This is a genomic window from Brevibacillus thermoruber 423 (assembly GCF_000454065.1).
GTDB lineage: Bacteria > Bacillota > Bacilli > Brevibacillales > Brevibacillaceae > Brevibacillus > Brevibacillus thermoruber.
The window spans coordinates 521,997-578,950 of the sequence record NZ_KE695649.1 but is presented as its reverse complement, the minus strand read 5'-3'; the positions used below and the strand labels follow the sequence as shown (position 1 = coordinate 578,950).

General features: G+C 60.8%; 55 protein-coding genes (1 of these 55 only partly in view). 20 read left to right on the top strand and 35 right to left on the bottom strand.

Features of this window, described 5'->3' with window-relative positions:
* Positions 1 to 21 precede the first annotated feature (21 nt).
* The 3 genes from M516_RS0107780 to M516_RS0107770 form a co-directional block, all read right to left on the bottom strand.
* Positions 22 to 810, bottom strand: a complete 789-nt coding sequence (locus tag M516_RS0107780; protein ID WP_029098622.1) for a stalk domain-containing protein — start codon at positions 808 to 810, stop codon at positions 22 to 24.
* Positions 811 to 914: 104 nt separating this feature from the next.
* Positions 915 to 1,853, bottom strand: a complete 939-nt coding sequence (locus tag M516_RS0107775) for an AEC family transporter (protein WP_029098621.1) — start codon at positions 1,851 to 1,853, stop codon at positions 915 to 917.
* A 31-nt stretch (positions 1,854 to 1,884) separates the two neighbouring features.
* The gene (locus tag M516_RS0107770) at positions 1,885 to 2,286 is read right to left on the bottom strand and encodes an Imm1 family immunity protein (RefSeq protein WP_029098620.1); all 402 of its coding nucleotides are present in this window, start codon (positions 2,284 to 2,286) and stop codon (positions 1,885 to 1,887) included.
* A gap of 341 nt (positions 2,287 to 2,627) precedes the next feature.
* Here M516_RS0107770 and M516_RS0107765 point away from each other — a divergent pair, with 341 nt between their 5' ends.
* The 5 genes from M516_RS0107765 to M516_RS0107745 all read left to right on the top strand — a co-directional run bounded on the left by M516_RS0107765 (position 2,628) and on the right by M516_RS0107745 (position 6,543).
* The gene (locus M516_RS0107765) at positions 2,628 to 3,455 is read left to right on the top strand and encodes an amino acid ABC transporter substrate-binding protein (RefSeq protein ID WP_029098619.1); all 828 of its coding nucleotides are present in this window, start codon (positions 2,628 to 2,630) and stop codon (positions 3,453 to 3,455) included.
* 305 nt (positions 3,456 to 3,760) lie between these two features.
* Positions 3,761 to 4,048 (top strand): transporter substrate-binding domain-containing protein, encoded by a 288-nt coding sequence (locus M516_RS0107760; RefSeq protein WP_029098618.1) that lies wholly within the window; start codon positions 3,761 to 3,763, stop codon positions 4,046 to 4,048.
* Positions 4,035 to 4,733, top strand: coding sequence for an amino acid ABC transporter permease (locus M516_RS0107755; RefSeq protein ID WP_029098617.1), 699 nt, complete (start codon positions 4,035 to 4,037; stop codon positions 4,731 to 4,733). The genes M516_RS0107760 and M516_RS0107755 overlap by 14 nt, the downstream gene beginning before the upstream one ends.
* A 16-nt stretch (positions 4,734 to 4,749) precedes the next feature.
* Positions 4,750 to 5,490: an amino acid ABC transporter ATP-binding protein gene (locus M516_RS0107750; RefSeq protein ID WP_029098616.1), complete on the top strand. Its 741-nt coding sequence runs from the start codon at positions 4,750 to 4,752 to the stop codon at positions 5,488 to 5,490.
* 342 nt (positions 5,491 to 5,832) lie between these two features.
* A complete protein-coding gene (locus tag M516_RS0107745) occupies positions 5,833 to 6,543 on the top strand; it encodes a GDSL-type esterase/lipase family protein (protein ID WP_035289080.1) in 711 nt (236 codons plus the stop codon).
* A 53-nt stretch (positions 6,544 to 6,596) separates the two neighbouring features.
* Here the strand turns inward: M516_RS0107745 and M516_RS0107740 are convergent, their stop codons facing one another.
* A complete protein-coding gene (locus tag M516_RS0107740; protein WP_029098614.1) occupies positions 6,597 to 7,379 on the bottom strand; it encodes a SagB/ThcOx family dehydrogenase in 783 nt (260 codons plus the stop codon).
* A 134-nt stretch (positions 7,380 to 7,513) separates the two neighbouring features.
* On the opposite strand from M516_RS0107740, the gene M516_RS0107735 reads away from it, so the two are divergent.
* Together M516_RS0107735 and M516_RS0107730 are read left to right on the top strand one after the other, a co-directional pair.
* Complete coding sequence (locus M516_RS0107735; RefSeq protein WP_029098613.1) at positions 7,514 to 8,395, top strand: LysR family transcriptional regulator; 882 nt, start codon at positions 7,514 to 7,516, stop codon at positions 8,393 to 8,395.
* 133 nt (positions 8,396 to 8,528) lie between these two features.
* Positions 8,529 to 8,831 carry a hypothetical protein gene (locus tag M516_RS0107730; RefSeq protein WP_029098612.1) on the top strand — a complete coding sequence of 101 codons (303 nt, stop codon included), beginning with the start codon at positions 8,529 to 8,531 and terminating at the stop codon, positions 8,829 to 8,831.
* Between the two features lie 152 nt (positions 8,832 to 8,983).
* On the opposite strand, the gene M516_RS0107725 is transcribed toward M516_RS0107730, so the two are convergent.
* On the bottom strand, positions 8,984 to 10,357 hold the full coding sequence (locus M516_RS0107725) for a peptide MFS transporter (RefSeq protein ID WP_029098611.1): 1,374 nt from the start codon (positions 10,355 to 10,357) through the stop codon (positions 8,984 to 8,986).
* Between the two features lie 209 nt (positions 10,358 to 10,566).
* Between M516_RS0107725 and M516_RS0107720 the strand changes: the two genes are divergently transcribed.
* On the top strand, positions 10,567 to 10,929 hold the full coding sequence (locus tag M516_RS0107720) for a hypothetical protein (RefSeq protein WP_152523362.1): 363 nt from the start codon (positions 10,567 to 10,569) through the stop codon (positions 10,927 to 10,929).
* Between the two features lie 27 nt (positions 10,930 to 10,956).
* On the opposite strand, the gene M516_RS0107715 is transcribed toward M516_RS0107720, so the two are convergent.
* The 4 genes from M516_RS0107715 to M516_RS0107700 form a co-directional block, all read right to left on the bottom strand.
* Positions 10,957 to 12,078, bottom strand: coding sequence for a glycoside hydrolase family 15 protein (locus tag M516_RS0107715; RefSeq protein ID WP_029098609.1), 1,122 nt, complete (start codon positions 12,076 to 12,078; stop codon positions 10,957 to 10,959).
* Positions 12,079 to 12,098: 20 nt separating this feature from the next.
* Positions 12,099 to 12,926: a sugar ABC transporter permease gene (locus M516_RS0107710; protein ID WP_029098608.1), complete on the bottom strand. Its 828-nt coding sequence runs from the start codon at positions 12,924 to 12,926 to the stop codon at positions 12,099 to 12,101.
* 1 nt (position 12,927) lies between these two features.
* Positions 12,928 to 13,848, bottom strand: coding sequence for a carbohydrate ABC transporter permease (locus tag M516_RS0107705; RefSeq protein ID WP_029098607.1), 921 nt, complete (start codon positions 13,846 to 13,848; stop codon positions 12,928 to 12,930).
* A gap of 106 nt (positions 13,849 to 13,954) precedes the next feature.
* Positions 13,955 to 15,232: an extracellular solute-binding protein gene (locus M516_RS0107700; protein WP_029098606.1), complete on the bottom strand. Its 1,278-nt coding sequence runs from the start codon at positions 15,230 to 15,232 to the stop codon at positions 13,955 to 13,957.
* Between the two features lie 460 nt (positions 15,233 to 15,692).
* Between M516_RS0107700 and M516_RS0107695 the strand changes: the two genes are divergently transcribed.
* The gene (locus tag M516_RS0107695; protein ID WP_029098605.1) at positions 15,693 to 16,715 is read left to right on the top strand and encodes a LacI family DNA-binding transcriptional regulator; all 1,023 of its coding nucleotides are present in this window, start codon (positions 15,693 to 15,695) and stop codon (positions 16,713 to 16,715) included.
* Positions 16,716 to 16,749: 34 nt separating this feature from the next.
* A complete protein-coding gene (locus M516_RS0107690; RefSeq protein ID WP_333781410.1) occupies positions 16,750 to 18,705 on the top strand; it encodes a glycoside hydrolase family 15 protein in 1,956 nt (651 codons plus the stop codon).
* Positions 18,706 to 18,771: 66 nt separating this feature from the next.
* Here M516_RS0107690 and M516_RS23005 read toward each other — a convergent pair whose 3' ends face one another.
* The 6 genes from M516_RS23005 to hppD form a co-directional block, all read right to left on the bottom strand.
* Positions 18,772 to 19,602 carry an inositol monophosphatase family protein gene (locus tag M516_RS23005; RefSeq protein WP_051188135.1) on the bottom strand — a complete coding sequence of 277 codons (831 nt, stop codon included), beginning with the start codon at positions 19,600 to 19,602 and terminating at the stop codon, positions 18,772 to 18,774.
* A gap of 178 nt (positions 19,603 to 19,780) precedes the next feature.
* A complete protein-coding gene (locus M516_RS0107680; RefSeq protein WP_029098603.1) occupies positions 19,781 to 19,993 on the bottom strand; it encodes a CstA-like transporter-associated (seleno)protein in 213 nt (70 codons plus the stop codon).
* Positions 19,990 to 22,083, bottom strand: a complete 2,094-nt coding sequence (locus M516_RS0107675) for a carbon starvation CstA family protein (RefSeq protein ID WP_029098602.1) — start codon at positions 22,081 to 22,083, stop codon at positions 19,990 to 19,992. Before M516_RS0107675 ends, M516_RS0107680 begins: the two co-directional genes overlap by 4 nt.
* A gap of 147 nt (positions 22,084 to 22,230) precedes the next feature.
* The gene (locus M516_RS0107670) at positions 22,231 to 23,013 is read right to left on the bottom strand and encodes a LytR/AlgR family response regulator transcription factor (RefSeq protein WP_029098601.1); all 783 of its coding nucleotides are present in this window, start codon (positions 23,011 to 23,013) and stop codon (positions 22,231 to 22,233) included.
* On the bottom strand, positions 22,988 to 24,709 hold the full coding sequence (locus M516_RS0107665) for a sensor histidine kinase (RefSeq protein ID WP_029098600.1): 1,722 nt from the start codon (positions 24,707 to 24,709) through the stop codon (positions 22,988 to 22,990). Before M516_RS0107665 ends, M516_RS0107670 begins: the two co-directional genes overlap by 26 nt.
* Positions 24,710 to 24,852: 143 nt before the next feature.
* Complete coding sequence (gene hppD / locus M516_RS0107660; protein ID WP_029098599.1) at positions 24,853 to 25,944, bottom strand: 4-hydroxyphenylpyruvate dioxygenase; 1,092 nt, start codon at positions 25,942 to 25,944, stop codon at positions 24,853 to 24,855.
* Positions 25,945 to 26,192: 248 nt separating this feature from the next.
* Here hppD and M516_RS0107655 point away from each other — a divergent pair, with 248 nt between their 5' ends.
* A complete protein-coding gene (locus M516_RS0107655; RefSeq protein WP_029098598.1) occupies positions 26,193 to 26,882 on the top strand; it encodes a class I SAM-dependent methyltransferase in 690 nt (229 codons plus the stop codon).
* A gap of 47 nt (positions 26,883 to 26,929) precedes the next feature.
* On the opposite strand, the gene M516_RS0107650 is transcribed toward M516_RS0107655, so the two are convergent.
* Together M516_RS0107650 and M516_RS0107645 are read right to left on the bottom strand one after the other, a co-directional pair.
* Positions 26,930 to 28,354: a hypothetical protein gene (locus tag M516_RS0107650; protein ID WP_029098597.1), complete on the bottom strand. Its 1,425-nt coding sequence runs from the start codon at positions 28,352 to 28,354 to the stop codon at positions 26,930 to 26,932.
* Positions 28,355 to 28,823: 469 nt separating this feature from the next.
* Complete coding sequence (locus tag M516_RS0107645; protein ID WP_029098596.1) at positions 28,824 to 29,588, bottom strand: hypothetical protein; 765 nt, start codon at positions 29,586 to 29,588, stop codon at positions 28,824 to 28,826.
* Positions 29,589 to 29,676: 88 nt separating this feature from the next.
* Here M516_RS0107645 and M516_RS0107640 point away from each other — a divergent pair, with 88 nt between their 5' ends.
* The gene (locus M516_RS0107640; RefSeq protein WP_029098595.1) at positions 29,677 to 31,083 is read left to right on the top strand and encodes an RsmB/NOP family class I SAM-dependent RNA methyltransferase; all 1,407 of its coding nucleotides are present in this window, start codon (positions 29,677 to 29,679) and stop codon (positions 31,081 to 31,083) included.
* Positions 31,084 to 31,187: 104 nt separating this feature from the next.
* Here the strand turns inward: M516_RS0107640 and M516_RS0107635 are convergent, their stop codons facing one another.
* From M516_RS0107635 to M516_RS0107610, 6 genes are all read right to left on the bottom strand, one after another.
* Complete coding sequence (locus M516_RS0107635; protein WP_029098594.1) at positions 31,188 to 31,430, bottom strand: hypothetical protein; 243 nt, start codon at positions 31,428 to 31,430, stop codon at positions 31,188 to 31,190.
* A 205-nt stretch (positions 31,431 to 31,635) separates the two neighbouring features.
* Positions 31,636 to 33,042, bottom strand: coding sequence for a DEAD/DEAH box helicase (locus M516_RS23000; protein WP_035289076.1), 1,407 nt, complete (start codon positions 33,040 to 33,042; stop codon positions 31,636 to 31,638).
* Positions 33,043 to 33,145: 103 nt separating this feature from the next.
* On the bottom strand, positions 33,146 to 34,582 hold the full coding sequence (gene pepV / locus M516_RS0107625) for a dipeptidase PepV (RefSeq protein ID WP_029098593.1): 1,437 nt from the start codon (positions 34,580 to 34,582) through the stop codon (positions 33,146 to 33,148).
* Entirely contained in the window at positions 34,569 to 35,309 is a 741-nt protein-coding gene (locus M516_RS0107620; protein ID WP_029098592.1) for a GTP pyrophosphokinase, read from the bottom strand. The genes pepV and M516_RS0107620 overlap by 14 nt, the downstream gene beginning before the upstream one ends.
* 181 nt (positions 35,310 to 35,490) lie before the next feature.
* A complete protein-coding gene (locus tag M516_RS0107615) occupies positions 35,491 to 37,575 on the bottom strand; it encodes a methyl-accepting chemotaxis protein (RefSeq protein ID WP_029098591.1) in 2,085 nt (694 codons plus the stop codon).
* A 208-nt stretch (positions 37,576 to 37,783) separates the two neighbouring features.
* Positions 37,784 to 38,263, bottom strand: a complete 480-nt coding sequence (locus M516_RS0107610) for an N-acetyltransferase (RefSeq protein WP_029098590.1) — start codon at positions 38,261 to 38,263, stop codon at positions 37,784 to 37,786.
* A 194-nt stretch (positions 38,264 to 38,457) separates the two neighbouring features.
* On the opposite strand from M516_RS0107610, the gene M516_RS0107605 reads away from it, so the two are divergent.
* The 3 genes from M516_RS0107605 (at position 38,458) to M516_RS0107595 (ending at position 41,989) form a co-directional block, all read left to right on the top strand.
* Positions 38,458 to 39,048: a TetR/AcrR family transcriptional regulator gene (locus tag M516_RS0107605; protein ID WP_029098589.1), complete on the top strand. Its 591-nt coding sequence runs from the start codon at positions 38,458 to 38,460 to the stop codon at positions 39,046 to 39,048.
* Between the two features lie 158 nt (positions 39,049 to 39,206).
* Positions 39,207 to 41,699, top strand: coding sequence for a U32 family peptidase (locus tag M516_RS0107600; protein WP_029098588.1), 2,493 nt, complete (start codon positions 39,207 to 39,209; stop codon positions 41,697 to 41,699).
* Positions 41,700 to 41,758: 59 nt separating this feature from the next.
* Complete coding sequence (locus M516_RS0107595) at positions 41,759 to 41,989, top strand: DUF1128 domain-containing protein (RefSeq protein ID WP_029098587.1); 231 nt, start codon at positions 41,759 to 41,761, stop codon at positions 41,987 to 41,989.
* A 136-nt stretch (positions 41,990 to 42,125) separates the two neighbouring features.
* Here the strand turns inward: M516_RS0107595 and M516_RS0107590 are convergent, their stop codons facing one another.
* Entirely contained in the window at positions 42,126 to 42,482 is a 357-nt protein-coding gene (locus M516_RS0107590; RefSeq protein ID WP_029098586.1) for a winged helix-turn-helix transcriptional regulator, read from the bottom strand.
* 16 nt (positions 42,483 to 42,498) lie between these two features.
* Here M516_RS0107590 and M516_RS22995 point away from each other — a divergent pair, with 16 nt between their 5' ends.
* Positions 42,499 to 43,200: an NAD(P)H-dependent oxidoreductase gene (locus tag M516_RS22995; RefSeq protein WP_238550932.1), complete on the top strand. Its 702-nt coding sequence runs from the start codon at positions 42,499 to 42,501 to the stop codon at positions 43,198 to 43,200.
* On the opposite strand, the gene M516_RS24645 is transcribed toward M516_RS22995, so the two are convergent.
* Positions 43,096 to 43,311, bottom strand: coding sequence for an aspartyl-phosphate phosphatase Spo0E family protein (locus tag M516_RS24645; RefSeq protein ID WP_152523366.1), 216 nt, complete (start codon positions 43,309 to 43,311; stop codon positions 43,096 to 43,098). The two genes, M516_RS22995 and M516_RS24645, sit on opposite strands and share 105 nt — an antisense overlap.
* A gap of 267 nt (positions 43,312 to 43,578) precedes the next feature.
* Here M516_RS24645 and M516_RS0107580 point away from each other — a divergent pair, with 267 nt between their 5' ends.
* From M516_RS0107580 to M516_RS0107570, 3 genes are all read left to right on the top strand, one after another.
* Positions 43,579 to 44,178 carry a cupin domain-containing protein gene (locus tag M516_RS0107580; protein ID WP_029098585.1) on the top strand — a complete coding sequence of 200 codons (600 nt, stop codon included), beginning with the start codon at positions 43,579 to 43,581 and terminating at the stop codon, positions 44,176 to 44,178.
* A gap of 232 nt (positions 44,179 to 44,410) precedes the next feature.
* Positions 44,411 to 44,551 (top strand): hypothetical protein, encoded by a 141-nt coding sequence (locus M516_RS25495; protein WP_193746950.1) that lies wholly within the window; start codon positions 44,411 to 44,413, stop codon positions 44,549 to 44,551.
* A gap of 12 nt (positions 44,552 to 44,563) precedes the next feature.
* On the top strand, positions 44,564 to 45,688 hold the full coding sequence (locus M516_RS0107570; protein ID WP_081656467.1) for an MFS transporter: 1,125 nt from the start codon (positions 44,564 to 44,566) through the stop codon (positions 45,686 to 45,688).
* 26 nt (positions 45,689 to 45,714) lie between these two features.
* Here M516_RS0107570 and M516_RS0107565 read toward each other — a convergent pair whose 3' ends face one another.
* The 10 genes from M516_RS0107565 to M516_RS0107515 form a co-directional block, all read right to left on the bottom strand.
* A complete protein-coding gene (locus M516_RS0107565; RefSeq protein WP_152523361.1) occupies positions 45,715 to 45,987 on the bottom strand; it encodes a hypothetical protein in 273 nt (90 codons plus the stop codon).
* 184 nt (positions 45,988 to 46,171) lie between these two features.
* Entirely contained in the window at positions 46,172 to 47,794 is a 1,623-nt protein-coding gene (gene cimA / locus M516_RS0107560) for a citramalate synthase (protein ID WP_029098582.1), read from the bottom strand.
* Between the two features lie 120 nt (positions 47,795 to 47,914).
* Complete coding sequence (locus M516_RS0107555; RefSeq protein WP_029098581.1) at positions 47,915 to 48,748, bottom strand: alpha/beta hydrolase family protein; 834 nt, start codon at positions 48,746 to 48,748, stop codon at positions 47,915 to 47,917.
* Between the two features lie 145 nt (positions 48,749 to 48,893).
* Positions 48,894 to 49,994 carry a YheC/YheD family endospore coat-associated protein gene (locus tag M516_RS0107550; protein WP_029098580.1) on the bottom strand — a complete coding sequence of 367 codons (1,101 nt, stop codon included), beginning with the start codon at positions 49,992 to 49,994 and terminating at the stop codon, positions 48,894 to 48,896.
* A gap of 102 nt (positions 49,995 to 50,096) precedes the next feature.
* Positions 50,097 to 51,287 carry an amidohydrolase gene (locus M516_RS0107545; RefSeq protein WP_029098579.1) on the bottom strand — a complete coding sequence of 397 codons (1,191 nt, stop codon included), beginning with the start codon at positions 51,285 to 51,287 and terminating at the stop codon, positions 50,097 to 50,099.
* Between the two features lie 81 nt (positions 51,288 to 51,368).
* On the bottom strand, positions 51,369 to 52,367 hold the full coding sequence (locus M516_RS0107540; RefSeq protein WP_029098578.1) for a histidinol phosphate phosphatase domain-containing protein: 999 nt from the start codon (positions 52,365 to 52,367) through the stop codon (positions 51,369 to 51,371).
* 422 nt (positions 52,368 to 52,789) lie between these two features.
* Entirely contained in the window at positions 52,790 to 53,275 is a 486-nt protein-coding gene (locus M516_RS0107530) for a dihydrofolate reductase (protein WP_029098577.1), read from the bottom strand.
* Complete coding sequence (locus M516_RS0107525) at positions 53,272 to 54,066, bottom strand: thymidylate synthase (protein WP_029098576.1); 795 nt, start codon at positions 54,064 to 54,066, stop codon at positions 53,272 to 53,274. Before M516_RS0107525 ends, M516_RS0107530 begins: the two co-directional genes overlap by 4 nt.
* A gap of 39 nt (positions 54,067 to 54,105) precedes the next feature.
* Positions 54,106 to 54,594: a redoxin domain-containing protein gene (locus M516_RS24300; protein WP_051188134.1), complete on the bottom strand. Its 489-nt coding sequence runs from the start codon at positions 54,592 to 54,594 to the stop codon at positions 54,106 to 54,108.
* Between the two features lie 77 nt (positions 54,595 to 54,671).
* On the bottom strand, positions 54,672 to 56,141 hold the full coding sequence (locus tag M516_RS0107515; protein ID WP_029098575.1) for a catalase: 1,470 nt from the start codon (positions 56,139 to 56,141) through the stop codon (positions 54,672 to 54,674).
* A gap of 234 nt (positions 56,142 to 56,375) precedes the next feature.
* Between M516_RS0107515 and pdxR the strand changes: the two genes are divergently transcribed.
* Positions 56,376 to 56,954: the 5' portion of a MocR-like pyridoxine biosynthesis transcription factor PdxR gene (gene pdxR, locus M516_RS0107510; RefSeq protein WP_029098574.1), read on the top strand. It continues 861 nt past the right edge of the window; 579 of the gene's 1,440 nt are visible here — the first part of the coding sequence; it begins with the start codon at positions 56,376 to 56,378; its stop codon lies off the right edge, out of view.

Genomic DNA, 56,954 nt, shown 5'->3' with positions numbered 1-56,954 from the left:
AGGCAACAAAAAGCCAGGCCCTCATCGGCCCGGCTGGCTGTTCATCTGCTGTTGAAACAGCGGCTGTTTCGTATCGGCATCGTAAAACTGGACGGTTGTGTTCGGCGGCAGTTTCGCCCGGGCGATCAGATACGGGTAGGTGATCACCTGGGCGTAGATCCTGCCCGGGTCCGGCTTGGTCTGCTTGACGTACACCTTGAGCTGTTCCAGGCTCCACTCCGTACCGGTCACCTTCAATCCGTAACCGGGATTGGGCGCCTGGCCGAGGGCGATCACGTACAGGCTGCCCAGCTTGTGTACGCCCCGCTGCTCCTTCACCTTCTGGACAAACGCTTTTTCCTCTGCGCTCAAAAGCGCGTTCTCGAGCACCTTGAACGCATCATCGTCTCCTTTCGGCTTCACGATATCCACCTCCTTCGTGCTTGGGTTCCAACGGATCGAAAGCCCTGCCTGTTCGATCACCCAGCGGAGCGGCAGATAGACGGTGCCGTTGTACTGCCGGGCTCCGTGCTCGATCGTGGTCCACTTCCCGTCGACGGCCGCTTCGTCGGTGTGCAGTTTGAAAGCAAGTGTCCTGTTCGACGGCAGCGTCAGCACCCCTGTATCGCCCTCCACCTGCCAGGCGGCTTGCAGAATCCCGCTCACATCCTCCGCGGCCGTGTAGGTCCGCTGGTTCACGGTAATGGCCTCGTGCTTCCACTGCGCGGCGTGCCCGTTCACCGTGATCTTGGCGTTCACGGCAGCCCCGGCCGGAATGGCGAGGAGCAGTTGCAGCCCGACGGCGCAGGCCACAGCCTTCTTCCATTTCATGCGCAATTCCTCCAATCTGTTACATCCTGTATTGCTGTTCACCTTGTATGACTGCATGGAGATGGGTAATGTTTCATGATAAGCCAAAACCGATCCGACCGCGGTCAGCGGATCAACAAACTGCCCACCATCAGCACGGCGGGAATCGTCAAGAGCGCGAGCAGCGTGGAAAAGACCGTCGTCATTGCGCCCATCTCCTCATCGGCCGCGTACCGGGCGAACAGGATGGACGCCATCGCCACCGTCGGCATGGCCACCTGAACGACCGCGACGCGGGTAATCTCCGCGTCCACATGCAGCACGGACAACAGCAGCGCCGCCGAGAGCGGAAACACAAACAGCTTGAACGTGATCGGCACGCCCAACAGCGGTAGGGACACCTGCGGCTTGCTGCGCAAGAGGAGCGGCAGCAGCATGCCGATGTACAGCATCGCCAGCGGCGAAGCCAGCCGGGCCAGCGCGGCGGCCAACTGCTTCACCGGTTCCGGCGGCGTCAGGCCGGACATCGCGAAGCCGAGACCGGCGACGATGGCGATCATCGGAATGTTGACCATCGCTTTCAGTCCCTTCAGCGAGAAGGCCCCTTTCTCCTGCAGCATCATCACCGCCACGGTCCACATGACAAAATCAAGCCCGGCGTCAAAGACGGCGGCGAGCACCGCCCCTTTCGGCCCGAACAGGGCGGCGCACAGCGGAAGGCCGATAAATCCAGTATTGCCCAAGCCGGAGAGAATAGCCAGTTCGCGCCGCTTTTTGGCAGACAGCGGCAGCGTCCGCGCCCCCAGCCAGCCGATCAGAATGCCGAGACAATTCAATAGTACGGAAACAGCGAATATTGCAAAAATTTGCAGCATGAGGCGGTCGTCAATCGGCGTTTGAAATACCCCGTCCAAAATGATGCAGGGCATCGCCACATTGACGATGATCGTGATCAGGATCTGGCGGGAATCGGCCGCGAGCGGCTGTCGGCAGCCGATCACCGCACCGATGCCGATGATCGCCGCCATCACCAGGATCGATTGGATGAGCGTGTTCATTTCCATCTTCGACGACCTCCGGTGCCTCTTCCCGGTTCTACATCTCCACCGGCTGCCAGGAGAGGCCGTTCGGTTCCCCTTTTTCGCAGGTGCGCAAAATGTCGCCGCAGACGGGAATCGCCTGTTCCAGCGGTACGCACCAGGCGGCGGGAAAAGCCACCTCGCTGCCCTCGATCGTCAGTGTCGTCATGACGGCCGGCGGCTTGTCCTGCGCCAGCACGTAATGGCGCTCGACCGGCTCGTGTTCTTTCCACTGCACCAGGACGAGTCCCTGATTCCCGCCGGCCACCACCAGATCCACGTGGTCGCCGTACGCGGCGTGCACCAGCGTCCGGGTCGTTCCGTCCAGTTGGGCGATCGCCTTCAGCACCTCGTGCCAGGCCGTGTGGTTTTGCTCCGTACCGGTTTCGTCCGTATACATGCGCCAGTCGTTCAGCATCGTGAAATCTCCTTTTTTCTCTCCGGCGCCACATCGCCACGAGCTCCGCCGGAGGTCCGTTTTTCGATGATGCGATGATCCCAGAAGAAGCAGCCCCCGCTTTCCGGGAAAGGGGGGCTTCGTTCCTATTGTACGCCTCTTCGTGTGCAGACTCAACCACGAACTTCACAGCCGGGCGGCGCCTGGCCGAGCCATTGTGGTCGCGCAGCCATCACCCTTCATGCCTTTTGGTTATCCTAAAAAAAGAGAAGGGAGGCCGGATGTTTCTGGTCATTGACAAATCGGGCAAAGCCTTTTAGTATGAACCATGAAATTCATATCAACTTAGTGGGGGTTTCTCGATGAAAAAATGGGTTTGTGCAGCATTAATTTCTAGTTTGTTACTCGGAATTACCGGCTGCGGCACTTCCACAACGCCCGCCCAGCCTGAACAATCCGGTTCTTCCGCCGGCCAGGCCGCCCCGCAAAACCTGCTGGAGAAAGTAAAGGCGGAAGGCAAACTGGTCATCGGCACGGAAGGCACCTATGCCCCGTTTACGTTCCACGATCAATCGGGGAAACTGACCGGCTACGACGTGGACGTCATCACCGAAGTGGCCAAACGGCTCGGCGTGGAGCCGGTCTTCCAGGAGACGCAGTGGGACGCCATGTTCGCCGGCCTCGACGCCAAGCGCTTTGACGTGATCGCCAACCAGGTGGGCATCAAGAAGGAGCGCCAGGAAAAATACGATTTTTCCAAGCCGTACTCCGTTTCCCGGGCCGTGCTGGTGACGCACAAGGACAATAAAACGGTCAAGGACTTTCCAGACATCAAAGGCTTGAAAGCCGGCCAGTCGATGACCAGCAACTACGCCGACATGGCGCGTGAACTGGGCGCCGAAATCGTCGCCGTCGACAATTTCAACAACGCCATCGACCTGATCGCCACCAAGCGCGTCGACGTCGTGATCAACGACAACCTGTCCGTCCTCGACTTCCTGAAACAGAAGCCGAACACCCCGATCAAGATCGTCAAGGTGAAAAAGGAAGGTGTCCCGTGCGCCTTCATGTTCCGCAAAGGCAGCGACGAATTGGTGCAGGAGATCGACAAGGTGCTGGAGAGCATGAAGCAGGACGGTACGCTGAAGCAGATTTCCCAAAAATGGTTTGGCGAAGACATCAGCCAATAACCCGGTTGCCTCTGCCAAGTGGCGCGGCCTCTGATTCCGGTCGGACGGAGGTCGGCCACTTTTCTTCTTACACCCAAGAAACGGCGAGGCTTTACCGGCCTCCATCCCGTTTGCGACGGAGCGGAATCCGGCACGTTGACAAAACGGCCAAACCCTTTTAGTATGGTCTCAACATCGCAACCCGTCACATCGCTTCAGGGGGATTTTTCACGAAAACACGATGGTTTTCCGCACTCATCTCCCCCTGCTTTTGTGTGTATCCCCTTTTATGTTCCACGACCTGTCGGGCAAGCTGACCGGCTTTGATGTGGAAGGGGTGTCAGCTTCAACCGGCGATCGACCTGCTTGTCTCCAGGCGGGTGGGCGTCCTCATCAACGACGGCCTGTCCCTCTTGGACTTTCGGAAGCACAAGCCGGACACGCCGATCACAATCGTCGTCAAGCATCCGGACAGCGCCAGGAACGGCTTCGTGTTCCGCAAAGGCGGCAGGGAGCTTGTGGACGCGTTCCACACGGCGCCGGACGACAGGATGAACGACGGCACGTATCAAAAAATCTCGGAGAAATGGTTTGGTGCAGATGTTTCCAAGTAGCTTGTTCGACAATCCCGAACGCCTGAACAGATGGATCGAGATCGCGCAGAGCTCGTTTCTTCCCCTGTTGAAAGGAGCGCTGACGTATACGCTGTCGCTGTCCATCATCTCGTTTGCCATCGGCCTGGTGATCGCCATCCTGACGGCGCTGGCCCGCATCTCCGGCAGCAAGCCGCTGGTGGCCGTCGCCCGCGCCTACGTCTCCATCATCCGCGGCACGCCGCTTTTGGTGCAGCTCTTCATTATCTTTTTCGGGCTGCCCAGCGTGGGTCTGACCATCGACCCGTTTCCGTCCGCGGTGATCGGCTTTTCCCTGAACGTCGGGGCGTACGCATCGGAAGTGGTGCGGGCCGCGATTCTGTCCATCCCCAAGGGACAGTGGGAAGCCGCCTATTCGCTGGGGATGACCTACCGGCAGGCGCTGCAGCGCGTCATCCTGCCGCAGGCCGCCCGCGTCTCGGTGCCGCCGCTCTCCAACTCGTACATCAGCCTGGTGAAAGACACGTCGCTGGCCGCAGCCATTTTGGTGCCGGAGATGTTCCGCAAGGCGCAGGAGATCACCGCCACCACCTACGAACCGCTGCTGGTCTACTCGGAAGCCGCGTTCATCTACTGGCTGATCTGCCTGGTCCTCTCCTTCATCCAGGACCGGATCGAAAACAGGCTGGACCGCTACGTCGCCTAGAAGGGGAGAATGTTGGATGATCGTCATTTCGAATCTTCACAAACGCTTTGGAGACCTGCACGTGTTAAAAGGGGTCTCGCTGACGGTGGAAAAAGGCAAGGTGGTCGTCATCATCGGGCCGTCCGGCTCGGGCAAAACCACCCTGCTGCGCTGCCTCAACGCGCTGGAGCTGCCGACCGAAGGCAGCGTCCAAATCGGCGAGGTAAAGCTGGACTTCTCCGCCCGGGGCAGGGTGGACAAGGCGGAGATTGCCCGGCTGCGCAGGCAAACCGGCATGGTGTTTCAAAGCTACAACCTGTTCCCGCACATGACTGCCCTGCAAAACGTGATGGAGGGGCCGGTCACGGTCAAGAAGGAAAATCCGGACAGCGCCAGGGCCAAGGCGGTCTCCCTGCTGACCAAGGTGGGGCTGGCGGACAAGCTGGACCACTACCCCGCCCAGCTCTCCGGTGGCCAGCAGCAGCGCGTCGGCATCGCCCGCGCGCTGGCGATGGACCCGCAGGTGATGCTGTTTGACGAACCGACGTCCGCCCTCGACCCGGAGCTCGTCGGCGAAGTGCTGAAGGTAATGAAGGAACTGGCCCTGGAAGGCATGACGATGGTCGTCGTCACCCATGAAATGGCGTTTGCCCGGGACGTGGCGGACGAGGTGATCTTCATGGACCAGGGCGTGATTGTGGAACACGGCACGCCGGAGCAGCTCTTCACCCGCCCGCGGGAAGAGCGTACGCGCCAGTTTTTGCAGCTCCTGCAGTGATCAGCCGGCGCTCCTGTACGGCAAAAAAGACTCTGTGTTTTCGCGGAACACAGAGTCTTTTGCGTGGAAGGCGTCAGCCGCCAGCAGGCTGAAAAAACAGCAGGAGCCTTTTCATGTCTTCTAGAACTTTTACAAATTCTTTAAGGTTTCTCTATCTTCCCACAACATCTGTGGCCTACCATTAGTGGTGTCAGACCCTACGATGGACATATCGTCCTCCATGTTTCCGCCCGTTTAGCCCCCTTCTAAGCCGGGCGGGCTTTTTTTGTGTGCGGATCGCGACGGACGTGTTGGCACGGGCCGGCTGTGGTACAATCGTCCGTAGATCATGACGAGGAGGAGATGGCGGTGGAGAGCAGACGACCATCCGTAATCAGGCCCGGACTGTTCAGCGTGGAGGCGGCGGCGGACCGGCGGCGCCGGGAATTTGACCACCATAACGAAGCGATTTTGCACAAGCAGGTGCCGATCGACGTGGTCTTTTTCGGCGATTCGATCACCCACTGGTGGGACGTGTCCACCTATTTCGGTAGGTCTGGACGCGTCGTCGTCAACCGGGGCATCGGCGGCGACACGAGCGAATACGCCCGCAGGCGGTTTGCGGCCGATGTGCTGCAGCTCAAGCCCAAATACGCGGTCATCCTGATCGGGGTGAACAACACCTGGGCCCTGGACGCGTGGCACCCCGAAGAGCGCAGGACGGCGGAGCAGATCTGCGAGGAGGTCGTCGCCGACGTCGAAAGCATGCTGAAGGCGGCACAGGAACACGGGATCGTGCCGATCCTCTGCTCCATCCTGCCGACGAGGATCGACCGCTATGCGCGGAACGAAGAGCGCAACCGCCTGATCGTTCGCATCAACGGCGGACTGAAAGACCTGGCCGAACGATTGAACGTCATCTACGTCGACTACCACACGGCGCTGGCCGATGCGGACGGCGTGACGCTGCGGGAGGGACTGGCCGACGACGGCCTGCACCCGCACGTGCTCGGATACGACATCATGGCCGCGGTATTGCGGGAGACGCTGGCCGGGCACGGGATTGACCTGTAAAAAGAAGGCGTCCCCCTGTGCCCGGCATGTCTTGCGGGCAGCGGCCGGCCCGATCAAACCGGCCGCCTGTCCTCCAGCCAATGACCGCCCGCCACCTTGCCGACCGACGCCATCAGCACGGAAAAGTGAGAGGTGCCGTCGATGCCCAGGCACTCGTTCATGTTTTTGTCGAACCAGTGCCCGACGGTACATACCCCCAGCCCGATCGCATTGCCGGTAATGTGCAGATTCTGCGCGATGTGACCGGCGTCCCACCAGACGTAGCGGTAGGCCCGCTCCCTGTACTTGTCCCTGGTCCGCTCCACCACGGCTGTCCAGACGAAATTGACCGCGGCGCGGCGGGTCATCTCCTGCTCCTCCGTAAACAGGTAGGCCACCTCCGAGACATCCTCCCGCTTCAACAGCTCCAGGCACCAGTTCTGCACATCCAGGTGATACAGCCCTTTGTCAAGCGACTCCACGTTGTTGATCAATAGATACGTTTCGATCGGATACAGCGCCCCGGCGGAGGGCACCGTGCGCAGTTGGTAATCGCCCATGTCGGCGGTGATGCCCGTCGTCCCCCACAGCAGGAGGTTCAGCTCATGGAGCGTCAGCGGGGTCTTGGTGAAATTGCGCTTGGAGCGGCGCTCGCGCAGCAGCCGCCACAGGTCGGGAGAAGCGGGAAAGTCGGGCGTTCCCAACGGAATGCGGGCGAGGGCCTCCTCGTGGCGCAAATAGGTGGGCGGCCGTTTGGAAAAGTCGTAGCGCGACGCCCAGCCCTTTTCCAGATCGCCCAGGGCGTACGAGGTCGCTTCCAGGAATTCGCTGCAGATGCGCTGCCAATCGGGATGCATGTTTCTCTCTCCTCCCATGGGTAGTCAGGTTGATCATGCTTGTATCCCTGAGTATACGAGCGCCTTTTGCATTAGTAAAATGATGCTTTATAATAGGGATCATAAGTTTTTTCTAATGAAACGGAGTGAACGCGATGACGCTTGCGCAGCTGCAGGTCTTTGTCGCCGCCGCCGAGTCCGGCAGTTTTACCCGTGCCGCCGACGCCCTCGGCTATACGCAGTCTGCCGTTTCCCAGATGATCAACAACCTGGAAAAGGAGCTCGGCGTCCAACTGTTTCACCGCAGCCGCAGCGGCATCACACCGACCGGCATCGGGGAGCGGATGCTTTCCCACGCGCGGCACATCCTGCAGATCACGTCCTGCATGCAGCAGGAAGCGGCGTCGGCCCGCGGACTGGAGGTAGGCGTGCTGCGGATCGGCTCCATTCCCAGCGTGGCCGCCAAAGTGCTGCCGGGCTTGATCGGCTCCTTTCGCAGGCGGTTTCCCCAGGTGGACATCGTCCTGTTCGAGGGGGAGCACGAAGAGATCCACAACTGGATCACCAGCTCCGTCGTGGACATCGGCTTTACCACCATGCCCGACAAGGACCTGCAGACCATTCCGCTCTTGTGCGACGAGATGAAAGTGATCCTGCCCGATCAGCATCCGCTCAAGGACGAGCCCTTTCTCACCTTTGCCCAGATCCGCGACCGGTGTTTCATCATGCCGAAGGACACCTGCATCAAACGGCTGCTGAGCGCACACGGCATCACGCCCAACGTCACCTTCGAAGTCAGGGACGCCACCACCATCCTGTCCATGGTGCAGGAGTGGATCGGCGTCACGATCCTGCCGGAACTGTACCTGCCGGAAGTGATGCCGAAAGTGGTGGCCGTTCCGCTTCAGCCGGCGATCCGGCGGGAGCTGGTGCTGGCCGTCCGCAGCCTGCAGTGCGTCTCCCCCATCACCGCCGAATTTATCGTTCACAGCCAGCGTTTCGCCGCAGCGGCACACCCCCGTTCGACTTCGGCGTAGTCCCGCTTTCGTGCGGCGCGGGTTTGTTCCCCCGAAACACGACGGCTCGCAGCAGCGCTCCCGGGACATACGGCTGTAAGTTATGCATCACACGCAGCAGCGACCAACCCATGGATGAAAAGGATGAAGCACGGTGGCATTTGGAATCACCAGAGAAGAGCTGAACAACTGGAAAGAGGCAGTCGCCAGGGGAGAGATTGCGTTTTTGACGCACTACTGGCTCGATCCGCGTTTTCCGGACGTCAAAACGGTAACCAAGGTGGGATGCCGAAACCTGGAGGTCTTGTCCCAATGGTGCACCGCCCATGGACTTGACCCCCGATATATCCACAACCGTCCGCCGTTCCCCCACTACGATCTGATCGGTCCGAAGCAGAAGGAAATCCTGCAGAAGGAACGCTTGTGGGACCATTTGCGGCGGTTCAAGCTGCTTTGAGAATCGCGGAAGTGCCCGTCGCAGAAACGTGCCCGATGAAGAAAAGGCCAACCGGCTCTGTCCGGCTGGCCTCTTTTCTTCATGCAAAAAGAGGCATGTCACGTGTTTCCACGTGTGCCATGCCTCCAATGTCACCATCTTCTCACGCCATGCTATTCCATCATCTGCACCAGCTTGCGGGAGAGCAGCAGGAGCAAGAGCCCCATCACGATCGCCAGCAAACCGATCAGGCCAAACACTTCCAGATAGCCGAGCGACTGCGTATAGGACGCCAGTTCGCCCGCCAGGATGTTGGCTACGCCCGAGCTGGCCAGCCAGACGCCCATCAGCAGGGAGGCCAGCTTGACGGGAGCGATCTTGCTCACCATCGACAGCCCCACCGGCGAGAGGAACAGTTCCCCCAGCGTGTGCATGAAGTACGTCAGCACGATGAACATGACGTTGGCTTTGTTCAGAATGTGGTTCTCGTCGCTTCCGGTCTGCATGACCGCGAGGAGCAGCACCATGTACCCCAGGCCGAGCATGATCATGCCGAGACCCATTTTGGTTGGGATCTTCAGGTCGCCCCGTCTGCTGGACGCCAGCTTCACCCACAAACCGGACAGGATCGGCGCCAGCAGCACGATGAACAGCGGGTTCAGCGACTGGAACCAGGAAGTCGGCACCTCGTAGCCGAACACCTGCTTGTCCACAAACTTGTCGGTGTACAGCGTCAGCGAGCTGCCCGCCTGTTCAAATCCGGCCCAGAAGAAGACCACAAAGCAGGTGATGATGATAATGACTGCGGTCCGCTGTTTGTCCTTTTTGGTCAGCGGAGCGTTGGCCGCGGCGGCCTTGGCCTTATCCTCCGATTTGCCCACGGGCTTCTTGCCGATGTCGCCGAGATAGCGATTGCCAAACACGTTGAAAATGAGCTGGCCGATAATCATGCCGATCGAGGCGGCCAGGAAGCCGTATTTGAAGCCGTATTGAACCACGCCGTTCACCGTGGTCTTGAAGAGGTCTTCCGCCAGATATCCGCAGACGAGCGGCGCGAAAAAGGCCCCGATATTGATCCCCATGTAGAAAATGGTGAACGCAGAGTCACGTCTGTTGTCGTTTTCCGGATACAGTTCGCCGACCAGCGTGGAAATGTTCGGCTTGAAGAAACCGTTCCCAATAATCAACAGACCCAGACCGAGATACAAGCCCAACAGGCTGTGTTCCGCAAACAGCACGAAGTTGCCGACCGCCATCGTGATCCCGCCGATCGTGATGGCCAGCCTTCTGCCCAGGTAGCGGTCGGAGAGGTATCCGCCGATCAGCGGCGTGAAGTAAACCGCTCCGGTAAAAAATCCGTAGATGCTCATGGCGACGCTTTTTTCAAACCCGAGTCCCCCGCTGATCAGCGCGGTGGTGAGATACAGGGTCAACAGCGCCCGCATGCCGTAGTAGCTGAACCGCTCCCACAGCTCCGTAAAAAACAGCAAGTACAAGCCAGGAGGATGTTTTGGTTTGCCTTGCTGCGTGTTCAAAGCTGCCTCCATATAAGTCCCTCCTAGATGTCTGACAACTAACGTTTTGTATCATATCACAGTTTTTGTGAATCTCCCCATATTAAAAATATTTTTTATTTAATTAGTATTGATAAACTTATACAGTTCCAGTATAAAAAATCCGCGTCACATCAGCATTTTTATGTGCAAACAAACATATTCTTGCTATATGATCTGTAAAAAAGTGGAGGTTTATGCACGTGGAGAAAAGGCTGCTCAAGACGGCCGTCTACAGCTTTCTGATCGGATTTGCCTTGACGGTCATCTTCGTGCCCATCGGCCAGGAGCGGATCGGCTGGCTGGGCGATGTCAGCACGGCTGTGAGTTACCCTGACTATTTTTACATGGTCTTCCGTTGCGCGTTGATGTTTACCGCCGTTTGCGTCCTCGTCGCGTTTCTGCGGGTGGCCAACAGGCAGACGGACGGGAAAATTCTGCTGGCGCGCTTTGTCTTCGAGTGGATCATCGAACCACTCAAGTCCCTCTTCATCGGCTTTGCCTCCGTGACCATGATCGGGATTGTCCTGGTGCTGGCCGTCGCCGCCTTTCTGATACTGTTTTAGCCCCCTGAAAAAAAGACGCGGGCCCCCTCAGGGTACCCGCGTTTTCTGTTCTTCATGCCCCGCCGCCTTCAGCTCATCCGCCAATACCAGGTACATCGCGTGCGACCACAGAAGCGGCACCGCCGGCATCCCGGCCCGCTCCACCCACGGCTGGTAGCGGTCAGGCGCGAGCAGATGCTCCTGCACCTGCTCCGGCAGGCCGTCCGTCGTCCGGGTCGATTCGATCCAGCGGCAAATTGCCGCGGCCTCGCTGCGTCGGCCGTTTCGCACGTAATACCAGCCCAGCCAGGCGGACAAGAGCGGCCACTGCCCGCCGCCGTAATAAGTGTCGCCCCGGTAGCGGTGAACGCCGAAGCCGGCCAGAAGCTCCCGCTCGATCCGCGTCACGGTCCGGACCATCAACGGGTCGTCTGCGTCCACCAGTCCGAACGGCAGGGACAGCCACAGCAGGCTGGCGTCTGCCGACGGATCGCCCAGCGACTTCACAAACGCGCCGTTCTCCGTTCCCCGCTCCAGCACGAAGCGGCGGACGGCATCGGCCAAGCCGTTCAGCTCCTCCGCCCGTTCCGGCAGACAGTCCGCCATCGCCCGCACGCCGCCGTATACGGCCGCCAGTGTCGCCGGGTGGATGCGGTCGCCGTGCTCCTCCCAGCAGTCAAAGTTAGGCATCTGCCAGCACGCCCCGAGGTAGTCCAGCGTCAGGTCGACGGAGGCGCGAAACCGCTCGATCAGGCTCCGCTCCCCGCTGCGGCGGACATGCTCCGCCAGCCCCCAGAGCCACGTCCCGTACCCGTCCAACTGAAAGCTGCCCCATTCTCCCGCCACTTCGTCTCCGTCGACGGTGAAGCGGGCGTGCAGGAAGCGCCTGTTGGCCTCCGCCGCGCTGCCTGCCCACCCCGCGCGAACAGCGGCGATCGCCGCTTTGGCCTTGCCGGCGTGTTTGTTCACCACGGAATCACACCAGGCGTAAAAGCGGCGGGAGCTCTCATGGCGGCCGAAGCGGTCCAGCGCATAGGCGACAAACGCCCCGTCCCGCAGCCAGGCGTACCGGTAATGGACAAACGCAGGCGATGCCAGATAGGCGCCCGTCTCCGCCTGGTGGCGCAGGATGATGTCGATGCTGTGGTCGATCAAGGACCTCGTCGTCACGGCACTCCCCTCCCGTCGCTTCACCCTTTTGTCCCGCCGGAGGACAAGCCGGTAATCAGATAGCGCTGCGCCAGCAAAAAGACGATCAGCACGGGCAGCGTGACGATGATCGCCCCGGCCGCCATGTAATGCCAGTCGGAATTGAACTGGTTGACAAACTGCTGCAAGCCGATCGGCAGCGTGTACATTCGCTGTTCGGACATGAAGGTGAGGGCGATCAAAAACTCGTTCCACGCCGTGATGAAGGCGAAGAAGCCGGTCACGGCGATACCCGGCAGCGACAGCGGCAGCACGATCCGGCAAAACGCGCCGAAGTGGGACAAGCCGTCCACCCGCGCCGCTTCCTCCAGCTCGTAGGGAATCGTGTCAAAGTAGTTTTTCAGCATCATCACGCAAAACGGCACCGCTACCGTAGCATATGCGAGCACCAGGCCGAGGTAGCTGTTCAACAGCCCCAGCGCGTTGACAATCCGGTACAGCGGCACGATCAACAGCGCCCCCGGGAACATCTGGGTGAGAAAAAAGCTGAAGGAGATCGCCCGTTTGCCGGCAAAGCGGAAGCGGGACATGGCGTAGGCCGCCGTGGTGGACAATGACAGCGCCACAAGCGCGGTCAAGAGCGCGACGAGGAAGCTGTTGGCCATCCACTGCAAAAAGACGCCGTCGGCACGGGTCAGCACGTGAACGTAATTGTCCCAGGTAAACGTGTGCGGAACGATGGACAGCTCGGTCGAAAACACTTCCGCCCGCGGTTTGAAGCTGGTGGCGAGAATCCACAGCACGGGAAAGACGGCAATCGCGGATGCGGCGATCAAGAGAAGGTGCACCCACCAGTTGGACGTGCGCATCTCAGTAGTACACCCCCTCGCCGCTGTTGGCTTTGATCAGCCGCCGGTACAGCACCGTAAAGGCGAGCAGAAAGCTGAAAATCACCACGCCGTAAGTGGCGGCCATACCGAAGTTCCAGTTCATGAACGCCTCCCGGTAGGCGTAGGTGACGAGAATTTCCGTGGAGCGGACCGGCCCGCCGCGCGTCACCAGGAAAATGATGGTGAACATGTTGAACGTCCAGATCACGCCGAGCACAGTCGCCGTCGCCGCCACCGGCCTCAGGAGCGGCAACGTGATGTTCCAGAACTGGCTCCACGGCGAAGCTCCGTCCACGCGGGCCGCCTCGTAGAGGGATGGCGGGATGCTTTGCAGGCCGCCCAACAGCGTGATCATCATGAACGGCACGCCCACCCAGACGTTGACCATGATCACCGAGACCATCGCCCAAAAGCTGTCACTCAGCCAGGGAATCGGCGCGAAGCCCAGCTTTTGCAGGACGATGTTGAACAAGCCGTACGTTTGGTTGTACATCCACGTCCAGGAAAAGGCGGAGACAAACGACGGCACCGCCCACGGAACCATCAGCAGCATGCGGTAGATGCCGCGTCCTTTGATGTTGCGGTTCAGCAGAAGCGCCAGCCCCAACCCGATGACGAAATGGAAAAAGACATTGACAAACGTCCAGACCAGCGTCTGCACAATCACGTCGCGAAACACCGAATCGGGCTTGAAAATCGAGGCAAACAAATCGACGTAGTTGTCCAGTCCGACAAACGTCCAACTGGGCGGGGCAAATTTACTGCCCATGTTGTACTGGTTCATGTCAGTAAAGCTGTAGATGATTCCCTGCACCAGCGGATAAAACACCAACAGCGCCATCACCACAAGCACAGGCGTGAGAAACAGCCAGGCGATCCACTTGTTGCTGCGTATTGTCAACCATCACGCCCCCCTTTTTCCAACAACGTCCTTCGACAGCGCGAAGGGAAGAAAAGCCCATCGGCCATTCTCCCTCGCGCCTTCATGCGGTTTTCGTTTTCATTCGCTATTGTCCCAGCAGCGCCTTCCACGCGCCGGCAACCGCGTCCAGCCCTTCCTGCGGCTTTTTCTCGCCCTTGTAGATCGCCTGGATCTCGGGATCGAACGAGGCGAAAATCTGTCCCCCTTCCGGAATGACCGGCCGGTTCTTGGCGCTTTCCATTACCGCCTTAAAATCGGAGATCAGCCGGTTCTCCTTGATTTCCGGCATCTCGTACGCCGATTTGCGCGTCGGCAGTGTGCCGTTTTTGCTCGCCAATTTGGCCTGGCTCTCCTTGCTGGTGAGGAAAGCGATCAGCTTGTAGGCGGCCTCTTTTGACTTGGAGCCGGCGTAGATGGCCAGGCTGTGCCCGCCCACGGGAGAGCCGGTATGCCCGTCCGGTCCGGCCGGAATCGGAGCGATCCCCAGGTTGTTCGGATCGCGGAACTCTTCCCCTGAGAGAATGTCGGAGGTAGCCCAGGGGCCGTTGAAAATCATTGCCGCGCTCCCTTTTTTAAAGGCTTCATTCATGTTCTGGTAGCTGTTGGCCGCATCCAGATCCTTCGGGTACACGTGATCCTGATCGCGCAGTTTCAAGGCAAACTCGATGCCCTTCACCGCACCCGGCGTGTTGATCAGCACCTGCAAGTTGTCGTCGATCAGCCCCCCGCCAAACGCCCAGATAAACGGCAGCGAGAAGTAGGCTTCCGTCTGGCGGTGGTAGAAGCCCCACCTGTCTTTGCCGTTGGACAGCGCCTTGGCGGCTGCGGCAAATTCGTCCATCGTCCGGGGCGGCTCGTTGAACCCGGCCTCTTTCAGCATCCGCTTGTTGTACAAGAGAGCCAGCGCGTCGGTCACCTCCGGTACGCTCCAGACGTGGCCGTTCCACTTGCTGTAGGAGAGCGGCGCCTCAAGGAAGTCGTCCTGATCCGTAAAGTAGCTGTCCAGCGGCTCCAGCAGCCCCATTTTGGCAAACTCCGGCGTCCAAGCCACTTCGGAGCGGATCACGTCCGGTCCGTTGCCGGCCTGCGCCGCAGTGCGAAACTTGTTCTGAGCCTCGCCGAACGGGATCAGCTCCAGGTTTACCTTGATCTCTTTGTTTTCCTGTTCAAACTGGCTGATCAGTTCCCTCAGCGCCACTGTCTCTGATTCGCGCATCGTCGTCCAGAATGTTAGCGTGACGGGCCCGTCCTTCTGCTGCGCCGGCCCTCCCTGCTGACCGCCTGCCTCGCTGGAGCCGCCGCAGCCGGCCAACAGCGAACCAACCAACGCCATCGCGGTAAAAATGCTGAAAAAGCGTTTCATCCATGTACCCCTCTTTCTTCCTGATATACAGGTTAATCTGCCGGACGTGTCGCCGCGGACCATTCTGGCGGTGCCCCCGTCGAGAGGGCGGCTGCTTGGGGGACAGTCTGCAAACCGAAGCTGTTTTGGCAGTGTTGCGGGTCAGCGTACAAGTTAATGCAAACGATTGCACATGATCGTGTCAGAGCCCCCCAAATGGAACACGCGGCAAAACCGCCTTGCATGTACTACCATCCTACACGAAACAATCCAGCCGAGAAAACGCTTGCAAACAGCCATATTTGGTCATTTTTCCTTTTTATGATAGAATATCGCCGTAATTCTACCAATTTTTCTCGCATGCGTCTTTTTTCTGTATATTTCATTCATTCCCTATTTTTGCGCATTAACAGTTTACAAGCGGATGCTTTTCCGGTACGATGTTGAAAAACAAACGTTTGCACAGAACTGGGAGGATTGTATGTCCGTTACGATCAAGGATGTGGCCCGCGCGGCGGGAGTCTCTCCTTCCACCGTGTCCCGGGTCCTGTCCCATCATCCGAAAATCAGTCCGGCGACGGTGCGAAAAGTCCGGGAGGCCATGGAGGCGCTTGGCTACCATCCCAACATCATGGCCAAAAGCCTCGTTTCCAAAAGCACGCAAACGATCGGGCTTGTTCTGCCCCGTTCCGTCGAAGAGTTTGTCAATCCATTTTTTTCTGAGGTGCTGCGCGGCATGCTGGCCTGCGCGCAATCAGCCGGATACGACGTGCTGATGTCATCGGCCAACAGCCGCCCGGAAGAGCTGGAGTCGGTCAACCGGATGATCCTCGGCCGCCGCGTAGACGGCATCATCCTGATGGCCCCCCGCAAGGCGGACCCGCTGGTGGATCTGTTGCTGGAGCACGACTTTCCCTTCGTCCTGCTGGGCCGCTCGCTGGAGCGGAGCGACCTCTTGTGCGTCAACAACAACAACGTGCAGGCCGCGTTTGACGCCACCCGCCATCTGATCGCTCAGGGGCACGAGCATATCGGTTTTGTCAGCGGACCGCCGGACATGGTCGTCTCGGAGGATCGGCTGGAAGGCTACAAGCGGGCGCTCGCCGAAGCGGGGCTCCCGTTTCGCCAGGAGTGGGTAATGACGGCGGAGATGCTTCAGGCCGGCGGCTTCCACGCCACGTCCCTGATGATGAGCCAGCCGGAACGGCCGACCGCTTTCGTCGTGATCGACGACGTGATCGCATTTGGGTTTATCCGCCAACTGTACGAAGCGGGGATGCGTGTCCCCGACGATGTCTCAGTGGTCAGCTTCAACAACATCATGCTGTCCGAACTGAGCAATCCACCGATCAGCACCGTGGACATCGGCATTTACCACCTCGGCTACACGACCGTCCAACTGCTGATCCGCAAGCTGGCCGGCGAGACGATCACACAGCCACAGATCGTGCTGCCCCACCGGCTGATCGTCCGCGGCTCATCCGCCCGACAGCCGGATGCGTAATCGGGGAAGACGCTTCTTGGGAAGGAGAATCCACATGATGAATCCTGTCACTGGAAAACCGTATCTCAACGACGCTGTCATCGGCAACGCGTCGATGCTGGCCGCTCTGGGGCGCAGCGGGGAGCTGTACCGCCTCTGGTGGCCGCATGTTGACTTCCCGCAGCACGTGGAGCGGATGCGCGCCGGCGTCTTTGTGGAGGAAGAAAGCGAGGAGACCGTTTGGACAGACGACCCGGCTGAGTGGCAATGGGAGCAGGCTTACCTGCCGCGGACCAACGTGCTGCGCACGGCAGGGGCGGCCCGCCGTCTGCCTCTGCGCTGGGAAACCGTCGATTTTGCCGTTCCTGGCGAGCCGCTGTTGGTTCGCTTGTACAAATGGACCAACACAGGCCGCAAACCGATCCGGCTCCGCTTTTTCTGCGCCGCTTCGCTCACCATCGGGGAAAATCGCCTGTACAACTGCGTCACCTATGACCCCCACATCGACGGACTGGTGTACTTTCGTCATCAATACGCGTTTGCGCTGGCCAGTCCGCTGGGGTGCGCCCAGTACACCTGCGCCGACGCCTGGAAGCACGCGTCCCGGGGGTATTTGCCGGGCACCAGGGTGGCGATGGCGCCGGACGGGGCGCTCGGCTGGACGTTCCCGCTGGAACCGGGGGAGACGGCCGCCATCCCCGTCTATCTCACGGCGGGAAGTCGGGTGGACGAGGCGGTAAACGCCATGCGCCGGGCGTTTGCCGCCTCGGCCGAGGACCATCTGGAGCGGACCGTGCGCTACTGGCACGACTACCTGGACGTACAGCCCGCCCTCCCTGCCGGCTGCGACGAGCGGACTCGCCGCGTCTACGAGCGTTCCCTGCTCGTCTTCCGGCTGATGGCGGACGAACAGACCGGCTGCGTGATCGCCGCGCCGGAGTTTGACGAGGCCTTCACCCGCTGCGGCGGCTACGCCTACTGCTGGGGACGGGACGCGGCGTACATCACGACCGCCTTTGACCGGGCCGGTCTGAGCGGCATGTCCCGGATGTTCTACCGCTGGACGCTGACGGCCCAGGATCCGGACGGCTCGTTTCAGCAGCGCCACTATCACGACGGACGGCTGGCCCCTTCCTGGGGGCTGCAGATCGACGAGGGCGGTTCGATCCTCTGGGGGATGCACCAGCACTATGTGGCGACGCGGGACCGGGCATTTCTCGAAGAGGTGTGGCCGGCCGTGGAAAAAGGGACGACCTTCCTGCTCTCCTACCTGGACCGCGACACCGGGCTGCCGCTGCCCAGCCGCGACCTCTGGGAGGAGCGCAGCGCGGAGCACACGTATTCCGCCGCCGCCGTACACGCCGGCGTAACCGCCGCGGCGGCAATGGCTCGGGAGCTGGGGAAAACCGGCCTGGCCCACCGCTGGGAGGAGGCCGCGAAGGCTTTGAAAGAGGCCATTTTGACGCGGGCCTACGACGAACGGCGGGGAACGTTTTACCGCGCGCTCAAGCTGCAGGTGGACCGCTCCGCCTACCAGCGCGCCGTCGAGTCCGGCTTCCCCGCTTTTGCGGAGACGGACGAGAAGGGATACGTCTCCTATTACGTCCAGCACGATCCGGTCTACGACATCAGTCTGCTCGGTCTCAGCGTGCCGTTTGGCCTGCTGGATGCGTCCGATCCGCGCATGGCCCGCACTGCCGACGCGATCGAACGCGCCTGCGCCGTCCCCGGCGTCGGCGGCATCCGCCGCTACGAAGACGACCGCTACATCGGCGGCAATCCGTGGATTCTCACCACCCTGTGGCTCGCCCAGTTCCGGATCGCCCAGGGCCGGTTTGACGAGGCCAAACGTCATCTGGCGTGGGCCGTCGCCCACGCCAGCCCGCTCGATCTGCTGCCGGAGCAGGTCGACAGGCAGACCGGCGAGCCCGCCTGGGTGGTGCCGCTGACCTGGTCCCACGCGATGTTTGTGCTGACGGTGCACATGCTGCTGGAGAAAGGACAGTTGTAGGAAACGTCACGATACGCTGTCCGGAAAAACCGAAAAACCACTGGACCGGTTTCCAGTGGTTTTTTGTCATGTCGCGCCATTGTCCGCCATATCGTTTTCCGTGAGGTTGAGGTAATGCTGCAGTTCTTCGTAAAACGCGGGATTGCAGGCCATCACGCTGCTTTTCCGGTCAAACGGCAGCGGGCTGCCGGTCATCGTCGTCACGCGTCCGCCCGCTTCTTCCACAATGATCCTGCCGGCGCCAAAATCCCAGGCGTTCAGCGACAGGCTGACGTATCCGTCCAGCCTTCCCGCGGCCACGTAGGCCATTTCCAGCGCCGCGCTGCCCAAGAGGCGCATCCCCCGCACCTTGCCGGCCAGTTTTTTCACGATCAGGTCAATGCCGATCTGCTCCGCCCGCTTGTTCCAGAAGACGCTCGTACACAGCAGCGCTTCTTCCAGCTTCACCTGCCGCTCCAGGCGCAGCGGCTGGTCGTTGAGGTACGCGCCTTCTCCTTTTGTCGCGTAAAACATCTCGTCGCGGGAAGGATCGTACACCACGCCGACCAGTCCCTCCCCCTTGTGGTAGACGGCGATGGAGACGGAAAAGTTGATCTGCTGGTGGACAAAGTTGGTGGTGCCGTCGATCGGATCGATCACCCACAGCGTGTCAAACTGGCGGGGATCGCCGGCAAACGTGCTCTCCTCCCCGAGAATGCCGTGGTCGGGAAAATGGCGCAAAATCGTCTCGACCACGTGTTTTTCCACTTCTTTGTCCACGGCGGTGACCAGGTCGGAGGCGGACGTCTTGTATTCGACGGTAAACGGCTGCTTCATTCGCGCGAGGCTCAGCTCACCCGCGCTTCGGGCGCAGTGAAGGGCCAGCTCTTTCAACGCCGTCAGAGTTGATGCTTGCACACGAATCGCCACCCACATCTTGACTTTGCCTATAGTGTACCATACTTTGCCTGCGGATACACCGTTCCGTCTGTCCCGGTTGTCGACGCGCCTGTCTGCCGCCGGACAGCCGGAAAGCGGCGGGAGGCCCGTCAGCCGGACCTCCCGTTTCCTCTTGTGTGCCAGCGGCCGCGCGCGTCTAACAGCAGCGCGTCACCCCGCCTTTTTCATACCGCTCCCGCAGCGCGTACATGTAGTACTCCCGCTCCGTCATCGGAAACATGCCCGGTTTGGCGTGGGTCGCGTACCAATGCTGCAGATAACGGTCATAGTCCGGCATGCCGAAGATGGTCTTGATGGTCGAACGTACCTTGCGCAGCGACTGGCGAATCGCTCTCCACCTGCGTCTCATGCCACGTGATGCCCTTTCCCGTCGTAGTAATTGTCCCCTTTGGACTGGACGTACGGAGACTCGTACAGCGGATACTGCCTGCCGCGCAGGATGTTGATCCACAGGCGAAGGCCGTCCAGAATGATGCCGATGGTGATCGCCATGAAGATGGCGCAGACAACGGCGTCAATCTGGTCGTTGAAAATCATCTTTTGCGCGGCTTCCACCGACTTGACGCCTTTCGGCAGGGTGCCGGCGTCAAGCGCCTTCTGGAACGCTTCGGCATGGGAGAGGAAGCCGATTTTCGGGTCGCTGTGGAACAGCTTTTGCCAGCCGGCCGTCAGCGTTGCGGCGGTCAGCCAGGCCATCGGCACCAGCGTGACCCAGGAGTACCGGGCCTTGCCCATCTTGAAGATGAGCGTCGTCCCGACGACAAAGGCGATCGCGGCCAGCATCTGGTTGGCGATGCCGAACAGCGGCCACAGCGTATAGATGCCGCCCAGGGGGTCCATCACGCCCTGCAGCAGGAAGTACCCCCATCCGGCCGAAATCAGGGCGGACCCGATCAGGTTGCCGGGCATCCAATCCACCCGCTTCATTTTCGGAAACACGTTGCCCAGGAGATCCTGCACCATGAAGCGGCCGACGCGGGTGCCGGCGTCAATCGTGGTCAGAATGAAAACGGCTTCAAACAGGATCGCAAAGTGGTACCAGAAGGCCATCAACGCCTTGCCGCCGAGGATGCCGGAGAAGATGGTCGCCATCCCGATCGCCAGCGACGGCGCTCCGCCGGTCCGGGAGAGAATCGTGTTCTCCTTGATGTCGTTCGCCATCGCGGTAATCTGGTCCGGCGTAATGGTAAAGCCCCAACTGTTGATCGTCTGCGCCGCAGCGGCGGCGTCGACGCCGATCACGGCAGCCGGCGAGTTGATCGCAAAGTACATGCCCGGTGTCAGCACGCAGGCGGCGATCATCGCCATGATGGCGACGGCCGACTCCATCAGCATCCCGCCGTAGCCGATCAACGGCGCGTGCGATTCCTTGGCGATCATCTTCGGCGTCGTCCCTGACGACACCAGCGCGTGGAAGCCGGAGACCGCGCCGCAGGCGATGGTGATGAACAGGAACGGGAACAGATTGCCCGCAAATACGGGGCCCGTGCCGTCGATAAACTTGGTCAGCGCCGGCATCTGCAGCGGCGGCAGCGTCAGCAGGATGCCGACCGCCAGCACGGCAATCGTGCCGACTTTCAAAAACGAGCTCAGGTAGTCACGCGGCGCCAGCAGCAGCCAGACCGGCAGGACGGACGCGATGAACCCGTAGATGATGATCATCCAGGCGAGCTGCACCTTGCTGAACGTAAAGGCCGGTCCCCAGGTGGGCGAAGCGGCCACCGCCTGCCCCCACCAGAGCGACAGGAACAAGAGCGCCAGACCGATCAGCGAGCCTTCCAGCACCCGTCCCGGACGGATGTAGCGCATGTACAGGCCCATCAGCAGGGCAATCGGCAGCGTCATGAAAATGGTGAACGTCGCCCACGGCGATTCCGCGAGAGCGTTTACAACAACCATCGCCAAAACGGCAATCAGGATCACCATGATCGCCAGGATGCCCACCAGCGCCAGCGCGCCGCCGAAGGGCCCGATCTCTTCCTTGGCGATCTGGCCGAGCGTCTTGCCGTTGCGGCGCATCGACCCGAACAGGATGACGAAGTCCTGGACGGCGCCACCCAGCACCACCCCGACGATAATCCAGATGGTCCCCGGCAGGTAGCCCATCTGCGCGGCCAGCGTCGGACCGACGAGCGGGCCGGCCCCGGCGATCGCCGCAAAGTGGTGGCCGAACAGCACCCACTTGTTCGTAGGCACAAAGTCCTTTCCGTCGTTGTTCACTTCCGCCGGCGTGGCCCGGTTGTCGTCCAGGCCCATGATTTTGTTCGCGATGAAGCGGCTGTAGAACCGGTACGCGACGGCATACGTGCAGATCGCGGCCGTCAGAAGCCAGAACGAGTTGACGTGTTCGCCCCGGGAGAGCGCCAAAAAGCCGAATCCGATCGCGCCCAAGGCGGCAATCCCGCCCCAGATCAGGGCTGAGAGCAGCCATTTTTTCATTGGTCCTTCCCCCTTGCCTATGAATAAAGACATAAAACCTAACCATACCGTATCACGGAAGGGGGAGCGCGAAGAATGGAAATTGTCTGAACAGTACAAATGAAGACATGAACGGCGATAACGGCGCATGAACGAGCGGTACTTCCATTAGAACCCCAGCCGCTTTTTCAGTTCCTTCACCACGTTTCGGCTGACCGGCACTTCCGTCCGGCGCGCGTCCTGCATCACCAGGTGGACCGCTCCCTTGAACCATGGCACCAGTTCCGCCGTCTTCGACAGATTGACGATGTAGGCCCGGTGGGTGCGGAAAAACTGGTGCGGGGACAGCCTGCTCTCCAGCTCCTGCAGGGTAAACGAGGTGGCGTACTGGTCCGCTTCGGTGTAAATGGTGGCGTACCGGCCGTCCAGCGTGGCGAAGACGATGTCGTTCGGATCGATCAGCATGATCTTGCCGCTTTTCTCCACGGGGATGCGGCGCGGCTGCTGGTGGGCCAGGACGGACTGGAGCAGGGTGTTCAGCCGCTCCTCCAGATGGGGGGCGTGGGCCTGTGCCGCTTCGCTTTGCCGGCGCAGCCGGCGGACCCGGTTGATCGTCTTTTCCAGGCGGTGTTCACTGAACGGCTTGACGATGTAGTCCACCGCGTCCGTCTCGAAGGCGCGCACGGCGTGAATCTCGTACGCGCTGGCAAAGATGATGACGGGCGGCTTCCCCATCGACTCGTACAGTTCCTGGCCGACATCCACGCCGTCACGGTCGTGCAGGTGGATGTCCAGAAAGACGGCGTCCGGTTCCGCCCCGGGGATGGATTCGATCGCTTCCTCGCCGCTCGCCGCCTCCCCGATCACCGTCACGTCCGGAAATTGTTCCAGCAGATAGCGAAGCTCGGCGCGGGCGGGCGCTTCGTCATCCACGATGAACGCTTTCAGCATGCGCTTTCACTCCTATCGGCAGTTGTATGACGCAGGTCGTTCCCTTCCCCTTTTCACTCTCGATCGCGATTCCGTACGGCTCGCCGTAGATCGACTGCAGCCGGCTGCGGACGTTGGACAGCCCGATCCCGGAGAGACGGCGCTTGCCGTCCGGCTGCGGCGGCGGCACGAACGGGTCGCCGGCGATCCCGACGCCATTGTCCGCCACCGACAGCTCCAGCGTCTGCCGGTCCCGGCGGCGGGCGGCGATCCGCACGACGCCCCCTTCCCGCTTGGGCAGCAGGCCGTGCTTGACGGCGTTTTCCACCAGCGGCTGCAGCACCAGACCGGGCACCAGATAGCGGTCCACCCCCGGTTCGATGTCGTACTCCACCCGCAGTTTTTCCCCGAAGCGGGCCCGCTCGATCGCCAGGTAGGCCTCAATGTGCTCCAGCTCTTCCGCCAGCGTCACAAAGCCGCCGGAGTCGTGCAGGTTGCGGCGGAAGTATTCGCCCAGATGGATCAGCAGCTCCCGCGCCTGCTCCGGGCGAAAGCGGATAAACGACACGATCGTGTTGAGCGCGTTGAACAAAAAGTGCGGGTTGATCTGCGCGTGCAGGGCCTTGATCTCCGCATCGGCCAGAAGGCGCGCCTGCCGCTCCAGATCGGCCAGTTCCAGTTGGGTGGAGATCAGGTTGCCCAGTCCCCGCACCAGTTCCAGGTCGACCGCCGACAGCTTGCGGGAGCGGTCCTGGTAGAGCTTCAGCACGCCGGCCATCTCCCCCCGCTTCCGCATCAGCGGCACGAGAATGGCGCAGCGCAGCGAACAGTTGGGCTCCCGGCAGCCGATTTCCTCCTTGGTGCGGGCGATCTTCACCTCTTTGGTGGCCAGCACCTCGCGGGTCGCCTTGGTCGAAATCGCCTGGCCGACGACGTGATGGGACGAGCCCGCACCGACGTGGGCCAGCACCGTTTTCGTGTCGGTGATCGCCACCGCCGCCACCCGGGTCGTGCGCAAAATCTCTTCCGCCACCTTTTTCGCCGACTCGTAGGTCAGGCCCTGCCGCAGGTAGGAGAGCGTCTTGTCCGCCACCTGCAGCGTCCGCTGGGCCTGCAGGGCGCCGATCCGGTCTTCTTCCGTCTTGACGAGGTCGATGATGATGATCAGGATCGCGATGCCCAGCGCGTTGACCACCGACATCGGCACGCTGATCGCCTTGATCAGTGTCAGCGCGTCCGCGTACGGTCTGGCCACCAGCAGGATGATGCCCATTTGCATCCATTCGGCGATGAACCCCACGGCCAGCGCCGTCGTCCAGCGAATCTCCCGGGAGCGGCGGAACTGGTAGACGAGACCGGCCAGCAGCCCTTCGCTGATCGTGGAGATCGCGCAGGCGAGGTCGGTAAAGCCGCCGAGCGTGTACCGGTGGATGCCGGCCACCAGCCCGGTCAGCAGCCCCACCCAGGGCCCGGCCAAAAGGCCCGCCACCACCGTGCCGATCACGCGCGAGTTGGCAATCGCGTCCAGGTACCAGATGCCGTTGTAGGTTCCGAGAATGGAGATGGCGGAAAAGATCAGCACCATCACCGCTTTATCCTTGAAAGTCGCCCGTTGGTTCAGCAAACTGCGGAACGCCTTGACGCGGGTAAACAGCAGCGCGGCCACCACCAGCACGGCGGTCCGCTCCGCCAGCGGCACCATCAGGGACAAATTCATCGGCGCCCCTCCTTTTTGCGGTCAAACTGATGCTTTCATTATCGCCAGCGGGCAGCCGCCCGGTCAATAGAATCGTCGCGCAAGACTGAAAATACCAAAAGCCCCCGGGCAGGTCCGGGGGCATGGCGTCAGGTCCATGCGGCTTACAGGTTGCCGCGCCGTTCCTGCTCGCGCTCCAGCGCCTCAAACAGCGCCTTGAAGTTGCCGTTGCCGAAGCCGCGCGCCCCTTTGCGCTGAATGATTTCCACAAACAGCGTCGGGCGGTCGACGATCGGCTTGCTGAAGAGCTGCAGCAGGTAGCCTTCGTCGTCGCGGTCCACCAGGATGCGAAGCTGGCGCAGCGTATCGACGTCCTCCTCGATTTCCCCGACCCGGTCTTTCAGCTCGTCGTAATACGTGTCGGGCACGTGGAGGAAGTCGACGCCGTTGGCCCGCAGCCTGGAAACCGTGTCGACGATGTCGTTGGTCAAGAGGGCGATGTGCTGCACGCCCGGTCCCCTGTAAAAGTCCAGGAATTCCTGAATCTGCGACTTGCGGCGTCCTTCCGCCGGTTCGTTGATGGGAAACTTGATCCGTCCGGTGCCGCTCTGCATCACTTTGGACATCAGCGCGGAGTACTCGGTGGAGATGTCTTCGTCACTGAAGTTTTGCACGGCGGTGAAGCCCATCACTTTCTGGTAGTACTGCACCCACTCGTCCATCACTTCCACGTTGCCGACGATGTGGTCGATGCCGATCAGGCCGGTGCCTTCCGCCTCCACCGGGGATTCGTAGGCGACGTAGCCGGGGAAGAACGGCCCGCTGTACTGTTTTCGCTCGATGAAGGAGTGGACGTTGTCCCCGTAGGTGGCGATGACCGCCTTTTTGATCGTGCCGTGCTCATCGCTGAACACCGTCGGCTCCATCACCGGCACGGCGCCGCGGGAGACGGCTTCGCGAAACGCCTGCTCGCAGTCCTCGACGCGCAGCGCCACGTCCTTCACCCCGTCGCCGTGCAATTTCACAAACTCGCTGATCGGTCCGTCGGGGGTGAGGGCCCCCGTCACGACAAAGGTGAGGTGGTTTTGCTTCAGCACGTAGGACACCTTGTCGCGCAAACCCGTCTCCAGTCCGGCATACGCGCAGGCCCGAAAACCGAACGCCTTGGTCAAGTAGTGCATGGCCTGCTTGGCGTTGCCCACGTAAAACTCCACGTAGTCCCAGTCTTGAATCGGAAAGAAATCGGTGCTGCTCATCGCTTCCGCCCTCCACTTTTCAAAATTTTATAGCGATTGAGATGATTTTGTCGTTATCATGAGCGTACATGGAAAGCGTTTTCTCCCGCAAGAACACCGGATAACGCGCAGACGCGCGAACGCTTTCATTCAATAAAGTACGCGGCTGCAGCCGCTCCTGGTACAATGAAGAAGAAATTTGCCCGAAGTGAAGTTTTTCCGAAAAGCGATGGGAGACACGTCGATTGCGAAAGGGGTTGGAGATTGTCATGAGTCAATGGAGCGTCGAGGCGGCAAAACAGTGGAATCAATTTGCCGCCGACTGGCATGCGCGCAGCGGAGCCATGTGGGAAACGGGCAGCCGCCGCACCGTTTTGCCGATGTTTATGCGGCATGTCCGGCCGGAAGCGGGACCGATACTGGATGCCGGCTGCGGGGACGGCTACGCCAGCTTCAAACTGGCCGCAAACGGCTATCGGGTGGAAGGCGTGGACATTGCCGAGGAAATGATCCGGTTGGCAAACGAACGGGTACGCGGAAAGGATTGGCCCGTCCGGTTTCAGACCGGCGACGTCTCGTCGCTGCCGTTTGCCGACGCCAGCTTTGGCGGCATTCTCTGCATCAACGTGACCGAGTTCACGCCATCGCCGCTGGCCGCCCTGCGCGAGCTGCACCGTCTGCTCACCCCCGGCGGCGTGCTGCTCCTGGGCATACTCGGCCCCACGGCCGGCCCGCGGGCCCACAGCTACCGGCGCCTGTACGGCGAAGAGACGATCCAGAACACGATGATGCCGTGGGAAGCCAGGCAGTTGGCCGCCGAAAACGGCTTTCGGCTTCTGGAAGAGGTGCCGGTCTACAAGGACGGCGTGCCCGCCGAGCTGGCCGGCCGTCTTTCGGCGGAACTGCGGGAAGCCCTCAGTTTCATGACCCTGTTTGCGCTGGAGAAAACCCCTTGCTGAAAGAAAAACAAACAGAGGTGCCCGCGCGGCACCTCGCTGTCGCTCGCCTACTCCGGAAACGGATTGACCACCCCGTTGGCGTCCATCCACGCCCGCTTGCTGCGTATCAGCCGGTCGAGCTCCGGCTCTTCCCGGCCGTACACGGTCCAATACAGCCTCTGCGTCTCCCGCAGGTCATTGTAGGTCAGATAGGGATAGTCGGTACGGCCGAACGATCCGTCGGGGAATCGCGCATAGTAGAGGTCTCCGTTCGGCGCCACCCACTTGGGGCCCAGATTGACGACGCCGTTCAGCATGATCGCCGCCAGTTCCCTGTCGGTCGGATTGCCAAACTGCACGTACATGTTCAGCAGGAAGTTGATCTCCGCCAACTGGTGATTGAGCGAAACGTGGGTCTTTCGGTTCCCGCCGGGGTGGGCGTAATCGGCCACCAGCCACCCGACATTCACGCCGTCGACGACGAAGTGGTGGCGGGCCGCATAATCGCGGAAAAAGGCCGCGTACTTTTGCGCCGCCTGACAAAAGCGGGTGTCCCTGTACTGCCTGCAGCCCTCCAGCATCAGTTCGGCCGCGCCCGTGTTGAACCGGGTGTCAAAAAACCCGTCCGGGATGCCGTACTCCTGCCACAGCCATTCCGACAGCGGAAGCGTCTTCCAGTACCCCTCCGCTTCCTGATTCTGCACCGATGTATCCAGCATGACGTACGCCACGTCCTCGGCCGCCCGGCTTTGACCGGTGAACAGCAGGGAGCGCAGCACGTAGTTTTCGGGAATGCGCCAGTACGCGTCCGGGGAAGAGGGAACATAGGTGCTCGGCGATTGGTAGTAGTACCCGTCGTACAGCCACTTTGCCTTGCGCTGCAGATCGAGCGCCATCCAGATGGAGGCGAACTGCTCCCTTTCCCAGGGAACCAGCGGATGGCTGGATTCCAGCGCCCACATCTCGCTGACCAATCCGGCTTGGACCGGCATCCGGATCTCCAGCGCAAAACCACCCGCCTGTTTGTGCACGGCTATCGGCAAAAAATGATCCCGCTTCTCTTCGATCGTCCCCCTGCCCAACGGCCGGTAGACGATCGGCGCACCAATCCAGACGTGACGGTCGGCCGTTTCGAGAAAGCCGGGCGCGTTGGGCAGTTGGGCCGTCTCCTCCAGGTTGACGACGCTCCAGACGGGCTTTTGCGGGTCGCCGTCCGCGTACCGGATGTACCGGAACGTCCCCGTCCGGCCCGGCAGGAACAGGGAAAACGTGTACGGCTGGTCGTGTGTGCCCGCTTCCAACCGTTTGACCCAGTAGCGGTCGCCGTTGGGAAACGCGTAGGTTTTTTCGTGCAGCGTCCCCCATGCCCGGGCCAGATTCGCCTCCGTCACCTCCGGGATCCCCGGCTGGGGAGCGGAGGCCGCACGGGGAAGCAATGAGGTGATCAGCATGGTCGCCAACAACATCGCGAACAAAGAAAAGGACCTGATCATCGAATCCTCCTCGCGTCAGAAGTGGGGTAACCTGCCTTCATACTGCCGTCGGATGGCAGCAGCCGATGTACAAGCGAGACTGTTTCACCGTTTCCGCCGCCCTGGCGCTGGAGCCGGGGGCGGCGGAGAGCGGCGTGACGCTTCCGTACCCCCGGCCGAAGCGGGGGGTGAGGCGCCCGGCCCCCGGTACATGCCGGAACAGCCGCTCTCCACGGGATCACGCATCCTTCTGTTTGACGCAAAACGTCCCTTCCCCGTTTCGGCTTCCCGGGAAAGGGACGTTTCATCTGGGCAGGCGGCGAGGCTGCTCAGCCGTTTTCGTTTGCTTCCACTTCCAGGGCTCCTCCCGCCGGGAAGAAGCCGTTTTGCAGGCAACAGCCCATGCGAAAAAACGCTCTCCCGGTTCGGGAGAGCGTGTACTCGTTTGCTCTCTATGCTGGTTTCTCATCAGTTTCTCCGCCGCCGACCGCTACAGCGGATGAGCGTCGTCGCGGTGCGCAAACACGCGGGACTCCATCACACCGGGATGCTGTTTGGCCAGGACGAGCAGGTTTTCCAGGTAGTAGTAGTGGCTTTCCAACAGCTCCACGTCCTTGCGGGTAATCGTCTTGGCCTGCAGGTACTGCTGCATCTCCAGAACGCAGCGCTCCATCTTGTCGGCGAAGTCGTTCGCCCTCAGCATCTGCTCCACCTCGGGGTAGGCGGACTTCAGGCGGTTGATCTCCCCGTGCACCTTGGTCCCCTCCAGAATGATCTGGTACGCCGCCCGTTCGTGGGAGGCCGCGGTGGCCAGTTCTTCCTCCCGACGAGCCGCGCGCAAAGCGGACAAGTACGTGATAAAATGGTACACAGTTAAAAATAATGGCCCCAAAAATAAAATGATCCCCGCTTTGTAGACGTGTTGGTTGGACATGTTGCTGATCAGCAGGAACAGGTGAAACAAAATCGCTCCCAGCCACGCGTAAATGATGACCTGATGATTCACCTTGCCCGCTTCCTGCTGGCGGGAAAAGACGAACGTCAGGCCCAGCAGGTAAAAGGCGAGCAGCGTAAAACTGGCGCTAAACAGCGCCATCTCCATATCCTGCAGCCAGGCTGCATCGGCGGGAATGTCGATCAGAAACTCAAAGGCGAGCACCAGCAGTGAGAAGAGCAGGCCCATGATCCAGAACCGGCTCACTTCCGAGTCGTTGCGCCGGCGCGAGCGGTGCCGTTCCGCGCGGGATTCTCTCAATTGTTCTCACCTCACATCCTGAAATGATTCGCCACGATTCTCCCTTTTCCTCTCGGGGCCCGTCGAAATCTGACATCGGAGGCTGACCATGAGATCACTGCCCACCGCTTTTGTCGAGCGGATGAAAACGCTGTTGAAAGACGAGTACGACGCTTTTGCCGCCGGCTTTGACCGGCCGCCCAGCCAAGGGCTGCGGATCAATCCGCTGAAAATCGACAGGGAGCGCTTTTTGCAGCTCTCCCCGTTTGCCCTCGAACCGGTTCCCTGGTGTCCGGAGGGCTTTCGCTATGCCGAAGGGGAACGCCCCGGCAAACACCCGTACCACGCTGCAGGCCTGTACTACCTGCAGGAGCCCAGCGCCATGTCGCCGGCTGAAGCGCTGCAGGTGAAGCCGGGCGAGACCGTGCTCGACCTGTGCGCCGCACCGGGCGGAAAAACGACCCAACTCGCCGCCGCGCTGCGCGGTCAGGGGCTGTTGGTCGCCAATGAAATTCATCCCGTCCGGGCCAAGGCGCTCTCGGAAAACGTGGAGCGGCTCGGCATCGCCAACGCCATTGTCACCAACGAGACGCCGGAACGGTTGGCCGAGCGGTTTCCCCGCTTCTTTGACCGCATCCTGGTAGACGCTCCCTGCTCCGGCGAAGGAATGTTTCGCAAGCTGCCGGAAGCGATTGACGACTGGTCGCCGGAAAAGGTGGCGGAGTGTCACCGCATCCAGCAGGAGATTCTGGACGCCGCGGCGGCCATGCTGAAACCGGGCGGGACGCTGGTCTATTCCACCTGCACGTTCGCACCGCTGGAAAACGAACAGTCGATCGCGTCCTTTCTCGCCCGCAACCCGGGGTTTGCCCTGACCTCTCTGCCCCACCCCGAGTGGTTCGCGCCCGGTGTACCCGAGTGGGCGGAGCCGCCGCTTCCGGAACTCGCCCGCTCGGCGCGGCTCTGGCCGCACCGCCTCGACGGGGAAGGCCATTACCTGGCCAAACTATGCAAAGAGACGGACGACGAGGGGGACGCCCCCTCCAGACGGCGCAGGGAAAAGCGCGGGAAAACGGCGGCAGCCGGACGGAAGGAAGCGATTGCCGCGTGGCGCACGTTCGCGGCCCAGTCCCTGCCCGGCGTGGCGGAACGATATGCCGACGACGCCGCCTTCCTGCTGTTTGGCGACCAGTTGTATGTCACCCCGGCGCCTGACCTTGATCTGGACGGTCTGAAAGTGGTGCGGGCTGGTCTTCACCTCGGCACCGTGAAAAAGAACCGGCTGGAACCGGCCCACGCGCTGGCGCTGGCCGTCCCCCAAGAGGCCGCCGCACGCACGGCTGCGTTTGCGGCGGATGACCCCGAGCTGCTGCGCTACTTGAAGGGAGAGGCGTTGGCCCGCGACGGCGAAAACGGCTGGACGCTGGTCACCGTGGACGGGTTTCCGCTCGGCTGGGGCAAGCAGGCGGACGGACAGTTGAAAAACCATTATCCCAAAGGGCTGCGCTGGCTGTGATCCCACAGATGCCCGTCGGGAGGACGAAGACGGCCCGCAAACGGAAAACGGCCCACCGCTGGCGAGCAGGCACTCGCGCGGTGGGCTGCCGCTTTTTTTGCCGCTTACCGGCCCGGCCGGCGGCGGTCGTTGTCCACCATCGTCAGCGAGCCGCTTTTGATGTAGCGCAAAATGTTGGAGATGGAGATGCCGGTCGCGTTGGCAATCTGCATGGCGTTGGAGTTGGGGTGGCTGCGCAGGTAGTTCCGTACGATCCGGTATTCGTCGAGCTCGCACTGCATGCAGGTTGGACCGGACGATTCGTGAAGCGGTATCGGATGACCGCATTGGCTGCAAATTTGACTCATCGTGTTTCTCCTCACACCTTGTGTTGACCCGTCTTGGGCTGGCAGGCCCGGGCCACATCCCTTCCGTTTATTGTACCCGTTTCAAGCCGTCAGGAAAAGCTTGGGCGAAAAGGCTGCCTCCTCCTGCGGACATTTGGCCGGCCCACGCAAAAAAGCAGTCCATCCCAAATGGACTGCTTTCCTCGCGGTGGTTTCCCGCCTGCGGTTATCCCCTGCCGCGCGTTTTTTTGCCGACCGCCTTCCCCGCCTTGCGGGCTGCCTTTGCCTCTTGGCGACGGCGGTTTTTCTCGTACAGGGTCTTCAGCTCTTCCAGTTCCCGCGCCAGCTTTTTCTTGTAGCCCGGCTTCACCTTGAGCTTCTTTTTCAGGGCTTCGCGGACGGGGGCAAGCTGCTTTTCCTTTTCCTTCAACTGCTCTTTGGCTTTTTGCTCGCGCAGTTGGGCAAAGTACGCTTCCCGCTCCTCGGCCCGCTTGCGGCGGCCGGCGTCCAGATGGCGGCCCGCCACCAGCAGTTTTTCTTCGATCGGCGCCTTGGTCGCCTTGGCGAAGCGGGTCATGATGCCCTTTTGGCGGGGGGAGACGAGGGAGATGGCCGTTCCCTTCTGCCCCGCCCGTCCGGTGCGGCCGACGCGGTGGATGTAGCTCTCCACGTCATTGGGGACGTCGTAGTTGACGACGTGCGTCACCCCTTCCACGTCCAGACCGCGGGCGGCGATGTCGGTTGCCACCAGATACTGAAACTTGATTTCGCGGAACTGCTTCATCAGTTGTTCCCGCTTGTTCTGCGACAGGTCGCCGTACAGCGCTTCCGCCGCGAAGCCGTTCTCCTGCAGGCGGGCCGTCAACTGCTGGACGCGCGCCTGGGTGTTGGCAAAGACGATGCAGAGATACGGGTTCTCCCGCTCCAACAGGTCCACCAGCGCGTCCATCTTGTCGCTCTGATTGACCACGTAGTAGATCTGTTCGATGCTCTCCACCGTCTTCTGCTTCGCCTCGATCCGGATGTGGGGCGGCTGCTTCATGAAGTACTGCGCCAGCTTTTTCACCGAATCCGGCATGGTGGCGGAAAACAGCAGCATTTGCCGCTGCTGCGGCGTCCCCTCGATGATCTCATGGACCTCCTCGAGAAAGCCCATCTCCATCATCTTGTCCGCCTCGTCCAGCACCAGCGTGGAGATGCGGCCGAAGTGAAGGGAGCCCCGCCTCATGTGGTCCAGCACCCGCCCCGGGGTGCCGACGACGATGTGGACGGTCTGCTTGAGCTTGCTCAACTGCCGCTCAATATCCGTCCCGCCGTGCAGCGACAGCACGTTGACGTCCAGGTATTTGCCCAGCTTCTCCACATCTTCGGCAATCTGGATCGACAGCTCGCGGGTCGGCGTGAGAATCAGCGCCTGAATGTCCCGTTTGCCCGGCTGCAGCCGCTCCAGGATCGGCAGCACAAACGCGGCGGTCTTGCCCGTCCCCGTCTGCGCCTGACCGATCACGTCCTTTCCTTCCAGGATGAGGGGGATCGCCTCCGCCTGAATCGGCGTCGGCTCTTTATAAAACAGGTCGTGAATGCCCTGCATCAGCTCCGGTCGAAAGCCAAACATCGCAAACGTTTTCGCCATGGTGATCACTTCCTTTCACATCCTTTAATAGTATGACAGTCTTGCCAAAAAAACAACAAAAGGCGGCCGGCTGCGGAATTTCCGCAACGTGCCGCCTGCGTAATCATTTCGCCAGTTCGTAAATGGCCTGGGCGTAGATCGCCGTCGCCTTGATCAGATCGTCCACCCGAATGTGCTCGTCCCGCTGGTGGGCGCTGTCCGGCCGGCCCGGGAACAGCGGCCCGAACGCCACCCCTACCTCCAGCGAACGGCCGTACGTAGCCCCGCCGATGGCGATGATCTCGGCCTCCTGCCCGGTCTGCTCCGTGTACACCCGCTGCAGCGTGGTGACCAGCGGATGCTGCGGGTCAACCCGATGAGGCTTCAGGTGCTCCACCACCTCCAGCGAAAAAGCCGCTTCCGCCAGCCGCTCCTCCAGAATCGCCCTCCACCGTTCAAACGGCTGGGAATGCGGATAGCGGATATTGACGCCAAACACGGCATCCCCGTCCGCTTCGTAGCGGATCACGCCGGTGTTGAGGGTGAGCGGTCCCATCTCCTCGTCGTCGTGGGCAATGCCGATCGCTTCCCCGTAGTGCTGCCGATGGAGATAGCGATCCGTAAAACGGGCGAACTGCCTGCCCCGTTCGTCCAGTGTCAGGCCGGCCAAAAAGTGAAGCAGTTCCGTGCCCGCGTTTACCCCCTTGCTCGGATCCATGGCGTGAACGGAAACGCCCTCCATGCGCAATAGCACCTGACCGCCGCGCACGTCCGCCTCTCCGCTCAGACCGGTATCCCGCAGGTACGCGCGATAGCGCTCCGCCAGTTCCTCGCCCGTCATGGCGAGCGGCTCCAGCGTCGCCTCCGCCTTGTCCGGCACCATGTTCATGCGAAGGCCGGCCGACAGCGCCAGCAGTTTGGCGTCCGGCCGGGCAGCGGGCGGACGCTGCTGCGCCGCATACGCGTCCGCAGTCTGCGTCAGCGTCAGGTCGGTCAGCCCTTTTTCCGCGTAGATCAGCGGAAAGTCGGCGTCCGGCGTAAAGCCCATCGTCGGCATTTCTTCCGTTTGGAAATAGGTTTTCACACACTGCCAGTTGGACTCCTCGTCCGTGCCGAAGATGAGCCGCACCCGTTTGGACAGCGGCAGCCCCAGTTCCTTGACGATTTTGGCGGCAAAGATGGCGGCCATGGCCGGCCCCTTGTCGTCGATCGCGCCGCGGGCCACGATCTTGCCGTCCACGATTTCGGCCGCATAGGGCGGCGAGCTCCAGCCGTCCCCTTCCGGCACCACGTCGACGTGACTGAGGATGCCGATCAGTTCCTCGCCCTCGCCAAACTCGGCATGGGCGGCGTATCCCCCGACATCCTTGACCGTCATGCCGGCGTCGGCGCACACCTTGAGCGCGTAGTCAAGCGCCCGGCGGATGCCTTCGCCGAACGGCGCGCCGTCCCGGGCGGTCGCCGGATCGAGCACGCTTTTGATTTGCAGAAATTCCCGCACGGCGGCAAGCAGTTCGTCTTTCCGCTTTTCCGTCTCTTCCAGCCAATTAACGCTCGTCATCCTTCGTTTTCGTCCCTTCTGTCGTCGTACTGTCGTCTTCTGCCGCCTGTGCCGCGTCCAGATCCAAATCCAGCTCCACCAGCGAAATGAGCGACTCCATCGGCACCTCCTGCGCGGTGAACTCCACCTGCGCCTCCTTGATCTCTTCGCGGATGTTGTTCATTTCGCTGTCCAGCTTGTAGGACGCTTTGGCCGCCTCGATCAGGCGCTGCCGGATGGCGGACGGGATGAGCCCCTCGTATTTGTAGTTGAGAGAGTGCTCGATGGTCGCCCAAAAGTTCATGCCCAGCGTACGGATCTGGATTTCCACCGGAATGGTGACCTGTCCGCGCGCCGTCATCAACGGATATTCCACAGCCAGGTGATACCCTCTGTACCCGCTTTCCTTCGGTTTGGAGACGTAATCTTTCTCCAGGTAGATGCGCATGTCGCTTCGCTGTCGTATCATTTCCACGACGGCCGGAATGTCATCGATAAACTGGCAGATGATCCGGATCCCCGCAATGTCCCTGAGCTCCCAGCAGATGTTCTCGTCGATGGGAAACTGCAGGCGGTTCGCCTTGTTGTAAATGCTCGGGATGGACTTGACCCGTCCCGTGACGAACTCGATGGGGGAGTGTTCCTTGCGCTTGCGCAGCTCGTTGCGGATGTTTTTCAGCTTGACCTTGATTTCTTCCACGGCTTGTTCGAACGGTAGCAGATATAGTTCCCAATCTAGTTTGTGCACGCTAGTTCCCTCCGGCCCGAAACTCCATCGTCCTTATGATTCAACATTTTGGGGGAGATATCCTCCCATAAAGAGAAAAGAGACCGCATCTCGGGTCTCTCCATCCAGGCACGGCGCGATTTTTGGGAAAGCGGCGAAGGAACCGGGTCCGTCCCTTCGCCAACCGTTGCGGCCGTTCCCGCTATTCTTTTATGTCGTCCAGACGGAACGCCGTCAGCGAGCTGCTCAGCCGCTCCGCCAGCACGGCCAGTTGGTCCGCGGAAGCCACGATCAGCTCCATCGCCGCGTTCTGCTCCTCGACGGCGGCGGAGATGCCCTGCACCCCGGCGGCCGCCTCCCGGGAAGCGGCCGACACTTCCTGGGCGACCGCCACCACCTGCTGCGCGTCCGGAGCCATCCGGGCAAACGCCTGGCTGACGCCTTCCATTTCCGCGGAGACGCGGCGGATATTTTGTTCAATCCGGCGAAACATCTCGTCCGACTGTCCGGCGGTCCGCCTGCCTTCCGCCACGGTGCGGGTGCCGTCGTCCATCTGCTCCACGATGGCGGCCGTACTTCTCTGGATCTCGCTGATCATCGCCACGATCTGCTGCGCCGCCGCGTTCGTCCCTTCGGCCAGCTTGCGTACTTCCCCCGCCACGACAGCAAACCCCTTGCCGTGTTCGCCGGCGCGTGCCGCCTCGATGCCCGCGTTGAGCGCGAGCAGGTTGGTCTGCCGGGCGATCTCCGTGATCACGGCGATAATCTGCGAGATGTCACGCGATCGCTGCTCCAGCCGGTGTACCGTCTGCGTGGTGGCCGTCACCGCCCGGTCGATCTCCTCCATGCTGGCGATGACCGCTTCCACCGCCTGCCGCCCCGCTTCGGCGTCGCCCTTCATCTCGCGCGACGAAAGCGTAACCTGCTCCACGTGGCTGGTCACGCTGTTGACGCTCGCGGTCAGCGCCTCCGCCAAATGCAGCGTGTGCCCCATTTTGTCCACCTGCCTGTCAGCCGACGTCGACACGTCCTCCACGACCCGGGTGATCTGCTCGCTGGAGGAGGCGATTTCCGCGGTATTGCCGTGAATCTCGCGGACAGATTCCGTCACCGAAGCAGCCGCCTGCCGCACCTGCCGCAAAATGTCATGAAGCTGTTCCCGCATGGCGAGCAGGGAACGGGCCAGCTCCCCCAGTTCGTCCGAGCGCTTCAGGAGCTTCGCGGGAAAGGGAGCGGTAAAATCCCCCCGGCCGATCTGCCCGGCGATGGACAGCATGCCGGCGAACGAGCGGCGCAGACCGGCAGCGGCCCCCCAGGCGATGGCCACCACCAGCACAAGCACAATGCCGTTAAACGCCACAATGGCGTTCCGAATCTGATTGGGCCCGGCCATGATCTCCGTCATGTCCATCTCCGCCAGGATGGCCCAGTTGAGCTTGCCCACCTGCACCCGGTCGTAGGCGACCAGCACCTCCTCCCCGCGATAGTCGACGGCCTGGGCCGTGCCCGCGGTACTGCCGGAAGACAGTGCCTGTTCGGCAATCGGCGTCTCCACTTTCTGCCTAAGCATCGTCTCCTGCCCGTTCCCCAATTCGGTGCGCATCAGCTTGTCCGCCCCGATCAGGTAGATTTTGCCCGTGTCACCCAACCCCTCGCGCCGGTTCAACTGGCGGGAGATGTACTCCAGGGAGACCTCCGCCGCGAGCTGTCCAATCACCGTCCCGTGATCAAAGATCGGCGCGGCCATGAAGACGGCGGGCACGCCGCCGGACGGTTCGTAACGGCTGACGTCCGACAGTTCCAGACTGAGTCCCTTGGCCGCTTGTTTTACGGTCTGGCCCAGAGGGGTGCCGCTGTACGGGCCGCTGTACAGGTTGGTGCCGAAGTCGGCCTGCGGCTTCGTCTGGTACACCACGTCGCCGTTCTCGTTGAGCAGGTACGCGTTGAAAAATCCGTAACGAGACACCTCCATCTTCAGTTCCTTGCCCCACGTCTGCTCCGCCTCCTGGTAGGCGGGAGCCTCCCTTCCCAGCTTCCACACGCCATCGAAGGCCGCCAGCGACTGCGCCACCGAACCGGACGCCGCCAGCGTCTCCAGGTTTTTGGATCGTTCGCGGAAGTAGTTTTCCACCTGCTCCTTGTTGCTATTGCGGAGTGCCTCCAGCGTCGCCGCGCTGCCCTCCAGCAGTTCCCGCTTGGTCTCCGTGTAGGCAAACACCCCCGCCGCCGTCAGCGGCACAATGCCGGTCAGCAGCAGAGCGATCAATACCCGCGCCCCCAGTTTCATAACATGAGCCCCCTTGCAACGACCTGTTTCTTTTTTCAAAATTCTATGAATGGTACAAATATATTACCATAGACCTAGCAAAAAATATCCAGTTTTGTCCGCTCGTGTCAGAAAAAATGGCAAAAAAAAAAAGACGCGCCCGCACGACGGCCGATACAGTCTGCCGCACACACGCGTCTTTTCCTGCCGGTCGGGGGGCGGTGCCCGCCTACGCCGTCGCCGTCTCCGCGATCATCGCGATCTCGTCGCACATCGGCAGCTTGGAGCAGTTGATACAGTCCTTCCATACCTTTTGCGGCAGCGTCTCCTTGGCCACCACGCGGAATCCGCACTTTTCAAAGAACGCCTTTTGGTAGGTGAGCGCCAGCACCCGGTTGATTCCCAGCAGGCGGCACTGCTCCACGAGATGCAGCACCAACTGCTTGCCGACGCCCATGCCTTTGGCTTTCTCGGCGATGGCGAGCGAACGGATTTCCGCCAAATCCTCCCAGAGAATATGCAGGCCGGCCACTCCAATGACGCTTTCCCCGTCGTGGGCGACGATGAACGACTGCAGGTGTTCGCAGACGGAGAGTTTGGTCCGCGGCAGCATCAGCCCCTGCTGTGCATATTGATTAATAATGTCAAGCATCTGGTCGACGTCCCTCATGGTTGCCTGGCGCACGGTCAACGTCTTTGTGACACTCATTCTACACTCCCCCACTCCATCTCCTCAAAGCCTCGGTCTAAATAATAATTATTCATGATAATATATAAATATACATCCAGTCGAAAGAGAAGTCTATCCTTTTTTCCGTCAGGCCGGCTTGGACGGACAAACGCATTTCTTTTGAATGGAACAATTGTGCTATAATCACTGTAACAGAACGGAGGTGTTTCCCTTTGACGACACGCAGGGAGCGAAAAAAGCGGGAAACGCGCGACAAGATTTTCAACGCCGCGATCAAGCTGTTCAAGCAGTACGGCTTTGAAAACACGACGATTGACATGATTTCCGAAGAAGCGGACGTCGCCCGCGGCACCATCTTTCTTCACTTCACGTCAAAGGAAGCGATTCTCGCCAACTGGGGATACGAGCGGCTGCAGGAAATCGAGGAACGGCGGGAAGAGTGGGACTACGGAGACAGTTGCAAGCAGAAGGTCTTGCGGATCTATAAAATCATGAACGAGGTCAACATCCAGAATTACGATTTCATCAAGGTGCTGATCGAGTCCTCGATGAAGCACCGCAAGATCCTGGAAAACGAAAAGAACGTCTACTACGAGCTGCGGCAGCTGTTTGCAGACCTGATCGAAGAAGCGCAGGAAAAAGGGCGGCTGAAGGCGAAGTTCAATCCGCTCGTCGCTGCCAACATGCTGGAAAACATCTATTACAACGCCCTGTACGACTGGGTGCGCAGCGAAGGAGCCTGGGCCTTGGAGGAAATCATGGAGGAAAAGGTCTCCATCGTGTTTGAAGGGCTGGACGCATGAGTTCATCATGTGACCGGCCCTTCTGACGTTTTGGATGCACTGATCGCTGGAAGAATTGCCTGCCCGCCTGCGGCCGATGTTTTCCTTGCGGAGACAGTGACATTTCCCTATGATGATGGAGAAGAGCTGTTCAACACGTTGGAGGTATTCACATACACATGCGAAACGGTATCAAGCGTGAAGATATTGAGCTTCTGGCTCCCGCCGGCAACTGGGAGTGTCTGCGCGCGGCCGTCGCCAACGGGGCAAACGCCGTCTACTTCGGCGTGGAAAAATTCAACGCCCGGGCCCGCGCCGAAAACTTCCAGATGTCCGAACTGCCGGACATCATGTCATTTTTGCACATGTACGGAGTCAAAGGGTTTCTTACCTTTAATATCCTCGTCTTTGAAAATGAATTGAAGGAAGCGCAGGAGCTGATCGAAGCCTGTATCGACGCCGGGGTGGATGCGGTCATCGTGCAGGACCTCGGCCTCGTCAAGCTGATCCGCGAAATTTCCCCCGACTTTCCCATTCACGGCTCGACCCAGATGACGATCACCTCGCCGGAAGCGGTGGAGTTTACCAAGCCGCTTGCCCTGGAGCGGGTGGTGCTGGGGCGTGAAAACTCGCTGAAGGAAATCAAGGTAATCGGCGAAAAGGCCAAGCTGCCGATGGAGGTGTTCGTGCACGGCGCACTGTGCGTCTCCTACTCCGGCCAGTGCCTCACTTCGGAAATGTGGGGCGGCCGCTCGGCCAACCGCGGCGAATGCGCCCAGGCCTGCCGCCTCCCCTACGACCTGATCGTGGACGGGGTGCAGAAGGAGATGGGCAACGTCGCCTACCTGCTGTCGCCCAAAGACCTGGCGGCGATCGACCTGGTGCCGGAGCTGATCGAGGCGGGCGTCACCTCCTTCAAGATCGAAGGCCGCCTGAAGTCGCCGGAGTACGTGGCCAACGTGGTCAGCAAATACCGCGCGGCGATCGACCGCTACTTCGCCGGCCAGGACGCGGCGCCGAGCGAGCAGGACATCCGCGAGCTGCAGCAGAGCTTTTCCCGCGGCTTTACGCACGGGTTCTTGAAAGGCACCAACAACAAGACGCTTCTGGACGGTACCTTCCCGAAAAGCCGCGGCGTCTTTCTCGGCACCGTGAAAAAGGTGCTGAAGCACGCGGTGCTGGTGGAGCTGAACGCTCCCCTGAAACGGGGCGACGGCATCGTCTTTGACGCCGGCGATCCGACGCAAAAAGAGGAAGGTGGGCGCGTCTACGACATCCTCACCCGCGGCAAAAAGGTGGAGGGCGAAGTCGAGAAGGGCCTCTACGAAATCGTCATGGGGCGAAACGACGTCAACCTGCAGCGGGTCAACGTCGGCGACCGCGTCTGGAAGACGAACGACCCCGAGCTGGACAAACGGCTGCGCAAAACGTTTGAGACGGAAAAGCCGTACCGCACCTTCCCGCTCGCGGTGCACGTCGTCGGCCGGCTGGGCGAAAAGCTGTCCGTCACCTGGGTGGACAAAACGGCCGACCACGCGGTGACCGTCAAGTCCGAAATTCCCCTGGAAGCGGCGCTGAAACGGCCGCTGACTCCGGAGCTGCTGTACGAGCAGTTGAGCCGTCTGGGGGGCACCCTGTTTTATCTGAACGCGCAGGACCTGACGACGGATCTGGACGGCGACCTGATCCTGCCCGTGAGCGAACTGAACCGGATGCGGCGGGAAGCGGTGGAGCAGCTTCTCTTCCTGCGGACGAAACCGCCGGTGTACCAAAAGCGGCGCGTGGACGTCTACGCCGATGTGTCTGCCAAGCAGCCGGTGGACAAACCGCTGTTGACAGCGCTCTGCCGCTCGCTGGCGCAGGTGGAGGCGGCCGCCCAGACGGACGTCGACTTTCTGTACGCCGATTTCGAGTTTGTCAAACAGTATCCGGATGCAGTCAAGCTGGCCCACCGGTACGGCAAACCCATCGGCATCGCCACGATGCGCATCCACATGCCGGATGAAAACGGCGTGCTGGCGCTGATCGCCAGAAGCAGGCCGGACGCCATCCTCGTCCGCAACACGGGCGCGCTGTACTACTACATGTCCCGCCGCGGCGAGCTGAACATTCCGCTGATCGGCGATTTCTCGCTCAACGTGGCCAACCACAAGGCCGTCGAGCTGTTCCTGGACTGCGGCCTGCAGCGGGTGACCGCCTCGTACGATCTGAACATCCAGCAAATGGTGGACCTGCTCGGCAGGACGGACGCGTCCAAAATCGAAGTGGTGATTCACCAGCACCTGCCGATGTTCCATACGGAGCACTGCGTCTACTGCACGTTTCTCAGCCCCGGAACGGACCATACCAACTGCGGCCAGCCGTGCGAAACGCACCGCGTCTCGCTGCGCGACCGCGTCGGATTCTCCCATCCGGTCCGCGTCGATACCGGCTGCCGCAACACGGTATACAACGCCATCGACCAGTCGGGAGCGGAGTACCTGGCCGAATTTATCCAGTTGGGCGTGGGCAGCTACCGCGTCGAGTTTTTGGAGGAAGAGCCGGAGCGTGTCAAAGAGGTGATCGACCTCTACCGCCGGGCGCTGCGCGGCGAAGTGAGCGGCACCCATGTCTGGCGGACGCTGAAAGCGACCAACCAGTTGGGCGTCACCCGCGGCCAGCTCACCAAGTAGCCTTGCGCCGGACGACACCGTCCCGGCCTTACCCATACCCTGTGAGGAGGAGATTGAACATGGCGGACCTTTCCCAGCCCACGCCGGAAAACCTGGCGACGATTATCGAAGGCATCAAGTCCAAGCTGAACATGGCCAACACCGCCGTCATGCGGCCGGAGGATTTCGACCTGGTCCATTACGAAGACCTGCTGTACCTGTACAACATGGTGCAGAAAAAAGCGACCTTCAGCATCAACGAAATGACCGCCATCGTCGAAGAACTGGGCGGCATGCGGAAGCAGTCCTGACCCGGGAAACCCGACTCGGCGATTCGCTACACCCGCGCCGGGCGGGTCCCAACGCTCTCGCCCCACTTCCCCGCTTGAAAACACGCCGTATCCGCTGTGCGGAACGGCGTGTTCGTTTTGGATCCACAGGCACTCTTCACTCTGCCTTCTCATCTGCCGCCTCGCGGTGCCCCTTGTGCCTGTCCCCCCACTCCTTCATCATGCGAATGATCGGAACAAGCGTCATACCCAAATCCGTCAACGAATACTCCACCTTGGGCGGCACCTGCTGATAAACCTTTTGGTGAATGATGCCGTCCCGCTCCAGTTCCCGCAACTGCAGCGTCAGCATTCGATGGGTAATGTTGGGACACAATTTGCGAAACTCGTTGAAACGCTTCGTGCCCTCGATCAGATGATAGAGGAGCACGCCTTTCCACTTGCCGCCAATGACGTCCAGCGCATATTCGACAGGACACGCCTGGTCATCGGGACGAAGCCGTAGCAAAAACAAAGGAGGGAACCAACCTGTGACGAACGAACAACGGAAAGAACGCATTTTGGAGGCCTACCGCTTCAGACACGCATGCAAGGAGTTTGACGCGACCAAGTCCATTTCGAAGGAAGACTTCGACTTCATCCTGGAAACCGGCCGCCTGTCTCCGAGCTCGTTCGGCTTCGAGCCGTGGAAGTTCCTCGTCGTGCAAAACATGGACCTGCGCACCAAGCTGCTGCCCGTCACATGGGGGGCGCAGAAGCACCTTCCAACCGCCAGCCATTTCGTCATCATTCTGGCTCGAACAAAGCCGAGCATGGTCGCCGAATCCGAATATATTCAGCACATGATGAAAGATGTTCAGAAGCTCCCCCCGGAGGTCGTGCAGAAAAAAGGAGAGGTGTACCACCGCTTCCTGGAATCCGATTTTGGCCTGCTGCACGACGAACGGGTGATGTTTGAATGGGCGTGCAGGCAAACGTACATCGCGCTCGGAAACATGATGACGGCCGCGGCGCAAATCGGCATTGATTCGTGTCCGATCGAGGGATTCGACAAAGAAAAGGTGGAGGGGATCCTGAGAGATCCCCCAACACGTTCTCAGACCGTGCGGCACGGACCGGGTCCCCGGTTACCGACCGGATCGGGCCGCGCGTTTTTTCTCGCCGAGCAGGATCTGGTACTGCACGATGTACGTGTCCAGCTCCTGGCTTACAGCAAGCACGGAAGGGTGTGACAAGCCGTTCTCTTTGACCCGCTCGTGCAGCTTCCCGGTCAGCTCATCGATGATGCCTGCCAGCACGGCAATTGTGGAGGATGCGGCCGTCCTCCTGGTGCATGGCAGCATCGGCTTTCCCTTGGCAGCCGCCGCGAGAACCGTCTTGCACGGGGACTGCTGCCGCGAGAGGACCGGACCGGGGATCGCGTTCATCTTGGTGCCCCCCTTCTCCCAGCGATATGTCTCTTTACTTTATCGGCTGTTTCCCTTTTTTTGAAATATAAAAATTTTGGGAACAGCGCGTCCCTCCCGCTGAATTTGGGCGAACGTCCCGATCCTTCGTGACATACGCATATCTTGTAGTCAAATTCCAATGGAAACGGGATGGAATGCATCATGACTTTGTATATGGATTACACGTCTCCTTCTGCTCGGTTCTTTGATGACGTCAACAATAACCTGCTCGTCCAAAAGGATCCCCGAAACTACATCAACGTCCTCTCCACCCAACAGTTGAATACGCTGGACAACGTGTCCCTGCTGGACATCTTCCTCAGTGCGGGCAACATCGTGGAGCCTCATTACCATCAAAATGCTGCGGAGCTGGTGTACTGCATTTCCGGAGCGGCGAATGTTTCCTTCATCAATCCATTTACGAATTGCGTTTTTCATTATCAGATTACGCCAGGCCAAGTCGTCAACGTCCCTCAGGCCTGGTGGCACTGGGAAATCGCAACCGCCGACAACACGCATCTGCTCGCCATCTTCAATGCCCCCATCCCCGAAGTCATCCTGGGATCCGATATCCTGAGATTGACGCCCAGTGAAATATGGGCGTACACATACTGCCTGAATGAGTCCAACGTCAGAAATACGCTGGCCCCCATACAGCGTTCGACCTTCATCGGCCCTCCCTTAGGCTGTCATCAAGGTCAGGGGCAGGGCTATCAACCGTATGCCCAGCCTCCCCATCCCTATCAGCAGCATTATTGGTAACTCGTCAGCGCTGTACCGGTCATGCGCATCGCTCGATCACGGGCGATTTTTTTTTTTTTTGCATTCATGGCTATCCCCCGTTACCGCGTACTGTAAATGAATGGAATTTTTTCTTGACAAATGCACGAGATGCGCTATTTTACATACAGCGGATGATTTACTGCGAGAGCCGGCAAGAAAGATGATCTCATCCGTCTTCGTTTGATAAATTCAGACAGGAAGTGAGTGTGTCTTGAAGGGCCTGCCGCTCTCCCTCTTCACCGGAATGCTCGCGACCAACTCCTCATTGCGCAGCCTCTGGCTTGCCCGTGCCGTTTCCGCACTGGGCGATTATGGATACAGCGTCGCATTGATGTGGTTCGTCTACGAGTAGACACATTCCGCTCTGCAAACGGGTCTGCTGTTTATTCTCAAGTTTTTGCCCGAGCCTTTCGTGGGGCTCTATTTCGGCGTGTTGGCGGATCGCCTGAACCGAAAACGTCTCATGCAGATCGCCGACCTCATCCAGACGCTTGCCATGCTGCTGTTGGGCGTGCTGATCGCAAGCGGCTCGTTTCATATGTGGCATCTGTACGTCGTCACGATCTGCGCGTCGATGGCCGGAACGCTCTTTCGCATCGCGCAAACATCCCTGATTCCCGACCTGGTCGGCAGACATGAGCTGGTGAGCGCCAACGCCCTCCTGTCCGCAACCATGCAGGTGATGCGGATGGTCGGGGCGACGCTGGGCGGTATCCTGGTCGCGTTCGTCGGCGTGGCCGGGACCATCGAAATCAATGCGGCCTCCTTTCTGGTGTCGCTGGTTTTTGTTCAGCGGATTCGCAGCGCCCCGGCCCGGCCTGCGGCTTCTCCCACGTCCGGAACGAGCGTGATCAGCGAGATCAAGGAGGGGCTGGACTGGCTGGCGACCAACAAGATCGTGCTGCTTCTCCTGCTGTTGGGAACGCTCGCCAATGTTGCCCTCGCTCCTACCAATGTCCTGCCTTCCATGCTGATTCAACGCGATTTTCACGGAGACGCCCGGATGTTGGGCTGGTTTGAAACGTCCATTGCATTGGGGCTCTTGCTGGGCGGCGTGCTGGTCGGGACGCTCTCCCCCAAAAAAGTGGGGCGGTGGTTTATCGCCGGTTTGGGACTGGAAGCTGTCGGCATGCTGATCGTCGCCGTCACCCCGTTCGCATGGTTGGCGTATGGGGGCAATTTTCTTCTGGGGATCGGGGTCATGGTCTGCAACATTCCGTTGAGCACGCTGATGCAGACGCTGATTCCCGACAGGATGCGGGGGCGGGTGAACAGCATGACGTCGATCTCGTTCAACATCTCGATCCCGATCACCTACGGCGGCATCGGCGCCCTGGCCGACGTGATCGGCGCGAAACCCAGCTATGGCTTGGGAGCGCTGCTGCTGTGCCTGTGTTCGGCAATGGGAGGAATGAATGCGGCGCTGCGATCGATCGACCTCAGTCAGGAAGCCGCTGAGGAAAAAGAGGACGCGGGACAGGCGGTTTGACGCAGGCACATGTGCAGCGCACGGGTCTATCCCTGCAAGCCGGTGTCCGTGTCCGAACCGCGCTTAGCGGCACGCTCCCCCGGGCAAACGGCATCGTCACCGATCATCTGTATCTTCATCAACGGATAATTGTCCTGCAGAGCCAGGCGCATGTCGCCCATCAGGGAGCATAACACCGCTTCCTGAATCCGCTGGTCAAAGGTAACACGAATGTCGATGCTGTACGGCTGGTCGTTCGGCTGCTGTTTGGCGTCGGCGCTTCGCAAAGGCGTTCCCTCCCGCATGGTTTTTCTTAGCATACCATCCCTCTCTGTCCTTCATTCCGGCGGGATGTCCCCGCACCTGAATCCACTTCATGAGCATCATCCCGGTATCATGGCGGCAACTTCCCGTCACCGGCACTGAAAAAGCGCCGTCCACACGAACAAACGGGCCCTCCTGTTGGCATTGCCGCAAGGAGGACCCGTTTTTCAATCGCTTCCATCAGTGATTGACGATGCCCACGCGCGCTTCCGTCTGCTCCGGCCGCTCCGCCTCCTCGCAGCCTTCTTTCCAGAGCAGGTAGCGGATACTGTCTGCCAGCGCTTCCCAGCTCGCTTCGATCACGTTGGTGGAGACCCCGACCGTGCTCCACTTTTCTCCGTCGCGGGCGGATTCGATCAGGACGCGCACTTTTGCAGCGGTCGCCCCGCTCTCGTCCAGCACCCGCACCTTGTAGTCGGTCAGGTGCATCTCCGCCAGACAGGGGAAGTGGTTCTCCAGCGCCTTGCGCAGCGCGTTGTCCAGCGCGTTGACGGGACCGTTGCCGTCCGCGGCGGTGTGGACGACCTGGCCATTGACATTCAGCTTGACCATCGCTTCCGAGGAGATCGACTGGTCCGCTGTCTTTTCCATCAAAATCTTGAACGAGTCGAGCGTAAACAGTTGGCGCAGCTTGCCCGCCGCCTCCAGCAGCATGAGCGAGAGCGACGCCTCCGCTCCTTCGTATTGGTAGCCCTGGAATTCGCGCTCCTTGATCCGTTTGACGATCTCCCGCGCTTCCTGTCTGTCCAGCGCCACGTCGATCTCCAGCTCCTCCGCCTTGGCCAGCAGGTTGCTTTGGCCGGCCAGCTCGGAGACCAGCACGCGCCGTTTGTTGCCGATCAGCTCCGGCTCGATGTGCTCGTAGGTCTTGGGGTCTTTCAGAACGGCGCTGACGTGGATGCCGCCTTTGTGAGCAAACGCGCTGTTGCCGACAAACGGCTGGTTGTTGGGCATCGCCATGTTGGCGATCTCCGCCACGAAACGCGACAGTTTGGTCAACTGCTGCATCTGCTCCGGCGCGACACAGGCGTATCCCAGTTTCAACTGCAGATTGGGAATGACCGAGACCAGGTTGACGTTGCCGCACCGTTCGCCGATCCCGTTGATCGTCCCCTGCACCTGCTGCGCGCCCGCCTGTACCGCCGCCAGCGCGTTGGCCACGGCCAGTTCGCCGTCGTTGTGGGGATGGATGCCCAGCGGTGTCTGCACGCTCGCCTTTACCGTCCGGACGGTCTCGAAAATCTCGTGCGGCAGGCTGCCGCCGTTGGTGTCGCAGAGAACGATCCAGTCGGCGCCGGCCTCCTCCGCCGCTTCCAGCACGCGCAGCGCGTAGACCGGATTGTGCTTGTAGCCGTCGAAAAAGTGTTCGGCCAAAAACAGGACGGTCAGCCCCCGCGATTTGAGAAAAGCGACAGAGTCGGCCACCATCCGCAGATTTTCGTCCAAGGTGGTTTTGAGCGCGTCGGTGACGTGCAGATCCCACGACTTGCCGAAAATGGCCGCCGCCTTGACGCCGCTCTCCAGCAGCGCCCGCAGGTTGTCGTCCTCCTCCGCCGCCACGTTGGGCCGACAGGTGCTGCCAAACGCGGTCACCACGGCGTGTTTCAGCGGAATCTCCCGCATCCGCTCAAAGAAGGCCATGTCCTTGGGATTGCTGCCGGGCCAGCCGCCTTCGATAAAGTCGATGCCAAACTGATCCAGCTTCAAGGCGATCTTCACCTTGTCCTCCACCGACAGGCTGACGCCCTCTCCCTGCGTGCCGTCCCGCAGCGTCGTATCGTACAGATACACCTTTTCTTTCATCTTCTCTCCACCCCATGTGCCTCTGTTATTTTCTGAATACTTTGTATTATTAATCTTATGACGCTATTCAGTATACCACAGCCCATGGGGAAAGAAAACGCGCGATTTCGCCGCTTTTGCTCATGTGCACCGGGCGTGGACAAAGGCGGCTGTCCGTTCGATCGCCTCTTCCAGTTGAGGGGAAGTGCCGGCGAACGGATGGCGGGTGTTGAAGGTGTGGTCGCCCGCTTCGATCCAGTGCAGTTCGCTCTCCCGCGCCGCCTCGTGCAGGCGCTCCGCTCCCTTCACCAGCCGGACGTAGTCCTCCCGCCCCTGGATGATGCAGAGCGGCTGCGGCATGCTCGCCACTTTTGCCAGGAGGTCGTACTTGTCCCGGTTCCGGTCCACGTCGTCGATGACCGCCTGGGTGATCGGCATCTGCTGTCCGGTCCGGGCATTGGCGATGTAGCCGACGCCCTGTTCCGCGATTTGACGGCGCAGCTTCTCGTCAAACAGATTGACGTCGGCCACCCCGTTCCAGGTGATGATCCCCTTGACGAGCGGGTTGCCCGCCCCGAACAGGATCGCGTCCGCCCCGCCTTTGCTGTGGCCCAGCACAAACAGCTTTTCCTTGTCAAACCGGGCGGAGAACACTCCGCCATCTTCCAGCAGCCACCTCGTCAGGATGGTCAAATCGTCCACTTCGCGCGCGTATGTATTGCGCCCGAACTTTTCCAGCTCGTCAAATTCCGTCAGGCTTTCCCCGACCCCGTTGCAGGAAAAATTGAAGCGGACGACGGCGATACCCCGCTCGGCCAACTGCTCGGCGACGTAGGGAGAGCTGCCCCAGTCCTTAAACCCTTTGAACCCGTGGCAGAAGATCACGAGCGGCTGGTCCGGCGACGCGCTCTTCGCGTGAAAATCGCCGCGGATCGTCAAATCCTCGCCGGCGGCAATGCGAAACGACTCCATCATGTCTCTTCACCTCTTTGGGGGTTTCTTCTTATCTTATTATGAAGGCAGCGGAGCCCAAAGGAAACCCGTCGGACCGGAGCCGGTGTTCACCGCTTCCTCGGTGCGGCCCCCCGTACGGCAAAAGACCTCCTGCCGGCAGGAGGCCTCATCCGGTCCGGGAGGCGATGCGGTCGTTCGCCGCCAGATACAGGGCGTACTCCAGCGGTCTTCGCACGGCTTGGAGGTAGCGGTCCCACTGGCCCAGCTTGCGGAAAATGTCACGTCCCGGCTTGGGATTGATTTCGATGATCCACACCCGGCCGTTCGCATCGATGCCCAAATCAAAACCAAACTCCATCATCGATCCGAAATGTTTCTCGATCTTTTCCACCGTTTTCAGTGCCAGCTCCCGGCACTCGCAGAGGATCCGCTCCGCCTCCTGCACGCCGAAGCGGAAGGCCAGAAAACGGCCGGCCGGCACCGCGGTGCCGCCGCCGTGCAGATTGGACGTGGACGATCGCTTGGGACCGATCCGCATCCCCACGCCGGTCAGCCTCCACTTGCCGCTTCCATCCTTCTGGATCAACAGGCGCGCGTCCACCGTCCGCCCCGGCAGCAGGGCCAAATCCAGCCCCTGCTGCAGGAAGAACTGCTCCTCCCCGTATTTTTCCCGATTCGTCCAGCGCTCGATTTCGGTGGTGAGCGCCGACAGCGTCGGCAGGACGGCGTCCTTCCTCCCTTGATTCTTGGTCCGTCCGCGCAGCAGGTAGACCTTCCCTCTCCGCTCCACCCGCAGGATGCTGCGTCCGCCCGATCCATTGGTCGGCTTGACGTAGACGACGCCGTGCCGCTTCAGCATGTCTGCCAGCTCCTCCCGCCTGTAGAGCCGGGTCTCCGGCAGCCAGCGCTGCAGTTCTTCCTCCTGCATCAGCACATGATGGACGCGAAACTTGTTGGCAAAGCGGCTGTTGGCGTAGCGGAACCAGTTCTTGTTGCGGAACGGCAGGTAGCTCTTGTGCTTCTCTATCGGATAGTAGCGGTACCGGTCGATCACGATGTCCGGCCAGGCGTACCAACCGCTTTTCCAGCCGTCCGCTCCCGGCGTAAACCCCTTGATCCGGCGGGAGGCGGCGTTCACATCCTGCGGCGAAAAGACAAACACTTCCGCGCCCATCTCCTTTCCCTCCCGCACAAGCCGGCGCAAAAATCCTGGTTCGTTAAAACCCTTTTCCCCCCGATAGGTCAGAATGCCGATCCGTTTTTTCACGTGTCGTCCTCCCTCTCTGTGGATGACTTCTCCCCATCAGCTTATGGCCGAACGCGAAAAAAAGCGCCAGGGCCCACAAGGGTTAGGCGCTTCTTGGACACTTTAGCGTCCGTGTTTGTCCAGATAATCGAGAGCGGCGCGACCAAGCACCTCAGCGGCGATCAGCATGGCGCTCTCGTCGATGTCAAAGCGCGGATGGTGGTGCGGATACCCGGCCCCTTTATGCGGGTTGCCGGCGCCGACAAAGAGGAACGAGCCCGGCACTTTTTCCAGATAGTAGGCGAAGTCCTCCGCTCCCATCGTCGGCTCCATCCGTTCCACGTTGTCCCAGCCAACCGTCGCCGCGGCCGCCTGGCGGGCGATCTCCGTCTCCGCCTCGCTGTTGATGACGGCCGGATAGCCGCGCATGTAGGTCACCTCCGCGCTGCCTCCCATCAGTGCCGCCGTCCCCTTCGCAATCTCGATCAGCCGCTGTTCCGCCTTGTCCCGCACGTGCGGCAGGAACGAGCGGACCGTGCCCGTCAGGCGGCAGCGGTCGGCGATCACGTTGTAGTTGTCCCCGGCGTGAAAGGTTCCCACCGTGACGACCACGCTCTCCAGCGGACTGATGTTGCGGCTGGCGATCGTCTGCAGCGCGCTCACGATCTGGGAGCCGATCACGATGGCGTCGACGGTCTCCTGCGGGACGGCGCCGTGCCCCCCTTTGCCCTTGATCTCGATGATGAAGTCGTCGCAATTGGCCATCACCGGACCGGCGCTCACCCAGACCGTGCCGACCGGACACATCGACCAGAGGTGCGCGCCGAAAATGGCATCGACCCCCTGCAGCACGCCGTCTTCCACCATCTGAATCGCGCCGCCCGGATTTTCCTCCTCGGCATGCTGGAACAGGAACGTGATCGTGCCCGGGATCTCGTCGCGGTGGCGGGCCAGCACCGTCGCCAACCCCAGCAGCCCGGACGTATGGGCATCGTGGCCGCAGGCGTGCATCACGCCCGGCACTTTGGACTTGTACGCCACCTCTTTTTCGTCCTGGATCGGCAGGGCGTCAAAATCGGCGCGCAGGGCGACGGTGGCTCCCGGCTTTCCGCCATGCAGCACGCCGACGACGCCGCGTCCGCCCACGCCGGTCCGCACCTCGTCAAACTGCAGCTCGCGCAGGATGTCCGCAATCATGGCGGGCGTCTTCTCCTCCTGGAACGACAGCTCCGGATACTGGTGCAGATGGCGGCGCCACGCGACCATCTGCGGTTCCATCTCTTTCAGCAGTTCTTTCAGCTTCTCCTGCAACATGTCCATCCTCCCGCTTTTACTTCTGCTCTTTTTTCTCCATCATAGCAAAAGTGATACTTTATTCATAGATTTGCATAAATATCAAAACAGATCGACCTGCTCCCGCCGCCTCCGGTCAAACACGGCGATCGTGCGAAACCCGGCCCGCTTCAACAGTTCCCGCGCCTCGTCGAGGTGATGGCCGACTTGATCGGGAAAATGGGCGTCGGACGAGGTGGTGACGGCAACGCCGTTCTGGGCCAGTATCTCCAAAAAGCGCAGGCTGGGGCACATCTCCCTGACCGGATAGCGGTACAGAAGACCCGTGTTGATCTCCGTGGCCGTGCCGGTCTCCTTCAACGCCCGGGCAATCCGCTGGTAGTACGAGAGCAGCGCCGCCTCGTCTGGCCGGTAGCCGAACGCTTTCAGGCTGTCCGGGTGGGCGACGACGTCAAACAGGCGGCTGGATACGGCCTGCTCTACAAGCGAAAAATAGCGGCCGTACAGCATGTACAGATCGGTCTGCTGAAAGCGCTCCCGCGTGTCGGGATTGTCAAACCCCCATCCCTGCAGGAAGTGAACGGAGCCGATGCAGTAGTCCCAGGGGTACGCGCCGGTCACGTCGGCCAGCACCGCCTCTCCGCCGGGAAAATAGTCCAGTTCGATGCCTACTTTCAGCTCGATCCCGTCCTCTGCCCAGCGCTGCTTCTGCCCCTCGACGAACGTCACGAAATCGTCCAGCGACGTCACGCACACCTGTTCCAGCCAGCGGCGCTGCAGTCCTCCCAACTGGTCGCCGGCGAGGTGCAGATGCGCCTCGTAATAGGCCTTGTACTCGCGGAACCGGTACAGGTGATCGACGACCCCGACTGCCGCAAGGCCCACCTGCTTGGCCCGCAGCCGGTACAAATCAAGCCACTCCGCCGAAAACGCCCCGTTCCGCAAGCGCTCCGCCAGCTGCGGAAAAAAGGCGTCCAGCCACTCGCGGCTGTGCGTTTGTTTGGCCGTGCAAAAAAACGGACGCAGCGCTTCCGCCGTCCGGTTCAGCCAGCCAAGCGAATACGGCCCTTCCTCCAGATGTACGTGATAGTCCACTTTCACACCGATCGCCTCCCGCAGCCAGTGGGCTGCCACCCTGTCACTTTCGGCACGTGATCCGGGAAAACGGGCATGTTGGCCCCCGACCGCTGTGCTCCCCCGCGTCCGCCCGCCTGCTGCCTCAACGACTGCGCTCCGGCTGCGGCAGGTCCACACCCGCCGCTGGAAGGGCGGCGATCATGTTCCGGGAAATGATCGTGGATACGGCTCCCGTTTCCCGAATGTTCGCAATTGTCATCCTGCGCCTCTACTTTCTTTCTGTATGTAGGATTATCTGAGGATATGTCCGTGCCATGACCAGGAACCCCCACCCGTTTTCTGTCTGGCTTGCCGGTTCCTCCTCATACGAAAACAGCCGGACGGCCGCGATCCGCGCGGTGCCGCGCGTCGGGCGTCCGGCTTTGCCGTGTGGGCAGGGGGCAGGCTCATGCGCCGCTCCTGTTTTTTCGTTCATACAGGTAAAACGTATGCGGCACCGGGTTTCGTTCGTCGACCGTTCCTTCCCGCTTCCAGACCAGGGTAAACGCGTCCCGGTCCCACTCGGGGAAAAACGTGTCTCCCTCCGCCTCCATGTCGATTTCCGTGATGTACAGCCGATCGGCCACATCCATGAACTGGCGGTACAGTTCGGCGCCGCCGAAGATGATCACGTCGCCCAGCGCCAGCACCTCTTCCACGCTGTGCACGACGTCGACGCCCGGCGGGGCAAAGTCACGGCGGCGGGTCAGCACCACGTTGCGCCGGTTGGGCAGCGGCCGGCCCAGCGACTCAAACGTCTTGCGCCCCATGACAATCGTCTGGCCGGTGGTCACTTCCTTGACGTGCTTCAAGTCGTTGGGCAGATGCCACGGCATCGCCCCGTCCCTGCCGATCACGCGGTTGCGGGCGTACGCCGCGATCATGCTGATCATACCGATACCTCCCCCTTGATGTGGGGATGGGCTTCGTAGCCCACGATCTCGATGTCGTCAAAGGTAAAATCAAAGATGGACGTGACGGCCGGGTTCAGCCTGAGCTGCGGCAGCGGCAGCGGCTCCCGGGTCAACTGCAGTTTCACCTGCTCCACGTGGTTGAGGTAGAGGTGGGCGTCGCCGAGCGTATGCACGAATTCGCCCGGCTCAAGTCCGGTCACGTGGGCCACCATGTGCGTCAGAAGCGCGTAGCTGGCGATGTTGAACGGCACGCCGAGAAACGTGTCGCCGCTGCGCTGGTACAACTGGCAGGAGAGCCTGCCGTCCGCGACGTAAAACTGGAACAGCACGTGGCACGGCGGCAGCGCCATCTTGTCCAGCTCGGCCGGGTTCCAGGCGCTCACCACCAGTCGGCGCGAATCGGGGTTGCGCTTGATCTCGTTCACCACCCACTGGATTTGGTCCACCGTCTTCCCGTCCGGACCGGCAAACGAACGCCACTGCTTGCCGTACACCGGCCCCAGCTCGCCGTTTTCGTCCGCCCACTCGTTCCAGATCCGCACGCCGTTCTCCTGCAGATAGCGGACGTTGGTATCGCCTTTCAAAAACCACAGCAGTTCGTGGATGATCGATTTGGTATGCAGCTTTTTCGTCGTCAGCAGGGGAAAGCCTTCGCGCAGGTCAAACCGCATCTGGTGGCCAAAGACGCTGATCGTGCCCGTTCCCGTCCGGTCCTGTTTGACGGTCCCCTCCGCCAGAATCCGGCGGCACAGGTCCAGGTATTGTTTCATCATTCATCGCTCCCTTGCGTGCAGCAGTTGTCCCATCCTTTAATAGTAACCCAAACGGGACGGAAATGGGACAAGGCTTTTGACCAGTTCCCGCTGAATCCGTTCAAAATCGGACACACCGCCGCCGTACGTCCAGCGCCGGATGTGCCGCAAGCGGTCCACGAACAGGACGGAGCAGTCGGTGACGTCCCTGACCCCCGCCACTTCCGGGAGGAGAATCCCGAGCGACCGGCTTACTTCCCGGTTGGCGTCGCTGTGCAGGTGATACGGCAGGTGCAGCTTTTCCCGCAGCGCCTTCAGCGTAAACACGTTTTCCACGCTGAGCCCGACGACGCGGTAGTTCTTTTCCGCAAACTGGCTGTAGTGATCGCGGAACCAGGCCAGTGCCTGTTCGCTGGTCTCGGTGAAGGCAAACGGAAACGAGACGAGCACAAGGCCGTTCGCGTCCCGCAGCAGTTCGCCGCAGGAGACGCGGACGCCGTCGGTGGATGGCAGCGCGTACTTGTACAAGGCTTGAATGACCCGCATACTATCCCTCCTCACACGGAAGATCAGGGTGGATCAGAGGCCGGCTCAGCGCCGCCGGCCCGGATTCGCTCAGGGGGTTACTCGCCCGACGGCTGCGGGATATACCCGCTGATGTCGATGCCCAACCCCTCCGCTACGCGCATGCCGTACTCGGCGTCGGCGCGGAAGAAGTTGCAGATGGCCCGCAGTTGGATCTCCCGGTCGACCGATTTCAGGTCGTTCACCAGGTTTTTGATCAGGTTGTCCCGCTCCGTCTGGCTGAAAGAGCGGTAGCGTTCACCCGCCTGGGTAAAGTCATCGGTTTTTGCGATGCGCTGGCGGGTCGTGACCCCGTGCAGCGGCGCTTGGCTCTCCGCGTACTCAGGGGCCTGTTTCGGCGTTTCCGTGTAGCTGTTCGGCTCGTAGTTGATCCGCGATGCGTCCTGCTTGATGCGCATCGCCCCGTCCCGCTGGTAGTTGCGCACCGGCGCGTACGGGCAGTTGATCGGGATCTGCAGGTAGTTGGGCCCGAGACGGTGACGTTGGGTGTCCGGATAGGAAAACAGACGGCCCTGGAGCAGTTTGTCTTCGGACGGCTCAATGCCCGGCACCAGTGCGCTGGGGGCGAAGGCGGACTGCTCCACTTCGGCAAAGTAATTCTCCGGGTTGCGGTTGAGCGTCATGGTGCCCACCTTGACGAGCGGCAGCACGTCCTCCGGCCATACCTTCGTGGGATCGAGCGGGTCAAAGGAAAACGCGTCCATGTCTTTCGGATCGAGAATTTGCACGTACAGATCCCACTGCGGAAAGTTGCCGGCTTCGATCGCCTCGTACAAATCCCGGGTCGCGTGGTTGAAGTCGCGGCCGCCGATTTCCCGCGCCTCTTCCGCCGTCAGGTTTTTGACGCCCTGCAGCGGCTTCCAGTGGTATTTCACGTATACGACCTGGCCGTCCTTGTTCACCCATTTGAAGGCGTGAACCCCGAACCCTTCCATCTGGCGGTAGTTGGCCGGCGTCCCGTAATCGGAGAACAGCCAGGTGAGCATGTGCGTGGATTCAGGACTCAGCGTCATGAAATCCCAGTAGTGGTTGGGCGTCTGAATGTTGTTGTGCGGCGCCGGCTTCAGCGAGTGCACCATGTCGGGAAACTTGATCGCGTCGCGGATAAAGAAGACGGGCAGGTGGTTGCCCACCAGGTCGTAGTTGCCTTCGGTGGTGTAGAACTTGACGGCAAAACCGCGCGGATCGCGCAGCGTCTCCGGTGATGTGCCGCCGTGAATCACCGTGGAGAAGCGGACGAACACCGGCGTTTCCGTGCCTGCTTCCTGCAAAAAGGCGGCCCGGGTGTATTTCGCCATGCTGGCCGTCGTCACAAACACGCCGTGCGCTCCCGCCCCCCGGGCGTGAACGACGCGCTCCGGAATCCGTTCGCGGTCGAAGTGCGCCAGCTTCTCAATCAGGTGGTAGTCTTCCAGAAGCGTCGGTCCGCGCTGGCCGGCCGTTTTCGAGTTTTGGTTGTCCGCCACCGGCGCTCCCTGATTGGTCGTCAAAACATTACGGTTCTCCATGATCATGCCCCCCATTTAATTAGAATAACTATTATTTGAAAACTATTATCACTGTCACGCATTAACCATAACACAAGAACGATTATCTTTCAATAATTATTATTAAAAAGAAATATGTATTATCATCTGAATCATGCGCGGAGCGGCAGCGATCCGTATTTTCGCGGTCACCGGACGGGCTGTGCTATAATAACGGCGACATGAAAGTATTGTGAGAAAGCCGGGGATGCTAAGGTGGATTGGAAACCGATCCGTCAGGGACATACACCTGTCTACAAACAAATTGCCGAATGGATGGAACAGCGGATCGCCAGCGGAGAGTTTCCGCCCGGGAGCCGTCTGCCGTCCGAACGGCTGCTCGCCAAGGAACTCCAGGTCAACCGTTCGACCGTCGTGACCGCCTACGAGGAATTGCGGGCGGCCGGCTTGGTGGAGCGGAGACACGGCAGCGGAACCATTGTGAGCCGGGACATCTGGGGCTTGGCCCGGAATCGTACGCCCGACTGGAAGCGGATGGCAGAGGCTGGGTTGTTCCGTCCCAACCTGCCGCTGATCCGCCAGATACGCCGCGACACGCAGGACAGCGACATGCTTGACCTGGCGAGCGGCGAATTGTCTCCCGAACTGGTCCCGCACGAGCAGTTTCGGCGGCTGCTGGCCGCGGGCGACTTCCCCTGTCACTTTGGCTACGAGCATCCGCAAGGAAATCCGCAGCTGCGAGACACGCTGGTTGCCCACATGAAGACGTGGAAGGGCATCGATGCCGCTCCCTCGTCCATCCTGGTGACGGCGGGCGCCCAACAGGCCCTGCAT

Coding starts and splice junctions, on each gene's coding strand:
- M516_RS0107780 (WP_029098622.1), bottom strand. CDS start 810: ATGAAATGGAAGAAGGCTGTGGCCTGCGCCGTCGGGCTGCAACTGCTC.
- M516_RS0107775 (WP_029098621.1), bottom strand. CDS start 1,853: ATGGAAATGAACACGCTCATCCAATCGATCCTGGTGATGGCGGCGATC.
- M516_RS0107770 (WP_029098620.1), bottom strand. CDS start 2,286: ATGCTGAACGACTGGCGCATGTATACGGACGAAACCGGTACGGAGCAA.
- M516_RS0107765 (WP_029098619.1), top strand. CDS start 2,628: ATGAAAAAATGGGTTTGTGCAGCATTAATTTCTAGTTTGTTACTCGGA.
- M516_RS0107760 (WP_029098618.1), top strand. CDS start 3,761: ATGTGGAAGGGGTGTCAGCTTCAACCGGCGATCGACCTGCTTGTCTCC.
- M516_RS0107755 (WP_029098617.1), top strand. CDS start 4,035: ATGTTTCCAAGTAGCTTGTTCGACAATCCCGAACGCCTGAACAGATGG.
- M516_RS0107750 (WP_029098616.1), top strand. CDS start 4,750: ATGATCGTCATTTCGAATCTTCACAAACGCTTTGGAGACCTGCACGTG.
- M516_RS0107745 (WP_035289080.1), top strand. CDS start 5,833: ATGGCGGTGGAGAGCAGACGACCATCCGTAATCAGGCCCGGACTGTTC.
- M516_RS0107740 (WP_029098614.1), bottom strand. CDS start 7,379: ATGCATCCCGATTGGCAGCGCATCTGCAGCGAATTCCTGGAAGCGACC.
- M516_RS0107735 (WP_029098613.1), top strand. CDS start 7,514: ATGACGCTTGCGCAGCTGCAGGTCTTTGTCGCCGCCGCCGAGTCCGGC.
- M516_RS0107725 (WP_029098611.1), bottom strand. CDS start 10,357: ATGGAGGCAGCTTTGAACACGCAGCAAGGCAAACCAAAACATCCTCCT.
- M516_RS0107710 (WP_029098608.1), bottom strand. CDS start 12,926: ATGCGCACGTCCAACTGGTGGGTGCACCTTCTCTTGATCGCCGCATCC.
- M516_RS0107700 (WP_029098606.1), bottom strand. CDS start 15,232: ATGAAACGCTTTTTCAGCATTTTTACCGCGATGGCGTTGGTTGGTTCG.
- M516_RS0107695 (WP_029098605.1), top strand. CDS start 15,693: ATGTCCGTTACGATCAAGGATGTGGCCCGCGCGGCGGGAGTCTCTCCT.
- M516_RS0107690 (WP_333781410.1), top strand. CDS start 16,750: ATGATGAATCCTGTCACTGGAAAACCGTATCTCAACGACGCTGTCATC.
- M516_RS0107680 (WP_029098603.1), bottom strand. CDS start 19,993: ATGAGACGCAGGTGGAGAGCGATTCGCCAGTCGCTGCGCAAGGTACGT.
- M516_RS0107675 (WP_029098602.1), bottom strand. CDS start 22,083: ATGAAAAAATGGCTGCTCTCAGCCCTGATCTGGGGCGGGATTGCCGCC.
- M516_RS0107670 (WP_029098601.1), bottom strand. CDS start 23,013: ATGCTGAAAGCGTTCATCGTGGATGACGAAGCGCCCGCCCGCGCCGAG.
- M516_RS0107665 (WP_029098600.1), bottom strand. CDS start 24,709: ATGAATTTGTCCCTGATGGTGCCGCTGGCGGAGCGGACCGCCGTGCTG.
- hppD (WP_029098599.1), bottom strand. CDS start 25,944: ATGAGCAGCACCGATTTCTTTCCGATTCAAGACTGGGACTACGTGGAG.
- M516_RS0107655 (WP_029098598.1), top strand. CDS start 26,193: ATGAGTCAATGGAGCGTCGAGGCGGCAAAACAGTGGAATCAATTTGCC.
- M516_RS0107650 (WP_029098597.1), bottom strand. CDS start 28,354: ATGATCAGGTCCTTTTCTTTGTTCGCGATGTTGTTGGCGACCATGCTG.
- M516_RS0107640 (WP_029098595.1), top strand. CDS start 29,677: ATGAGATCACTGCCCACCGCTTTTGTCGAGCGGATGAAAACGCTGTTG.
- M516_RS0107635 (WP_029098594.1), bottom strand. CDS start 31,430: ATGAGTCAAATTTGCAGCCAATGCGGTCATCCGATACCGCTTCACGAA.
- M516_RS23000 (WP_035289076.1), bottom strand. CDS start 33,042: ATGGCGAAAACGTTTGCGATGTTTGGCTTTCGACCGGAGCTGATGCAG.
- pepV (WP_029098593.1), bottom strand. CDS start 34,582: ATGACGAGCGTTAATTGGCTGGAAGAGACGGAAAAGCGGAAAGACGAA.
- M516_RS0107615 (WP_029098591.1), bottom strand. CDS start 37,575: ATGAAACTGGGGGCGCGGGTATTGATCGCTCTGCTGCTGACCGGCATT.
- M516_RS0107610 (WP_029098590.1), bottom strand. CDS start 38,263: ATGAGTGTCACAAAGACGTTGACCGTGCGCCAGGCAACCATGAGGGAC.
- M516_RS0107600 (WP_029098588.1), top strand. CDS start 39,207: ATGCGAAACGGTATCAAGCGTGAAGATATTGAGCTTCTGGCTCCCGCC.
- M516_RS0107595 (WP_029098587.1), top strand. CDS start 41,759: ATGGCGGACCTTTCCCAGCCCACGCCGGAAAACCTGGCGACGATTATC.
- M516_RS24645 (WP_152523366.1), bottom strand. CDS start 43,311: ATGCTGCCATGCACCAGGAGGACGGCCGCATCCTCCACAATTGCCGTG.
- M516_RS0107580 (WP_029098585.1), top strand. CDS start 43,579: ATGACTTTGTATATGGATTACACGTCTCCTTCTGCTCGGTTCTTTGAT.
- M516_RS0107565 (WP_152523361.1), bottom strand. CDS start 45,987: ATGCTAAGAAAAACCATGCGGGAGGGAACGCCTTTGCGAAGCGCCGAC.
- cimA (WP_029098582.1), bottom strand. CDS start 47,794: ATGAAAGAAAAGGTGTATCTGTACGATACGACGCTGCGGGACGGCACG.
- M516_RS0107555 (WP_029098581.1), bottom strand. CDS start 48,748: ATGATGGAGTCGTTTCGCATTGCCGCCGGCGAGGATTTGACGATCCGC.
- M516_RS0107545 (WP_029098579.1), bottom strand. CDS start 51,287: ATGTTGCAGGAGAAGCTGAAAGAACTGCTGAAAGAGATGGAACCGCAG.
- M516_RS0107530 (WP_029098577.1), bottom strand. CDS start 53,275: ATGATCAGCATGATCGCGGCGTACGCCCGCAACCGCGTGATCGGCAGG.
- M516_RS0107525 (WP_029098576.1), bottom strand. CDS start 54,066: ATGAAACAATACCTGGACCTGTGCCGCCGGATTCTGGCGGAGGGGACC.
- M516_RS24300 (WP_051188134.1), bottom strand. CDS start 54,594: ATGCGGGTCATTCAAGCCTTGTACAAGTACGCGCTGCCATCCACCGAC.
- M516_RS0107515 (WP_029098575.1), bottom strand. CDS start 56,141: ATGGAGAACCGTAATGTTTTGACGACCAATCAGGGAGCGCCGGTGGCG.